This is a genomic window from Micromonospora globbae (genome assembly GCF_036184225.1).
In the GTDB taxonomy this organism is placed as follows: Bacteria; Actinomycetota; Actinomycetes; order Mycobacteriales; family Micromonosporaceae; genus Micromonospora; species Micromonospora globbae.
This window is the reverse complement of the sequence record NZ_CP108084.1, coordinates 746,756-803,633: the sequence shown is the minus strand read 5'-3', so window position 1 is coordinate 803,633 and position 56,878 is coordinate 746,756. Positions and strand designations below refer to the sequence as shown.

Annotated in this window: 50 protein-coding genes (1 of these 50 only partly in view); 26 read left to right on the top strand and 24 right to left on the bottom strand. The window is 72.9% G+C overall.

The window, feature by feature from the left end; all coding sequences use genetic code 11:
* The first annotated feature begins 34 nt into the window (after nucleotides 1-34).
* The 3 genes from OG994_RS03600 (at nucleotide 35) to OG994_RS03590 (ending at nucleotide 947) form a co-directional block, all read left to right on the top strand.
* On the top strand, nucleotides 35-514 hold the full coding sequence (locus OG994_RS03600; RefSeq protein WP_120326613.1) for a DUF2975 domain-containing protein: 480 nt from the start codon (nucleotides 35-37) through the stop codon (nucleotides 512-514).
* On the top strand, nucleotides 514-720 hold the full coding sequence (locus OG994_RS03595; RefSeq protein WP_120326614.1) for a helix-turn-helix domain-containing protein: 207 nt from the start codon (nucleotides 514-516) through the stop codon (nucleotides 718-720). Before OG994_RS03600 ends, OG994_RS03595 begins: the two co-directional genes overlap by 1 nt.
* A 62-nt stretch (nucleotides 721-782) precedes the next feature.
* On the top strand, nucleotides 783-947 hold the full coding sequence (locus OG994_RS03590) for a hypothetical protein (protein WP_192902040.1): 165 nt from the start codon (nucleotides 783-785) through the stop codon (nucleotides 945-947).
* A gap of 462 nt (nucleotides 948-1,409) precedes the next feature.
* Here the strand turns inward: OG994_RS03590 and OG994_RS03585 are convergent, their stop codons facing one another.
* The 3 genes from OG994_RS03585 to OG994_RS03575 form a co-directional block, all read right to left on the bottom strand.
* Nucleotides 1,410-2,117: an HAD family hydrolase gene (locus OG994_RS03585; protein ID WP_120326615.1), complete on the bottom strand. Its 708-nt coding sequence runs from the start codon at nucleotides 2,115-2,117 to the stop codon at nucleotides 1,410-1,412.
* A gap of 82 nt (nucleotides 2,118-2,199) precedes the next feature.
* Entirely contained in the window at nucleotides 2,200-2,760 is a 561-nt protein-coding gene (locus OG994_RS03580; protein ID WP_240032748.1) for a TetR/AcrR family transcriptional regulator, read from the bottom strand.
* Nucleotides 2,761-2,823: 63 nt separating this feature from the next.
* On the bottom strand, nucleotides 2,824-5,532 hold the full coding sequence (locus OG994_RS03575; RefSeq protein WP_328852170.1) for an MGH1-like glycoside hydrolase domain-containing protein: 2,709 nt from the start codon (nucleotides 5,530-5,532) through the stop codon (nucleotides 2,824-2,826).
* Between the two features lie 42 nt (nucleotides 5,533-5,574).
* On the opposite strand from OG994_RS03575, the gene OG994_RS03570 reads away from it, so the two are divergent.
* Entirely contained in the window at nucleotides 5,575-7,518 is a 1,944-nt protein-coding gene (locus OG994_RS03570; RefSeq protein WP_328852169.1) for an amylo-alpha-1,6-glucosidase, read from the top strand.
* 139 nt (nucleotides 7,519-7,657) lie between these two features.
* Entirely contained in the window at nucleotides 7,658-8,989 is a 1,332-nt protein-coding gene (locus tag OG994_RS03565) for a glycosyltransferase family 4 protein (protein ID WP_328852168.1), read from the top strand.
* A gap of 92 nt (nucleotides 8,990-9,081) precedes the next feature.
* On the opposite strand, the gene OG994_RS03560 is transcribed toward OG994_RS03565, so the two are convergent.
* The gene (locus OG994_RS03560) at nucleotides 9,082-10,602 is read right to left on the bottom strand and encodes a methionine--tRNA ligase (RefSeq protein WP_328852167.1); all 1,521 of its coding nucleotides are present in this window, start codon (nucleotides 10,600-10,602) and stop codon (nucleotides 9,082-9,084) included.
* Between the two features lie 394 nt (nucleotides 10,603-10,996).
* Here OG994_RS03560 and OG994_RS03555 point away from each other — a divergent pair, with 394 nt between their 5' ends.
* The 3 genes from OG994_RS03555 to OG994_RS03545 all read left to right on the top strand — a co-directional run bounded on the left by OG994_RS03555 (nucleotide 10,997) and on the right by OG994_RS03545 (nucleotide 14,408).
* Nucleotides 10,997-12,562, top strand: a complete 1,566-nt coding sequence (locus OG994_RS03555; protein ID WP_407942593.1) for a serine/threonine-protein kinase — start codon at nucleotides 10,997-10,999, stop codon at nucleotides 12,560-12,562.
* A gap of 101 nt (nucleotides 12,563-12,663) precedes the next feature.
* Nucleotides 12,664-13,473 (top strand): metal-dependent hydrolase, encoded by an 810-nt coding sequence (locus tag OG994_RS03550; protein ID WP_120326621.1) that lies wholly within the window; start codon nucleotides 12,664-12,666, stop codon nucleotides 13,471-13,473.
* On the top strand, nucleotides 13,470-14,408 hold the full coding sequence (locus OG994_RS03545; protein ID WP_328852165.1) for an amidohydrolase family protein: 939 nt from the start codon (nucleotides 13,470-13,472) through the stop codon (nucleotides 14,406-14,408). Before OG994_RS03550 ends, OG994_RS03545 begins: the two co-directional genes overlap by 4 nt.
* A gap of 57 nt (nucleotides 14,409-14,465) precedes the next feature.
* Here the strand turns inward: OG994_RS03545 and OG994_RS03540 are convergent, their stop codons facing one another.
* Both OG994_RS03540 and OG994_RS03535 read right to left on the bottom strand, forming a co-directional pair.
* Complete coding sequence (locus OG994_RS03540) at nucleotides 14,466-15,266, bottom strand: ABC transporter ATP-binding protein (protein WP_120326712.1); 801 nt, start codon at nucleotides 15,264-15,266, stop codon at nucleotides 14,466-14,468.
* Nucleotides 15,267-15,316: 50 nt separating this feature from the next.
* Entirely contained in the window at nucleotides 15,317-16,306 is a 990-nt protein-coding gene (locus OG994_RS03535) for an ArsR/SmtB family transcription factor (RefSeq protein WP_328852164.1), read from the bottom strand.
* A 205-nt stretch (nucleotides 16,307-16,511) separates the two neighbouring features.
* Here OG994_RS03535 and OG994_RS03530 point away from each other — a divergent pair, with 205 nt between their 5' ends.
* From OG994_RS03530 to OG994_RS03500, 7 genes are all read left to right on the top strand, one after another.
* Nucleotides 16,512-17,711 carry an MFS transporter gene (locus OG994_RS03530; protein WP_328852163.1) on the top strand — a complete coding sequence of 400 codons (1,200 nt, stop codon included), beginning with the start codon at nucleotides 16,512-16,514 and terminating at the stop codon, nucleotides 17,709-17,711.
* A 203-nt stretch (nucleotides 17,712-17,914) separates the two neighbouring features.
* Nucleotides 17,915-18,964 carry a LacI family DNA-binding transcriptional regulator gene (locus OG994_RS03525; protein WP_240032767.1) on the top strand — a complete coding sequence of 350 codons (1,050 nt, stop codon included), beginning with the start codon at nucleotides 17,915-17,917 and terminating at the stop codon, nucleotides 18,962-18,964.
* Between the two features lie 79 nt (nucleotides 18,965-19,043).
* Nucleotides 19,044-20,348 carry an ABC transporter substrate-binding protein gene (locus tag OG994_RS03520; protein ID WP_120326626.1) on the top strand — a complete coding sequence of 435 codons (1,305 nt, stop codon included), beginning with the start codon at nucleotides 19,044-19,046 and terminating at the stop codon, nucleotides 20,346-20,348.
* Between the two features lie 64 nt (nucleotides 20,349-20,412).
* Complete coding sequence (locus tag OG994_RS03515; protein WP_328852162.1) at nucleotides 20,413-21,387, top strand: carbohydrate ABC transporter permease; 975 nt, start codon at nucleotides 20,413-20,415, stop codon at nucleotides 21,385-21,387.
* Between the two features lie 76 nt (nucleotides 21,388-21,463).
* Nucleotides 21,464-22,276, top strand: coding sequence for a carbohydrate ABC transporter permease (locus OG994_RS03510; RefSeq protein WP_240032749.1), 813 nt, complete (start codon nucleotides 21,464-21,466; stop codon nucleotides 22,274-22,276).
* Nucleotides 22,273-24,504, top strand: a complete 2,232-nt coding sequence (yicI, locus tag OG994_RS03505) for an alpha-xylosidase (protein ID WP_328852161.1) — start codon at nucleotides 22,273-22,275, stop codon at nucleotides 24,502-24,504. Before OG994_RS03510 ends, yicI begins: the two co-directional genes overlap by 4 nt.
* Entirely contained in the window at nucleotides 24,501-25,901 is a 1,401-nt protein-coding gene (locus OG994_RS03500) for a GH1 family beta-glucosidase (protein ID WP_328852160.1), read from the top strand. Before yicI ends, OG994_RS03500 begins: the two co-directional genes overlap by 4 nt.
* Before the next feature lie 303 nt (nucleotides 25,902-26,204).
* Here the strand turns inward: OG994_RS03500 and OG994_RS03495 are convergent, their stop codons facing one another.
* Together OG994_RS03495 and OG994_RS03490 are read right to left on the bottom strand one after the other, a co-directional pair.
* Complete coding sequence (locus OG994_RS03495) at nucleotides 26,205-26,669, bottom strand: DIP1984 family protein (protein ID WP_328852159.1); 465 nt, start codon at nucleotides 26,667-26,669, stop codon at nucleotides 26,205-26,207.
* Between the two features lie 71 nt (nucleotides 26,670-26,740).
* A complete protein-coding gene (locus tag OG994_RS03490; protein ID WP_328852158.1) occupies nucleotides 26,741-27,976 on the bottom strand; it encodes an MFS transporter in 1,236 nt (411 codons plus the stop codon).
* Between the two features lie 283 nt (nucleotides 27,977-28,259).
* Here OG994_RS03490 and OG994_RS03485 point away from each other — a divergent pair, with 283 nt between their 5' ends.
* Nucleotides 28,260-28,808, top strand: coding sequence for a YciI family protein (locus OG994_RS03485; RefSeq protein ID WP_120326632.1), 549 nt, complete (start codon nucleotides 28,260-28,262; stop codon nucleotides 28,806-28,808).
* 154 nt (nucleotides 28,809-28,962) lie between these two features.
* On the opposite strand, the gene OG994_RS03480 is transcribed toward OG994_RS03485, so the two are convergent.
* Both OG994_RS03480 and OG994_RS03475 read right to left on the bottom strand, forming a co-directional pair.
* Nucleotides 28,963-30,012, bottom strand: coding sequence for a phosphotransferase (locus OG994_RS03480; protein ID WP_328852157.1), 1,050 nt, complete (start codon nucleotides 30,010-30,012; stop codon nucleotides 28,963-28,965).
* 9 nt (nucleotides 30,013-30,021) lie between these two features.
* The gene (locus OG994_RS03475) at nucleotides 30,022-31,011 is read right to left on the bottom strand and encodes a helix-turn-helix transcriptional regulator (protein WP_120326634.1); all 990 of its coding nucleotides are present in this window, start codon (nucleotides 31,009-31,011) and stop codon (nucleotides 30,022-30,024) included.
* A 61-nt stretch (nucleotides 31,012-31,072) separates the two neighbouring features.
* Between OG994_RS03475 and OG994_RS03470 the strand changes: the two genes are divergently transcribed.
* Both OG994_RS03470 and OG994_RS03465 read left to right on the top strand, forming a co-directional pair.
* A complete protein-coding gene (locus OG994_RS03470; protein WP_120326635.1) occupies nucleotides 31,073-31,645 on the top strand; it encodes a DinB family protein in 573 nt (190 codons plus the stop codon).
* A 1-nt stretch (nucleotide 31,646) separates the two neighbouring features.
* A complete protein-coding gene (locus OG994_RS03465; protein WP_120326636.1) occupies nucleotides 31,647-32,084 on the top strand; it encodes a VOC family protein in 438 nt (145 codons plus the stop codon).
* A gap of 32 nt (nucleotides 32,085-32,116) precedes the next feature.
* Here OG994_RS03465 and OG994_RS03460 read toward each other — a convergent pair whose 3' ends face one another.
* Nucleotides 32,117-33,364, bottom strand: coding sequence for an FAD-binding oxidoreductase (locus OG994_RS03460; protein WP_328852156.1), 1,248 nt, complete (start codon nucleotides 33,362-33,364; stop codon nucleotides 32,117-32,119).
* 80 nt (nucleotides 33,365-33,444) lie between these two features.
* On the opposite strand from OG994_RS03460, the gene OG994_RS03455 reads away from it, so the two are divergent.
* On the top strand, nucleotides 33,445-33,804 hold the full coding sequence (locus OG994_RS03455) for an STAS domain-containing protein (protein WP_120326638.1): 360 nt from the start codon (nucleotides 33,445-33,447) through the stop codon (nucleotides 33,802-33,804).
* On the opposite strand, the gene OG994_RS03450 is transcribed toward OG994_RS03455, so the two are convergent.
* Complete coding sequence (locus OG994_RS03450; RefSeq protein WP_120326714.1) at nucleotides 33,718-34,695, bottom strand: sigma-70 family RNA polymerase sigma factor; 978 nt, start codon at nucleotides 34,693-34,695, stop codon at nucleotides 33,718-33,720. The two genes, OG994_RS03455 and OG994_RS03450, sit on opposite strands and share 87 nt — an antisense overlap.
* A gap of 115 nt (nucleotides 34,696-34,810) precedes the next feature.
* On the opposite strand from OG994_RS03450, the gene OG994_RS03445 reads away from it, so the two are divergent.
* Nucleotides 34,811-35,632, top strand: coding sequence for an alpha/beta fold hydrolase (locus tag OG994_RS03445; RefSeq protein WP_120326639.1), 822 nt, complete (start codon nucleotides 34,811-34,813; stop codon nucleotides 35,630-35,632).
* Between the two features lie 122 nt (nucleotides 35,633-35,754).
* Here OG994_RS03445 and OG994_RS03440 read toward each other — a convergent pair whose 3' ends face one another.
* Nucleotides 35,755-36,348 carry a nucleotidyltransferase family protein gene (locus OG994_RS03440; protein WP_120326640.1) on the bottom strand — a complete coding sequence of 198 codons (594 nt, stop codon included), beginning with the start codon at nucleotides 36,346-36,348 and terminating at the stop codon, nucleotides 35,755-35,757.
* A gap of 323 nt (nucleotides 36,349-36,671) precedes the next feature.
* Here OG994_RS03440 and OG994_RS03435 point away from each other — a divergent pair, with 323 nt between their 5' ends.
* Nucleotides 36,672-37,622 (top strand): NADP-dependent oxidoreductase, encoded by a 951-nt coding sequence (locus OG994_RS03435; protein WP_328852155.1) that lies wholly within the window; start codon nucleotides 36,672-36,674, stop codon nucleotides 37,620-37,622.
* A gap of 47 nt (nucleotides 37,623-37,669) precedes the next feature.
* Here the strand turns inward: OG994_RS03435 and OG994_RS03430 are convergent, their stop codons facing one another.
* A complete protein-coding gene (locus OG994_RS03430) occupies nucleotides 37,670-39,343 on the bottom strand; it encodes a bifunctional 3'-5' exonuclease/DNA polymerase (RefSeq protein ID WP_407942560.1) in 1,674 nt (557 codons plus the stop codon).
* 187 nt (nucleotides 39,344-39,530) lie between these two features.
* On the opposite strand from OG994_RS03430, the gene OG994_RS03425 reads away from it, so the two are divergent.
* From OG994_RS03425 to OG994_RS03415, 3 genes are read left to right on the top strand one after another with little or no spacing between them, the layout of a single operon-like run.
* Entirely contained in the window at nucleotides 39,531-40,457 is a 927-nt protein-coding gene (locus tag OG994_RS03425; RefSeq protein WP_120326642.1) for a polyphosphate polymerase domain-containing protein, read from the top strand.
* Between the two features lie 4 nt (nucleotides 40,458-40,461).
* Nucleotides 40,462-41,139, top strand: coding sequence for a DUF4956 domain-containing protein (locus OG994_RS03420; protein ID WP_328852154.1), 678 nt, complete (start codon nucleotides 40,462-40,464; stop codon nucleotides 41,137-41,139).
* Nucleotides 41,139-42,857, top strand: a complete 1,719-nt coding sequence (locus tag OG994_RS03415) for a CotH kinase family protein (RefSeq protein ID WP_328852153.1) — start codon at nucleotides 41,139-41,141, stop codon at nucleotides 42,855-42,857. Before OG994_RS03420 ends, OG994_RS03415 begins: the two co-directional genes overlap by 1 nt.
* A gap of 49 nt (nucleotides 42,858-42,906) precedes the next feature.
* On the opposite strand, the gene OG994_RS03410 is transcribed toward OG994_RS03415, so the two are convergent.
* Genes OG994_RS03410 through OG994_RS03390 form a run of 5 tightly spaced genes read right to left on the bottom strand, consistent with a single transcriptional unit; the run spans nucleotide 42,907 to nucleotide 47,967 of the window.
* Nucleotides 42,907-43,839 (bottom strand): carbohydrate ABC transporter permease, encoded by a 933-nt coding sequence (locus OG994_RS03410; protein WP_120326645.1) that lies wholly within the window; start codon nucleotides 43,837-43,839, stop codon nucleotides 42,907-42,909.
* A 14-nt stretch (nucleotides 43,840-43,853) separates the two neighbouring features.
* Nucleotides 43,854-44,765: a carbohydrate ABC transporter permease gene (locus OG994_RS03405; protein WP_120326646.1), complete on the bottom strand. Its 912-nt coding sequence runs from the start codon at nucleotides 44,763-44,765 to the stop codon at nucleotides 43,854-43,856.
* Nucleotides 44,766-44,798: 33 nt separating this feature from the next.
* Nucleotides 44,799-46,232, bottom strand: coding sequence for an N-acetylglucosamine/diacetylchitobiose ABC transporter substrate-binding protein (gene ngcE / locus OG994_RS03400; RefSeq protein ID WP_120326647.1), 1,434 nt, complete (start codon nucleotides 46,230-46,232; stop codon nucleotides 44,799-44,801).
* A gap of 26 nt (nucleotides 46,233-46,258) precedes the next feature.
* Nucleotides 46,259-47,008, bottom strand: coding sequence for an SIS domain-containing protein (locus OG994_RS03395; protein WP_328852152.1), 750 nt, complete (start codon nucleotides 47,006-47,008; stop codon nucleotides 46,259-46,261).
* Nucleotides 47,005-47,967: a MurR/RpiR family transcriptional regulator gene (locus OG994_RS03390; protein ID WP_120326649.1), complete on the bottom strand. Its 963-nt coding sequence runs from the start codon at nucleotides 47,965-47,967 to the stop codon at nucleotides 47,005-47,007. Before OG994_RS03390 ends, OG994_RS03395 begins: the two co-directional genes overlap by 4 nt.
* A 191-nt stretch (nucleotides 47,968-48,158) precedes the next feature.
* On the opposite strand from OG994_RS03390, the gene OG994_RS03385 reads away from it, so the two are divergent.
* On the top strand, nucleotides 48,159-49,148 hold the full coding sequence (locus OG994_RS03385; protein WP_328853651.1) for an N-acetylglucosamine kinase: 990 nt from the start codon (nucleotides 48,159-48,161) through the stop codon (nucleotides 49,146-49,148).
* A 228-nt stretch (nucleotides 49,149-49,376) separates the two neighbouring features.
* On the opposite strand, the gene OG994_RS03380 is transcribed toward OG994_RS03385, so the two are convergent.
* The 5 genes from OG994_RS03380 to OG994_RS03360 all read right to left on the bottom strand — a co-directional run bounded on the left by OG994_RS03380 (nucleotide 49,377) and on the right by OG994_RS03360 (nucleotide 55,709).
* Nucleotides 49,377-50,285, bottom strand: coding sequence for a carbohydrate ABC transporter permease (locus tag OG994_RS03380; protein WP_120326650.1), 909 nt, complete (start codon nucleotides 50,283-50,285; stop codon nucleotides 49,377-49,379).
* Nucleotides 50,282-51,190 (bottom strand): carbohydrate ABC transporter permease, encoded by a 909-nt coding sequence (locus tag OG994_RS03375; protein WP_120326651.1) that lies wholly within the window; start codon nucleotides 51,188-51,190, stop codon nucleotides 50,282-50,284. The genes OG994_RS03380 and OG994_RS03375 overlap by 4 nt, the downstream gene beginning before the upstream one ends.
* Before the next feature lie 67 nt (nucleotides 51,191-51,257).
* Nucleotides 51,258-52,673: an N-acetylglucosamine/diacetylchitobiose ABC transporter substrate-binding protein gene (gene ngcE / locus OG994_RS03370; RefSeq protein WP_120326652.1), complete on the bottom strand. Its 1,416-nt coding sequence runs from the start codon at nucleotides 52,671-52,673 to the stop codon at nucleotides 51,258-51,260.
* Between the two features lie 250 nt (nucleotides 52,674-52,923).
* On the bottom strand, nucleotides 52,924-54,414 hold the full coding sequence (locus tag OG994_RS03365) for a CoA-acylating methylmalonate-semialdehyde dehydrogenase (RefSeq protein WP_328852151.1): 1,491 nt from the start codon (nucleotides 54,412-54,414) through the stop codon (nucleotides 52,924-52,926).
* Nucleotides 54,411-55,709, bottom strand: a complete 1,299-nt coding sequence (locus OG994_RS03360) for an aspartate aminotransferase family protein (protein ID WP_328852150.1) — start codon at nucleotides 55,707-55,709, stop codon at nucleotides 54,411-54,413. The genes OG994_RS03365 and OG994_RS03360 overlap by 4 nt, the downstream gene beginning before the upstream one ends.
* A gap of 244 nt (nucleotides 55,710-55,953) precedes the next feature.
* On the opposite strand from OG994_RS03360, the gene OG994_RS03355 reads away from it, so the two are divergent.
* A protein-coding gene (locus tag OG994_RS03355) for a hypothetical protein (RefSeq protein WP_328852149.1) crosses the window boundary here: on the top strand, nucleotides 55,954-56,878 show its 5' portion. The gene runs 125 nt beyond the window's last position; the window shows 925 of its 1,050 coding nt (coding positions 1-925); the start codon lies at nucleotides 55,954-55,956; its stop codon lies off the right edge, out of view.

Below are 56,878 nucleotides of genomic sequence, written 5' to 3'. Positions count from 1 at the left end.
TGACTTTCGATAGGTTCCGAGTGATAGTCGATACATGCTTGCAGAGCATCGCGCGGTAGCGCCTCTTCGTGTGTTCCTCGTGCTGCTGTTCGGGATCCTGGTCGTGTTCGAGACCATGTCGCTGCCCGGACAGTTCGCGCACATGGCCAAGGAGTCCCCGGATCTGGCCTACCTGAGGTGGCCGGCCACGGCGGTGACGGTGTTCTGGGTGATCTGCGTCCAGGTGGTGATCGTCGCCACCTGGAAGCTGCTCACCATGGTCAAGCACGACCGCATCTTCAGCCAGGGTGCCCTGGCCTGGGTCGACGCGATCGTGTGGGCCATCGCCGCCGCCTGGGTGGTCCTCGTGGGCGTGTTCCTCTACGTCGGATTCCGGGCCGACGACCCCGGGCTGCCCCTGTTGCTGTTCCTGCTGGTCGTCGGCGTCGCCGTGCTCGGGCTGCTGATGGTGGTGATGCGCGCCCTGCTGCGGCAGGCCACCACCCTGCGCACCGACATGGAAGCGGTGATCTGATGCCCATCGTCGTGCGCATCGACGTCGAGCTGGCCAAACGCAAGATGAGCGTCGCGGAGTTCGCCGAGCGCGTGGGCATCACACCGGCCAACGTCGCGGTGCTCAAGAACGGCCGCGCCAAGGCCGTGCGCTTCAGCACCCTCGAGGCCATGTGCCGGGTGCTCGACTGCCAACCCGGCGACCTGCTCGAGTGGGTCGACGACTGAACCCGCCCGGACGGGCCGGCGCGCCGACGCGGCGCCCGTCCGGCCGAGGAAAAGGAGACGACATGAAGTACGTCCTCGCCATCGCCGCCGTTCTCGTCGTCGCGCTCGGCGTGGCCGGCATCGTGCACGGGGAGGCCGACGACTCGCCGGGCCTCCAACTGCTGGGCGGCCTGCTCGTCATCGGGGCCGTGGCGATCGGGGTGCGGATCGTCCGGCGCAGCAGGTGACGAGGCCGCCCACCCGGGCCGCGCCGCCGCCCGTGCGGCGCACCCGTGGCGGTGTCCTGGTGGAGTCCCGGGCCGCCGAGCTCGGCAGCGGGGCGGCCACAGCGCGCGGGTCAGGGCCGGGTCCGCAACTCCCCGGCCCTGACCCCACCGTCCGGCGTGGTAGCGGACATCACCGTGCTGACACGGCGTGAACGTGGCACGTCGTCCACGCCGGACCCACCACGGCGAGCCGGCCCGCCTGCACTCAGCTCCACGTGCCCACGACCGGACATCGTGCGCTCCCGTCTCACCCCGAAGAGCCGTGAGCGCCGGCTCAGGTTAGGCGCGTTCCGAGAGACCGGACAAGGCGCGTCGGCGCTCTTCGCGGCGTGATTGATGTCAAGGTCGAAAAGCGGCAAGTCGACGTAACGCAACAGCTCCCATCGTCGCTGTTACGGTTCGAGGCGGCCTTCTCGCCGCAGGTCAGAAGTGCCGCAGCAGGTCCGGGAACGCGGCCAGCCGCAGGACGCCGTGGTCGGTCGGATCCAGTTCCTCGTCCTCCAGCACCCAGGTGTTCTCGTTCGGGATGAAGACGGCGTTCATCCCGGCGGCCCGGGCCGGCAGGATGTCGGACCGCGGCGAGTTGCCGATCATCCACGCCGCCGCCGGGTCGAAGCCGTGCTCGCGGGCGAGCCACCGGTACGTGTCGACGTCCTTCTCCCGCACGATGTGGGCGGCCTGGAAGTGGTGCAGCAGCCCGGACGCGTCGAGCTTGCGCTGCTGCTCCTCCCGGTCGCCCTTGGTCAGCAGCAGCAGCTCGTGCCGGCCGGCCAGCTCGTCGAGCGCCTCGGCGACCCCGGGCATCAGCTCGACCCGGTGCTCGACCAGCGCCACGGCCAGCCGGTCGATCTCCCGCCGCTCGGCGTCCGTGGCCGGCCGTTCGCGCAGCCGTTCCAGGCACTCCCCCAGGCTGCGCAGGAACACCTTGCTCCCGTAGCCGTGCGCCACCGCGTTGGCCCGCTCGATGTCGTCGAGGATGGCCCGGATCTCGGCCCGGTCCAGGGTGGGGTGGTCGAGCCAGGCCAGGAAGTCGTCGATCACCCGCTCGAAGACGACGTTGTTCTCCCACAGCGTGTCGTCCGCGTCGAACACGAGCACGTGCCCTCGGCGACCGTTCCCGTTCCACGTCATCGGTGCCCCCTCCGCTCCCGTCCCGGGCCGGGACTGTAGTTCACGCGACCGGCGACGCCCACCGGATAAGTCCGGCGGCCCCTCACGAGACATCGAACAACCGCCGCGCGACGAGCACCTCCCGCTCCTCCTGCGCGCCCGGCCGCAGCCGCCCTCCGCGCGTCAACATCACCAGGCCGTGCAGCACGCCCCAGCCGACCTCGGCGAGGGTGTCCGGGTCCCGCCCGGCGGCCAGCGGCGCGAGCGCCGCCCGCAGTTCGGCGAACGCGGTACGCGGGGACGCCGGAACCGCCACGGCGCCGAGCGTCAGGTCGGGGGTGTGCGTGAGCATGGCGTCGTACACCTCGGGGTTGGCGTACGCGAAGTCGAGGTAGGCGGTCACCACGGCCGGCCAGCCGTCGCCGGCCCGGGCGGCGGCCAGCGCCTCGGCGAGGTCGGCGAAACCGCGGACGGCGACGGCCGCGACGATCGCCTCGCGGTCGGGGAAGTGCCGGTAGAGGTCGGCGAGCGCCAGGCCGGCGCGTGCGGCCAGCCGGCGTACGCTCACCGCCGCCCAGCCCTCGGCCTCGGCGAGCCGGCGGGCGACCGCGACGACGTGGTCGCGTTCGCCCTGCTCAGCGCCCATGTCACGCGTTCCCGACACCCGCCCGACGATAGGCGTCGATGACGAGCCGTGGCGTCCCGGTGACGGATTGTCGACTGGCGGTCAGCGGCGCAGGGTGAGGATCAGGTCGGCGACCAGCGCCGTCCACCCGGTCTGGTGCCAGGCGCCCAGGCCCGCGCCGTTGTCACCGTGGAAGTACTCCGGGAAGGCGATCAGATCCCGCCAGTCGGGGTGCGTCTGGAAGAGCTGGCAGGCCCCGTAGATCGGCCGCCGGCCCCAGCCGTCCCGGGTGAACAGGGCGATCAGCCGGGCGGAGAGGTCGTCGGCGATCTCGGCGAGGGTCCGCTTCACGCCGGACCGGGTCGGGTACTCGATCTGGAGGTCGTCGCCGAAGAACTCCGCGTAGTCGCGCAGCGCGCTGACCAGCAGGAAGTTCGTCGGCATCCAGATCGGGCCGCGCCAGTTCGAGTTGCCGCCGAACAGGCCACTGGTCGACTCGGCCGGCTCGTAGCCGACGCGGAACTCCTGCCCGCCGAGGGTGACCGAGAACGGCTCGTCGAGGTGCGCCCGGGAGAGCGTCCGCAGGCCGTACTCGGAGAGGAACTCGTCGGTGTCGAGCATCCGCGCCAGCAGGCGGACCATCTGCTCGGGGCCGACCATGGACAGCAGGCGCTGCTGCCGCCCGTCCGGGCCGAGCCGGCGGGCGCCGATCACGCCGGCGTACTCGGGCCGGTTGGTGAGGAACCAGCGCAGCCGCGCGCCCAGCTCGGGCAGGTGGTGCAGGGTGCGGGCGGTCAGCCGGGTGACGGCGGCGAGCGGCAGCAGCCCCACCACCGAGCGGACCTTCAGCGGCACCTTCGTGCCGTCGGGCAGCCGCAGCACGTCGTAGAAGAACGCGTCCTCGTCGTCCCACAGCCCCTGCTCGTAGGCGGCCGCCGCGATGTACGCGAAGTGCTCGAAGAACTTCGTGGCCGTGTCGACCCACGTACGGTCGTGCTCGGCCAGCACGATCGCGATGTCGAGCAGGTTCAGCGCGTACATCGCCATCCAGCCGGTGCCGTCGGACTGCTCCAGCACGCCCGCCACCGGCAGCGCCGCGGAGCGGTCGAACGGCCCGACGTTGTCCAGCCCGAGGAAGCCGCCCTCGAAGACGTTGTTGCCCCCGGTGTCCTTGCGGTTGACCCACCAGGTGAAGTTGAGCAGCAGCTTGTGCATGACCCGGGCCAGGAACTCGTGGTCACGGCCGCCGTCGATCTCGAACACCTTCAACGCCGCCCAGGCGTGCACCGGCGGGTTCACGTCCCCGAACGCCCACTCGTACGCGGGGATCTGCCCGTTGGGGTGCAGGTACCACTCGCGGAGCAGGAGCAGCACCTGCGACTTGGCGAAACCGGGGTCGACCCGGGCGATGCTCACGCAGTGGAAGGCCAGGTCCCAGGCCGCGTACCAGGGGTACTCCCACGGGTCCGGCATGGAGATCACGTCGAAGCTGGTCATGTGCCACCACTGGCTGTTGCGCCCGTGCCGGCGACCCGCCGGCGGCGGCGCCGACGCCGGGTCGCCCTCCAGCCACCGCTTGACGTCGAAGTGGTAGAACTGCTTGCCCCACATCAGCCCGGCGATCGCCTGCCGCGCCACGAGTGCCTCGTCCGGTGTCGCCGCCGGCGGGATCACCCCGGCGAAGAAGCGGTTCGCCTCGGCCCGCCGCGCCCACACCACCGCGTCGAACCCGTCCCCGAGGTCCGCGGGCGGCGGCGGGACGTCGGCCGGCGGCGGGGCGGTACGCGTCAGCCGCAACCGGATCTGCCGCTGCCCGCCCGCCGGCACCTCCAGCACGTAGTGCAGCGCCCCCTTGGTGCCCTCCCGCGCCGGGTTGACCGTGTCCGCCCCGTTGACGACGTGGTCGTTGATGCCGTCCTTCGGGTAGCGGGAGCGGCCCGGCAGCCCCCAGAGCCGCTCGGCGTTGGTCTCGTTGTCGCACAGCAGCGGGGTCGGCTCCCCGTCGCCCTCCAGCAGCAGTTGGCCGAGCACCCAGTGCTCGCCGACGAGCCGCGACCCCTCACCCACGAGCCGGGGCACCCGGTCGGCGCCCGGCAGCCCCCAGGCCCACGTGTTGCGGAACCAGAGCGTCGGCAGCACGTGCAGGATGGCCGGCCGGTCGCCCCGGTTCGCGGCGGTCACCACGATGCACAGGTCGGTGGGGGACGCCTTCGCGTAGTCGACGGTCACCGCCCAGTACCGGTCGTCGTCGAAGATGCCGGTGTCGACCAGCTCGTACTCGGTGTCGTCCCGGCCGCGCAGCGCGTTCACGGCGACCAGCTCGTCGTACGGGAAGGCCGCCTGGGGGTAGTGGTAGCGCCAGCGCATCCACGAGTGGGTGGGCGTGGAGTCCTCGTACCACCAGTACTCCTTCACGTCCTCGCCGTGGTTGCCGCCGTCGCCGCCGAGGCCGAACATCCGCTCCTTGAGGATCGGGTCCACGCCGTTCCACAGGGCGAGCGCGAAACAGAACGTCTGCCGGTCGTCGCACACGCCGGCCATGCCGTCCTCGTTCCACCGGTACGCGCGGGACCGGGCGTGGTCGTGCGGGAAGTAGTCCCAGGCCGTACCGTGCTCGCTGTAGTCCTCCCGCACCGTCCCCCACGCCCGCTCGGACAGGTAGGGGCCCCACGCGCGCCAGTCCTGCTCCCCGGCGTCGGCCTGGGCGAGCCGGATCCGCTCGGCGTCGGGGGCCGGCGCGTCGGAGGGCGAAGGGTCAGTGATCACCTGCACATCTTCGACGCCGACCGGGTAGTTGACCACAGCGGTCATTCTCTCGGTGGTGTGCGGCACGCCGCCGACGGTGGAGGAAAGTTGATCGACATTCGCTTCGGCCCCCAGGTCTGCACCGACCTGACCAGCGGGGCGACCCGGGAGTGGCTGGTGACCGACGGCGTCGGCGGGTACGCCATGGGCACGGTGAGCGGGCTGCGCACCCGCCGCTACCACGGGCTGCTCGTGGTGGCCGGCGAGCGGCCGGCGGTCCGCCGGGTGGGCCTCGTGAGCCTCGACCCGGCGGTGCTGCTCCCCTCCGGCGCGCGGGTGCGCCTCGGCGCGCACGAGTGGGCCTCCGGCGCGGTGGACCCGCGCGGGTTCGAGCTGCTCGAGCGGTTCGCGCTCGTCGACGGGCTGCCCCGGTGGCGGTGGCGCGCCGGTGACATGGTGATCGAGCGGGAGCTCGCGATGCTGCCCGGCCGCTCGTGCGTGGCCGTGGTGCACCGGCTCGTCTCCGGCGGCCCGGTGCGGCTGGAGCTGGCCGCCGCCTGCACCTGGCGGGACGCGCACGGCGAGCGGCGCTCCGACGGCCCCGGCCTGCGCGTCGAGCCGGTGGCCGGCGGCGCGGTGGTGGAGGACGCGTTCCGGCTCGCCGGCCCGAACTGGGAACCCGAGGGGCAGTGGTGGCTCGGCGTGCACCACCGCGAGGAGGCGGCGCGCGGGCTGCCGCCCACGGAGGACCTCTGGTACGCGGGCCGCTTCTCCGGCACGCTGGACCGCCCCGGCGACACCGTGTCGGTGCTGGCCTGGAAGCACGACCCGGCCCCGGAGCCGCCACCGGCGGCCGAGGTGGTCGAGATCGCCCGCCGGCGCAACCGGCAGGTGGTGGCGCAGGCGGCGCCCCGCGACGACGTCGAGGCCACGCTGGCGCTGGCCGCCGACGCCTTCGTGGTGCGCACCGGCGACGCCCCGGTCGACGTGGTCGCCGGCTACCCGTGGTTCGGCACGTGGTCCCGCGACACGATGATCGCGTACGAGGGGCTGTTCCTCCGGACCGGCCGCGCCGACCTCGGCCGGGAGCTGCTGCGCGCGTACGCGGCGACGCTGTCGGAGGGGATGCTCGCGAACACGGCCGACACGGGCCGGGTGGAGTACAACACGGTCGACGCGACGCTGTGGTTCCTGCACGCGGTGGAGCGGCACGTGGCGCTCACCGGCGACACCGACCTCGGCGCCGAGGTGCTGCCGGCGCTGCTCGCGGTGGTCGACGCGCACCGGGCCGGCACCCGGTACGGCATCGCCGTCGACCCGGCCGACGGCCTGCTCACCCAGGGCGCTCCGGGGGCCGCGCTGACCTGGATGGACGCCCGCGTCCACGGGGTGCCGGTCACGCCGCGGGCCGGCAAGCCGGTCGAGGTCAACGCGCTCTGGGTCAACGGGCTGGCGGGGCTCGCCGAGCTGGCGGAGGCGTCCGGCCGGGACGCCGACGAGCTGCGCCGGATGCACGCCCGGGCCACCACGGCGTTCCGGGAGCGCTACCCGGCCCCGCCGGGATGGCTGTACGACGTGGTGGACGCGCCCGCGCCCGCGTACCCCCTGGGTGGGGGCGCGTTCCACGACGACGACTCGCTGCGGCCCAACCAGCTGCTGGCCTGGTCCCTGCCGTACGCCCCGCTGGAGCCCGACGAGCCGGCCCTGCGCCGAATCGCGGCCGCCCTGCTCACCCCGCTCGGCCCGCGCAGCCTCGCCCCCGACGCGCCGGAGTTCGTGGGCCGCCACCGGGGCGGCCCGGCCGAGCGCGACGGCGCCTACCACCAGGGCACCGTGTGGCCGTGGCTCGTCGGCCCGTACGCGGACGCCTGCCGGCGGGCGAAGGTGCCCGTCGACGAGCTGTTCGTGGGTCTGGAGGCCCACCTGACCGAGTACGGGCTCGGCTCGGTGAGCGAGACCGCCGACGGGCTGGCGCCGCACGCGGCGACGGGCTGCCCGTTCCAGGCCTGGTCGGTCGCCGAGCTGCTGCGGGTGCGCCGGTCGGGTCGCTAGCGCTTTACACGAGCGCAACGAGTGTGTCTCCGCTGGTTAGCCCGTTGCCGGCAGGATGGGTGTCGATCCCAGACGCGACGACGGGCACCGGCAGGGGTGCCGGTCGGCGCGCGCCCGGAGACAACTCAGAGGGGGCCGCATGTCCGCTGACGCCGACGTGATCGACATCCACCCCGCCCGGCACCAGAGGGTGCTCATGCTGTCCTGGGAGTACCCGCCGGTGCTCGTCGGCGGACTCGGCCGACACGTCCACGCCCTCTCCACCGCCCTCGCCGCCGCCGGCCACCACGTCACCGTCGTCACCCGCCACACCGACGGCGCACCCACCGAGGAATACACCGACGGCGTCCGCATCATCCGCGCCACCGAAGACCCCGTCACCTTCCCCCTGGCCACCCCCAGCCTCCTCGCCTGGACCATGGCCTTCAACCACACCCTCACCCGCGCCGCCCTCCACGCCACCACCACCGACACCTACGACGTCATCCACGCCCACGACTGGCTCGTCGCCCACACCGCCATCACCCTCCGCGAACACCTCGACCTCCCCCTCGTCACCACCATCCACGCCACCGAAGCCGGCCGACACCAAGGCTGGCTCCCCGACGAGATGAACCGCACCATCCACGCCGTCGAACACTGGCTCACCACCGAATCCGGCCGCGTCATCGCCTGCTCCGGCTACATGCGCGACCAGGTCACCACGCTCTTCGACCTGCCGGCGGGGCAGGTGGACGTGGTGCCCAACGGGGTCGACGACCGCGCCTGGCGGGCCCGGCCGCCGGCGGTCGCCTCGGCCCGGGCGCGGTTCGCGGCGGACGGCCCGCTGGTCGGGTACGCGGGCCGTCTCGTCTACGAGAAGGGCGTGCAGCACCTGGTCCACGCCGTGCCCCACCTGCGGCGGCGGCACCCGGGACTGCGGGTGGTGATCGCCGGCGACGGCCCGTACCGGGGCGAACTGGAGGAGGAGGCCCGGCGGCTCGCGCTCGGGGACACCGTACGGTTCACCGGCTTCCTCGACACCACGCAGCTGCCCGCGATGCTGGGGGCCACCGACGCGACCGTGGTGCCCAGCCTCTACGAACCGTTCGGCATGGTGGCTCTCGAGGCGGCCGCCGCCGGCGCGCCGCTCGCCGTGGCGGCCACCGGCGGCCTCGCCGAGATCGTCGAGCCCGGCGTCACCGGGGTGACCTTCCCGCACAGCGACCCGGACGCCCTCGCCGGGGCGGTCGACCAGCTCCTCGCCGACGAGGTCTTCGCGCGGCGGGTCGCCCGGCAGGCCCGGGCCATGGTCGGCGAGCGCTACGGGTGGGCCACCATCGCGGCGCGGACGGCGGCCACCTACGCCCGCGCGGCCCGCGAGCACGGGCCGTCGCAGGCCCGCCGCGCGGCCGCCCGGGTGGCCGGCGCGCCACCGCGCATCGCGATCCCCGAGGGGAACCTGTTCGGCGGCGGGGGCGCGGCCAGCTGAGACGTCACCGCCGGGGTGGTGGGCGGCACCCGCCACCCCGGCGGCCGGTCGGGGGTGGCAGGCGGCACCGCCACCCGGCGGCCCGTCGCGGGTCAGCGCGCCGACGCCGTGATCTTCGGGAAGAGCGGTCGCGGGTCGGGGAGCCGCCCCGCCGACGGGGTGCACTGGGCGGCGATCCGTCCGGCCGTGTCGGGGAGGAAGGGTCCGATCAGCTCGGCGAGGGCCCGGCAGGCCCGGACGAGGACGTCCAGAGCGGCGTCGAGGTTCGCGGCAGCGTCGAGATCGCCGTCGCCCTCGGCCCTGGACAGCTGCCAGGGCCGCACGTGCTCGACGAAGCGGTTCGCCTCCTCGACCACGCTCCAGATCGCGGCGGTGGCGGCCCGGAAGTCGAAGGCGTCCAGAGCCGCCGCGACCAGGCGCGGCGCCTGCCGGGAGGCGGTCGTCAGCCGCTGCGCGTCAGCCGGCTCCCCGGTGCCGGTCGGGGGTCGACCGGCACGGTAGCGGTGCACCATCGTGACGACGCGGTTCACGAGGTTGCCCAGGTCGTCGGCGAGGTCGCCGTTGGCGCGGTCGACGAGCTTCTCGACGGTGAAGTCCGCGTCACCCACCCGCGGCACCTCACGCAGCAGCCACCACCGCACCGGGTCGGTCCCGAACCGGGCGACGAGGTCGACGGGATCGACGGCGACGCCCGTCGACTTGCTGATCTTCCTGCCGTCGGCGGTCAGGTAGTCGTGGACGAGGATGTCGGTGGGCAGGGGTTCGCCCGCCGACAGCAGCATCGCCGGCCAGTACACGGCGTGGAAGCGCACGACGCCCTTGCCGAGCAGGTGCACCCGACGGGGGCTGTCCGCCCACCAGCGCCGGTAGTCGGGGCCGTGGTGGGCGTAGTCGAGCGCGGTGACGTAGTTGCCCAGGGCGTCCCACCACACGTAGACGACCTGGTCGGGGTCACCGGGCACCGGGATGCCCCAGCCACGGGCGCGGGTCTGCGAACGGGAGACGCTGAAGTCGTCGAGGCCGGCCGCGATGAAGCTGAGCACCTCGTTGCGGCGCGCCGCCGGTTCGATCCTCAACCGCCCACTCTCGATCAGGTCGTGGAGCCGGTCCTGGTAGCGGGACAGGCGGAAGAACCAGTTCCGCTCGGTGACGCGCTGGGGCGCGGTGTCGTGCTCCGGGCAGCGCCCGTCGCGAAGCTCGGCCTCCGTGTAGAACTGTTCGCACCCCACGCAGTACAGCCCCTCGTAGTGCTTCCGGTAGAGATCCCCGGACGCCGCGCAGGCGCGCCAGAGGCGTTCCACCCCGGAGCGGTGCCGAGGGTCCCGGCTCGTGCGGATGAAGTCGTCGAAGGACAGCGCCAACGGTTCGCGCAGGGCCTCGAACGCGGCGGCGTTGCGGTCGACGAGATCCTGGGTCGGCAGGCCCTCGGCCTCGGCCGCCAGCACGTTCTTGAGCGAGTTGTCGTCGGTTCCGGTCAGGAACCGCACCTCGTCGCCGCGTTGGCGCCGGTGCCGGGCCAGCACGTCGGCCTGCACGAGTTCCAGCGCGAACCCGAGGTGCGGGCGGGCGTTGACGTAGGGGATCGTGGTGGTCACATAGAACCTGTCGGGCATCGGAACCTCCTGGAAAAGCGCCGGGGCTCCGACCCGCACGTGAATCGAGGCCCCGTGACCGGGGCCTCGTGACGTCATCCGTCCCGCGTCAACAGCCCCGCTGGCGGGGCATCATGACCGGGACGGAGGACGTACGCATGGCAGCACCGTAACAGCCACCGGCGCTCACGTTCACCGGGTTTGTGCCCGCCTCCGTGGCCCCCACTCCGCCCGCCTCCGTGGCCCCCACTCCGCCCGCCCCCGGCGGCGCGACGAACCGCCGAACGCGCACTGATGAGGAAACGAGGGTCGGTAGCTATGGTGTAACCGGGGGTGACCGAGGGGGAACGCGAGCGTGCACCAGCTGCTGATCGCGGGCCGGTACCGGCTGGTCGACCTGGTCGGCACCGGTGGCATGGGCAGAGTCTGGCGGGCCCGCGACGAGCTGCTGCACCGCGACGTCGCGGTCAAGGAGATCGTGCCGCCGGTCTGGCTTGGCGAGGCCGAGCGCGACGACCTGCGGCGCCGTACGCTGCGCGAGGCGCGCACCGCCGCCCGGCTGAGCCACCCCAACGTGGTGCGGATCTACGACGTGGTGCACGACCGGGACAGTCCGTGGATCGTGATGGAGTACGTCGAGTCCCGCTCGCTGCAGCAGATCCTCGCCGTCGACGGCCCGCTGAGCCCGGCCCGGACCGCCCGGATCGGGCTGGCCGTGCTCGCCGCGCTGCGCGCCGCCCACACCGCGGGAGTGCTCCACCGCGACGTGAAGCCGCACAACGTGCTGGTGGCCACGGACGGGCGGGTGGTGCTCACCGACTTCGGCCTGGCCACGTTCACCGGTGGGGACGCCGCGATGACCGGCCCCGGGATGATCCTCGGCTCGCCGCACTTCGTGGCACCCGAACGGGCGCGCGACGGGATCTCCGACCCACGTACCGACCTGTGGTCGCTCGGCGCGACGCTCTACGCGGCCGTCGAGGGCCAGCCCCCGTACGCCCGGGACAGCGCCATGGCGACGCTCTCCGCCCTGGCCACCGACCCTCCGGACCCGATGCGCCGGGCCGGGCCGCTGCGCCCGGTCCTCACCGGTCTGTTGCAGCGCGACCCGTGGCGGCGGCTGACCGCCGTCGAGGCGGAACCGCTGCTGCGCAGGGCCGCCACGGCGACACCGGCACCGACCCGACCGGCGGCTCCGGACCCGACCCGACCGCCAGCTCCCGGCCCGACCCGGCGGGCGGCTCCGGACCCGGCCGGGCCGGCGGCGGAACGGGCCGCGCCGGCGGGACGGTCCGGAACGCGAGCGCGGCGCGGCCAGCGCGTCGCGGTCGGCGTCGCGGCCGCCGCGACCGCGCTGCTGGCCGCCGTCGGCACGGGACTGGCGATGGCCGCCCGCGACCGGTCCGAGAGGGAACCGTCGGGGACGGGTGCCGGCATCGGCCCCACCCGCCCGGCGGCCGCCTTCGCCTGTGTGGCCGCCCCGCCCGCGGCGGCCAGCCCGGTGCCGTCGGTGCCGCCGCCACCCGGTGCCCGCTTCCGGCTGGTGCCGGGCTGGACGTGGTACACGGATCCGACCGGCTTCCAGATCGCCGCGCCGATCGCCTGGCTGCACTGGACCGAGGACGCGGTCACCTGCTTCCGGGAACCGGGCGGCACCCGGGTGCTCAGCGTCGAGGCGAGCGTCGCCCGCGCCGACCCGGTGGCGTGGTGGCGGGCCGAGGAGCGGCGGCTGACCGGTGACGGGGCGCTGCCGGGCTACCGCCGGGTCGACATCTCCCCCATGGACATCTTCGACGGTGGGGCGGTCTGGGAGTGCGCCTGGCTCAACCCGGCCGGCGAGCGGGTCCACACCGCACGGCTGCTCGCGAACACCTCGGCCGGCCGCGCGTACACCGTCTCATGGTTGACAAAAGAGTTCGACTGGCAGGTCAACGCGACATACTTCCCCATGATCCGGCAGAGCTTCACACCGGCGCTCTGAGTCCCTCCTCAGTGGATGTCCGGGGGTTTCCGCACCGGCGCGGGATGTGACTAGAGTGATCTCGCTCGGGCGCTCAAGATCCCTGAGGAGGGTGAGCCGACATGATGGGTCCCTCGCACGCGCTCTCCGGCGCGGCGGTGTGGCTGACCGGGTCCTGGGCGCTGGACCAGTTCGCCGACTACCATCAGTCGCCGCTCGCGCTGGCCGTGGGCACGGCGGTCTGCGCCGGCGGGGCGCTCTTCCCCGACCTCGACCTGTCCGGCAAGGTGACCCGTAACCAGGGCGGCGCCACGGTGGCGCGCACCTTCGGCGTGGTCAGCCTCTTCTTCGCCGAGGTCATGGAGAAGGTGTCGCTCGGCGTCTACTACGCCACGAAGCTGAGCCGGGATCCGAAACGGAACAACGGCCACCGCACCCTGACCCACACGATCCCCTTCACCGTGCTGGTCGGCTGGGGCACCACGGCCCTCTGCACCGCGTACGGCAAGTGGGCCGTCATCGGGATCCTCTTCTTCATGATCGGGCTCGCGCTGCGCGGCCTGTTCGACGAGTGGGCCGAGCGCGCCGGCTGGGTGGTCGTCACCCTGCTGTCGCTGGCCGCGGCCTGGTTCACCTACGCGAACCTGCCGGGCGGGCGCGGCTATCCGATGATCGGCCTGGCCGTCGGGGTGGGCTGTTTCGTGCACATCCTCGGCGACATGATCACCAGGGCCGGCGTGCCGATCCTCTGGCCGATCCCGATCAAGCGTCGGATGTGGACGATGGTCGGCCTGCCCAACAAGATCGCGCTGCGCACCGGCAGCAAGGCCGAGGTGGTCGTGCTCCGGGCGGTGATGACGGTCGTGGCGGTGCTCGCCGCGGCCGGGCTCGTGGCGCGTCCGGTGCTGAACCGGTTCGACATCGAGATATGACCGCCGCGCCGGCTCCGGACTCGGCCGGGGACGAGCGCGACGGGTCCCCGGGCGACGCCGCCGACGCGGGGGTGCCCGCGTTCTGGCGTGGGCTCGGGCTGCCCGGGCTGGCCGACGTGCACACCCACTTCCTGCCGCCACGGCTGCTGCGCCGGGTGTGGGCGTACTTCGACGCGGCCGGGCCGCTGGTCGGCACCGAGTGGCCGATCCGCTACCGGTGGAGCGACGCCGACCGGGTCGCCCACCTGCGCCGGCTCGGGGTGCGGGCGTTCACCGCGCTGGCGTACGCCCACCGGCCGGGGATGGCCGCCGACCTCAACCGGTGGACGCTGGACTTCGCGCGGACCACGCCGGAGTGCCTCCCCTCGGCCACGTTCTTCCCCGAGCCGGAGGCTCCCCGGTACGTCGCCGAGGCGCTGGACGCCGGCGCCCGCGTGTTCAAGGTGCACATCCAGGTCGGCGGGTTCGCCCCCACCGACCCGGCGCTCGATCCCGTGTGGGGGCTGCTCGCCGAGGCCGGCGTACCGGTGGTGGTGCACGCCGGGCACGCTCCCGTCGGCACGGCGCACACCGGGCCGGAACCGTTCGCGGCGCTCCTCGCCCGCCACCCGTCGCTGGCCGCGGTGGTGGCCCACCTCGGCGCCCCGGACTACCGCGCGTTCCTCGACCTCGCCGCCTCCCACCCGCACGTCCGGCTGGACACCACGATGGCGTTCACGTCGTTCTTCGACCGGTTCGTGCCGTTCCCTGCCGACGAGCTGCCCCGGTTGCGTGACCTGGGCCTCGCCGGCAAGGTGCTGCTCGGCAGCGACTTCCCGAACATCCCCTACCCGTACGCGGAGCAGCTGGCCGGGCTGGCCCGGCTCGACCTCGGCGACGACTGGCTGCGGGCGGTGTGCTGGGCCAACACCGCCACCCTGTTCGACCTGCCCTGACCCCCGGCGCCGCCTGGGCCGCGGTGCCCGCTCCGACCCGGCCGGGACACGGGTGGGTCAGGTGGTCTGGAGGTGGCGGGCGGCTCGGGCGCTCCACCTGCCGTTCTCCCGTTCGACGATGATCGGGTGCGCGAACGCCCGGGTGACGGTCTCGGTCGTCAGGGCGGCGTCGACCGGCCCGGCCGCGACGGTCCGGCCCTCCGAGACGAGGAGGGCGTGCGTCGTCGTCTCCGGAAGCTCCTCCAGGTGGTGTGTGACGAGGACGGAGGCCAACTCCGGCGCGGAGTGCGCGAGCACGTCGATCGTCTCGAGGAGCTGTTCCCGGGCGGCGACGTCGAGGCCGGTGGTGGGTTCGTCGAGGAGCAGCAGTCGCGGGTCGGCGGCGAGCGCCCGCGCGATCAGGGCGCGCCCGCGCTCGCCCTGGGACAGCGTGGGCCACGGGGCGGAGCGGCGCGCGGACAGCCCGACCTCGGCGACGAGCGCCTCCACCCGGTCCGCCTGCTCCCTGGTGGGCGCCCACCGCAGGGGCACCTCGATGGTGCCGGTGATCCCGGTGAGCACGACCTCCGTGACCGTGAGCGGTGAGCGCAGGGGGTGGCGCGGGTCGACGTGCCCGATGTGGCGTCGCAACTCCTGGAGTTCGACCCGTCCCAGCCTGCGTCCGAGCACGTCGACGGTGCCGGACGTGGGGTGGGTCCGCGCTCCGCAGAAGCCGAGGATCGTGCTCTTGCCCGCGCCGTTCGGTCCCAGGAGCGCCCAGTGCTCGCCGACCCGGACGGTCAGGTCGATGCCGTGGAGGATCTGGTTGCCGTCGCGGCGGAACGTCACGCCACGGAGGTCGAGGACCGGGTCACTCATGTCGGGCTCTCCTTCGACGTCGGCGGCCACGTGCATCCTGATCCACCGGGTCACCGCCCCGCCGACGGGTCGGCCAACTGGTCACCCAGTGGACTGCGCCGGTACAGCACGTGCCGCCCGTCGCGGGCCCGGGTGACCAGGCCCGTCGCGTGGAGGACCCGCAGGTGCTGGGAGACGGCGCTGGGCGTCACGGCGAGCCGGCGAGCGATCTCCACCGTGGGGAGCGGCTCGGCGAGGAGGTGGAGCAGCCGCGCCCGGGGCGCCCCGAGGAGCGAGGTGAGGGCGGTCGCGTCGACGGCCGGCGCCGACGCCCAGAGGGTCGCGACCCCGCGGCAGGGGTACGCGAGCAGCGGCGGCTCGTCGCGGCCGACGGGCGGCGCCGGCTTGTGGGAGAAGATCGACGGCACCAGGAGCAGTCCCCGGCCGGCCGCTGCCACGTGGTGCCGGCCGATCATCTTGTCGATGTACAGGACCCCGTCGCGCCACCACAGGTTCGGGTGCATGTCGGCGAAGAGCAGGCGGGCGCCTCCGACGGCCAGTTGCCGGGCGCGGTAGGTCATGTCCGCCTCCAGGACGAGCCGCATGCGCGGCCAGGCCGGCTTGATCGCGGCCTCCCAGTAGCGCTGGAGGTGGTCGCAGATGGCGTCGCGGAGCGCGCACACCGCCTCGTCGTCGGCGCCGGTCACCGCACGGAGGGCGGCCGGCAGCCGCCCGCGCGGGTACGCGGCCCGCACGTCGCGGCGGACGATGTCGGGGGCGGTCCGCCGCACGACGGCCAACTCGTCCTCGAACGGCGCGGCGAACTCGGTCGGCCGGGGTGTGAGGAAGTCCGGGAGCGCACGGTCCGGCCCGACGAGGGACAGCAGCGTGTCGGCCGTCGACGCGTCGATCCGGTCGACCACCGACCGGCGCCACGGCAGGTGCAGCGCGTACAGGCCCGGCTCGCGCAACACCCGGAGACTGAGCACGGCCTCGTGGATCGGTGAGATCGCGAAGCGGGTGTCCGCGAGGTCCTCGACGCCGAGCAGGAAGCTGATCATTTAGGCACAGGCTACATCGGTTGGGGATCGCCGGCCCGTCCCGTGGACTTCGGGGCATGACCGATCACATCGACACGACCACCCGCAACGCGGGCGGGCCCCCGACGGCGATCGTCACGGGTGCGGCGCGCGGCACCGGGTTCACCACGTCGCTTCCAGGCCGGTGGACCGCCGTGGGCGTTCCTCCCGGACCGGGGGCGCACCGGTGAGCCGCCGGCTGCTGGCGCTGCTCACCCTCACCTGCGGGGTCGCCGTCGGCAACATCTACTTCCCCCAGACGATCAGCCCGCTGGTCGGCGCCGGTCTGCACGTCGACGCCGACTCGGCCGCCCTGGTGGTGACCGCTGTGCAGTTCGGCTACGCCGCCGGGATCTTCCTGCTGGTGCCGCTCGGTGACCGGCTACCGCACCGCCGGCTGGTCGTCGTCCTGCTCGGTCTCAGCGGGTTCGGCCTGCTCGCCGCGAGTGGCGCGCCCGCGCTGCCGCCACTCGTCGGGGCGAGCGCTCTCGTCGGGGTCACGACCGTGGTCGCGCCGATCATCGGCCCGATGGCGGCGGGCCTCGTCGCCGACGACCGGCGTGGCGCGGTCAGCGGCACGCTGCTGAGCGGCTCGATCGGCGGCATGCTGCTGTCCCGCACCGTGGCCGGCGCAGTCGGCGACTGGTTCGGGTGGCGGGCCCCGTACCTGATGGCAGCGGTGTCCGTGCTGCTCATCGCGGTGGTCATGGCCCGCGTCCTGCCCCGTACGCGACCGCCGTCGGGGCACCGGTACCCGGCGCTGCTCGCCGAGTCGCTGCGCGTGCTGCGTACCGAACCGGACCTGCGCCGCTCCTGCTTCTACCAGGCGACGGTGTTCGCGGGGTTCTCCGCGGTCTGGACCGCCGTCGCACTGCTCATGACCGGTCCGGCGTACGGCCTGGGCGCGCCGGCCGTGGGGATGCTCGCCCTGGTCAACGCGGGGACCATGCTGTGCACCCCGCTCGCGGGGCGCGTCGTGGACCGTCGCGGGAGCGACGCGGTGAACCTCGTGTGCCTGCTCGGGGTCGTCGCCGCGGCCGTCGTGCTGGCGCTCGCCGGTCTCGGCGGTGCGGTGGGCCTCGCGGCGCTGGTGCTGGGCACGTTGCTGCTCGACGTCGGGATGCAGTCCGGCATGGTCGCCAACCAGGTACGGAACTACGCCCTGCGCCCCGATGCGCGCAGCCGCGTCAACACCGCCTACATGACCTGCGCCTACCTCGGCGGCAGCGCGGGCTCCTGGCTCGGCGCGCGAGCGTACGCCCACGTCGGGTGGCTGGGGGTGTGCGGGCTCCTGGCGCTCCTCGCGGCCCTGGCCCTCGCCCGCCACCTGACGTCGACCCCCGCCACCGGCCGCCCCCGCCCCGCGGTCGCCGCCGGGAACGGCTGATCCGAGGGTGACTGCCGATCCGGAGACGCGGCCCGACCCGGCGACGCGGACCCGTCACGCCCCGGACGTCACCACCTCGACAACACCTATTGACGTCGTCGTAACACGTGCCCTACCGTTCGTCGAAACGGTTAGTCGAAACGTTTCGACAACCGCCTGGGAGCGGTTCCACTGCCGGCCGAGGGAGGTGTGCGGTGGCCACCATGCACGACGTCGCCCGCCTCGCCCGCGTCTCGGTCAGCACCGTCTCGTACGTGCTCACCGGCGCCCGGCCCATCTCCCAGGCCACCCGCGACAAGGTCCTCGCCGCCATGGCCGAGCTGGACTACCAGCCCAACGCGATGGCCCGGGGGCTCGCGAGCCGGCGGAGCCGGATCGTCGGTCTGCTCATGCCGATGGACGAGCGGGGCCTCGGGGCCACCGAGACCGCCTTCGTGACCGGGGCCGCCGCCGCGGCCAGCGCCGCCGGATACCACCTCGTGCTCTCTCCCGTCGGCGCCGGTGACGTCGACGACCTGCGCCGGCTCGCGAGCCAGCGCATGCTCGACGGCGCGGTGCTGATGGAGGTCCAGGTGGAGGACGGGCGGGTCGCCGCCCTCCAGGAGGCCGGCGTCCCGCTCGTGCTCATCGGGCGTACGGGCGACACCACCGGCCTGTCGTACGTCGACATCGACTTCGAGCAGACCGTCCGGGAGGCCGTCGACCACCTCGTCGGCCTCGGGCACCGCCGGATCGTCTACGTGAACCACTCGGCCGCCACCATCGCCGCCGGCTACGGGCCCGCCGTCCGCACCCGGGACGCGTTCGTGGCGGCCATGGCCGACCACGGCCTCGCACCGATCATGATCCCCGCCGAGGACAGCGCCGCCGGCGGGCGGGCGGCGCTCACCGCGGCCCTCGCGCAGGCGCCCGACCTGACGGCCGTGCTCGCCATGAACGAGAACGCCATCTTCGGCATCCTCGGCGAGCTGGCCACCCGCGGCCACGCGGTGCCCCGCGACGTCTCGGTGGTCTCGATGGTCACCTCGCCGCAGGTGGCCGAGCTGGCCCACCCGGCCCTGACCGCCATGACGTCCCCCGGCTCGGCGCTCGGCCGCATCGCCGTGGAGGCGTTGCTCCGCCACCTGGAGGGGGCCGGCGACACCCACCAGCAACTGCTCCCGTGCGCGCTGGAGGTCCGGGGCTCGACCGGCCCGGCCGCCGGGGCGCGCGACCGCACCGACCCGGCCGGCTCCGGCCCGCCGGTCACGTGAACGCAACGGCCCGCCGCCGCGCTGCCACGCGACGACGGGCCAGGTAAGTACCGGCTCGATACTCACCAGGAGGATAGCAATGGGGCGAATCCGCAGGCTGGTCGCCGCTGTCGCGCTGGCCGCGACCGCGACGACCACGATCGCCGCGTGCGGCGGCGACGAGGGCGGCGACGGTAGCGACGCCAAGACCCTCAAGCTCTGGCACTACGAGAGCGCGAACAGCGCCATGGGTGTCGCCTGGGACCGGGCGATCCAGATCTTCAAGGACGAGCACCCGGGCGTCGAGGTGCAGTTCGAGCGCAAGGCGTTCGAGCAGATCCAGCAGAACGCCGGCATGATCATCAACTCGTCCGAGGGCCCGGACATCATGGAGTACAACAAGGGCAACGCCACCGCCGGCCTGCTCTCCTCCCAGGGCCTGCTCACCGACCTCACCGACGAGGCCGAGAAGCGCGGCTGGGGCGACAAGCTCAGCCCCAGCCTCCAGACCACCGCCCGGTACGACGACAAGGGCGTCATGGGCTCGGGCAACTGGTACGGCGTGCCGAACTACGGCGAGTTCGTGATGGTCTACTACAACAAGGACCTCTTCGACAAGTACGGCGTCACCGTCCCGACGACGCTCGACGAGATGACCCGGGCCATGGACACCTTCGTCAGCAAGGGCGTCACCCCGCTGGCGGAGGCGGGCGCCGAGTACCCGGCCGGGCAGCTCTTCTACCAGCTCGCGCTGTCGAAGGCCGACCGCGCGTTCGTCGACGACTACCAGCTCTACAAGAACCCGGTGGACTTCAAGGCCGACCCGCTGAAGTACGGCGCGGAGACCTTCGCCGACTGGGTGCGCAAGGGCTACGTCGCCAAGGACGCCGCCAGCCTGAAGGCCGAGGACATGGGCACCGCCTTCATCTCCGGCAAGGCCCCGATGATCGTCTCCGGCAGCTGGTGGTACGGCCGCTTCAAGGACGAGATCAGGTTCAACTGGGACTCGTTCCTGTTCCCGGGCAACAAGCTCCACGCCGGCTCGTCGGGCAACCTCTGGGTGGTCCCCGCCAACAGCAAGGCCAAGAGCCTCGCGTACGACTTCATCGACATCACCCTGCGCCCGGAGGTCCAGGCGCTGATCGGCAACAACGGCGGCGTCCCGGTGGCCGCGGACGCGTCGCAGATCAGCGACCCGAAGGACAAGAAGCTCATCGAGAACTTCAACACCGTCAGCCAGCAGGACGGCCTGGCCTTCTACCCGGACTGGCCGGTGCCCGGCTACTACGACGTGCTGGTCTCCGGGTTCCAGGGCCTGATCAACGGGTCCAGGACGCCCGACCAGGTGCTCGACGCGATCGCCAAGCCGTACGCCGACGGCGTCAAGGAGATCACCGGCAAGTGACACGGCCCGGGGTGGACGCGTCCGGTCCCCGCCGGCGCGTCCACCCCGCCGGGAAGGATCTCCCATGGCACTCCCCGAGACCGTGGCCGGCCCGCGACGGCCCGCCACGCCACCCGAGACAGCCGTCACCCGCCGTCCGCGCCGCCGCGGCGGCCGGGCCGGGTACTGGCTCTACCTGCTGCCCGGCGCCGTGCTGTTCGTGCTCGTCATCGGCGCACCGCTCGTCGGCACCGTCTACTTCTCACTGACGAAGTGGTCCGGCGTCGGCGACCCCACCTTCATCGGGCTGGACAACTACCGGCACCTCCTCGAGGACGAGGTGTTCTGGACGTCGTTCCGGAACACGCTCGCCATGATCGTCGCGATGGTCGTGGTGCCGACCCTCGTGGGCCTGGTGCTCGCCGCCGTGCTCTTCGACGTCATCGGGCGGAGGTTCCGGCCGCGGACCGCCGCCGCACTGCGCGCGGCGTTCTACCTGCCGCAGGTGCTGCCGGTCGTGGTGGCCGGCATCGTCTGGGGCTGGATCCTGCGGCCGGACGGCGCGTTCAACGGCCTGCTGGACGCGGTCGGCCTCGGCGCGCTGCGCCACGACTGGCTGGGCGACCCGAAGACCGCCCTGCCCAGCGTCATGGCGGTGATGATCTGGGTCCAGATCGGTTACCCGGTGGTCGTCTTCATGGCGGCCCTGCAACGCGTCGACCCGGAACTGTACGAGGCGGCCGAGGTCGACGGGGCCGGCTGGTTCCACCGGTTCCGGGCCATCACCCTGGCCCAGATCCGGCCGGAGACCTTCGTGGTGGCCCTGACCTGCACGATCGCCGCGTTGAAGGTGTTCGGCCCGGTGTTCGCGCTCACCCGCGGCGGGCCCGAGAACGCCACCAACGTGCCGTCGTACTTCGCCTACTACACGTTCTTCAAGAAGCTCCAGGTCGGCTACGGCTCCGCGATCTCCACGGTGCTCACCCTGATCATCATCGTGGTGGCCGTGGTCTTCATCTGGATGCAGAACCGCAGCGAGCGCCAGGACCGGGGGGTCTGACATGGCCGTCACGCTCACTCCGGCCGGCAGCACGGCGCGCCGGCCACGGCCGGCCCGCGACCGCCACCACCGCGGCGTGAGCCGCTGGGTCGTCCTCGCCCTGGTCACCCTCGGCGCGCTCGTCATGCTCGTGCCGTTCGCGTTCATGCTGCTCAACGCGTTCAAGTCACCCGGGGACTACTCGACGGGCGGGCCGCTGAGCTGGCCGTCGGAGTTCTACACGAAGGGCCTGCGGACGTACTGGAGCGAGGTCGACTTCCCGCTGAAGCTCTGGAACTCGACGCTCATCGCCGGCTCCGTCGCCGTGCTCGGCGTCGTCGTGTCGCTGCTCAACGCGTACGCCCTGGGCATCGGCCGGGTCCGCGGCCGGCTCTGGATCGTCGGGCTCTTCCTGCTGGCGAACATGCTGCCGCAGGAGGCGCTCATCTACCCGCTCTACGACGCCGCCAAGCAGGTCGGCCTCTACAACACGCGCCTCGCGGTGATCATCATCTTCACCGTCATCCAGAGCGCGTTCGGCACCTACCTGCTCGCGTCGGTGCTCAGCACGTTCCCGCGTTCGCTGCTGGAGGCGGCGGCGCTGGACGGCGCGAGCCGGTGGACGGTCCTGTGGCGGGTCGTCTTCCCGAACCTGCGGCCCACCCTCGCGGTGCTGCTCATCTTCTTCTTCATCTGGACCTGGAACGAGTTCCTCATCCCGCTGGTCATGCTGATCGACAACAGCACGCAGACCATTCCGGTCGCGCTGGCGTCGCTGCAGGGCGACCGGCTGATGGACGCCCCCACCACGAACGCGGGCTCGCTCATCAGCCTCGTCCCGGCCATCCTCTTCTTCCTCATCTTCCAGCGCACCCTCGCGCGCGGCATCACGGCAGGAGCCGAGAAGTGAAGTTCACCGACGGGTACTGGCAACTGCGACCGGGGGTCACCGTGCTGCGCCCCGGCACGGTCGAGTCGGTCGAGCCGGACGAGCGCGGTCTCACCGTCCACGCCCCCACGGGCCGGCTCACCGGTCGGGGCGACACCCTCAACCGCCCGGTCGTCACGGTGCGCTTCTTCTCCCCCGCCGACGGCGTCGTCGGCGTCACGATCGCCCACCACCTCGGCGGGGTGCGCAAGGGCCCCACGTTCGACCTGGCCACCTCCGACGACCACCCCGTCACCGTCGACGTCACCGGCCTCAGCGCCTCACTGACCAGCGGCGAACTGACCGCCCGGGTCTCGCTGATCGACGGGTGGCGGGTGGACTTCCTGCACGGCGACCGGGTCCTCACCTCGTCCACCGAACGCAGCATCGGAGTCGTCACCGACGCCGACGGCCGGGCGTACGTGCACGAACGGCTGGCGCTCGGCGTCGGCGAGACGGTCTACGGCCTGGGCGAGCGGTTCGGCGCGTTCGTGAAGAACGGCCAGACCGTCGACATCTGGAACGCCGACGGCGGCACCGCCAGCGAGCAGGCCTACAAGAACGTGCCGTTCTACCTGAGCAACCGGGGCTACGGCGTGTTCGTCGACCACCCGGAGCACGTCTCGTTCGAGGTGGGCTCCGAGGTGGTGTCGCAGACCCAGTTCAGCGTCGAGGGGCAGACGCTCACCTACTACCTCGTCGACGGGCCCACCCCGAAGGACGTGCTGCGCCGCTACACGGCGCTGACCGGCCGGCCCGCCCGCGTGCCGGCCTGGTCGTACGGGCTCTGGCTGTCGACGTCGTTCACCACCTCGTACGACGAGAAGACGGTCACCGAGTTCATCGACGGGATGGCCGAGCGGGACCTGCCGCTGTCGGTGTTCCACTTCGACTGCTTCTGGATGCGGCAGTTCCACTGGGTCGACTTCGTGTGGGACCCGGCGACCTTCCCCGACCCGGAGGGGATGCTGCGACGCCTGCACGAGCGCGGCCTCAAGGTGTGCGTCTGGATCAACCCGTACGTCGCCCAGCGGTCGTACCTGTTCGAGGAGGGCCGCCGCCACGGCTACCTGGTGCGCAGGCCCGACGGGTCGGTCTGGCAGTGGGACAAGTGGCAGGCCGGCATGGCGCTCGTGGACTTCACCAACCCGGACGCCGTCGCCTGGTACACGGGCAAGCTCAAGGCGCTGCTGGACATGGGCGTCGACTGCTTCAAGACCGACTTCGGCGAGCGCATCCCCACCGACGTGGTCTGGCACGACGGCTCGGACCCGCAGCGGATGCACAACTACTACGCCCACCTCTACAACCGGGCCGTCTTCGAACTGCTGGAGGCCGAACGCGGCACGGGCGAGGCCGTGGTCTTCGCGCGGTCGGCCACCGCCGGCGGCCAGCAGTTCCCCGTGCACTGGGGCGGCGACTGCGAGTCGACGTTCAGCGCGATGGCGGAGTCGCTGCGCGGAGGACTGTCGCTGGCCGCCTCCGGCTTCGGCTACTGGAGCCACGACATCGGCGGCTTCGAGGGCACCCCGGACCCGGCCGTGTTCAAGCGGTGGATCGCCTTCGGGCTGCTCTCGTCGCACTCCCGGCTGCACGGCTCCGGCTCCTACCGGGTGCCGTGGGCGTTCGACGACGAAGCTGTCGACGTGCTGCGCCACTTCACCCGGCTCAAGCTGCGCCTCATGCCGTACCTCGCCGCGGTCGCCGAGGAGGCGCACCGCGACGGCGTGCCGATGATGCGTCCCATGCTGCTGGAGTTTCCGGACGACCCGGCCACGGCGTACCTGGACCGGCAGTACATGCTCGGCCCCGACGTGCTGGTGGCGCCCGTGATGAGCGCCGACGGCGAGGTGACCTTCTACGTGCCGGCCGGCACCTGGACCCACCTGGTGACCGGCGCGCAGCTCACCGGACCGGCCTGGGTGACCGAGAAGCACGAGTTCGACAGCCTGCCGGTGCTGGCCCGCCCCGGCGCGGTCATCCCGTTCGGCGACCGCGACGACCGGCCCGACTACGAGTGGGCCGACGGTGTGCGGCTGCGGCTGTACGCGCCGGCGGAGGGCCAGCGCACCCGGGTCCGCGTACCGTCGCCGGGGGACGGGCCGGGCGCCGAGTTCGAGGTGCGGTTCGACGGCGGCGCGGCCAGCGCCGAGCTGGTGTCGGGAGTGTCGGCGGGACACCGCTGCGAGGTCCAGGGGGTACGACAGTGACCGAACACGTCTTTCCGGAGAGCTTCGTCTGGGGCTCGGCCACGGCCGCCTACCAGATCGAGGGCGCGGCCACCGAGGACGGCCGGGGACCGTCCATCTGGGACACCTACAGCCACACACCCGGCCGGACGCTCAACGGCGACACCGGTGACGTGGCCGCCGACCACTACCACCGCTGGCAGGAGGACCTCGGGCACGTCGCGGCCCTGGGCCTCGGCGCGTACCGGTTCTCGATCTCCTGGCCGCGGGTGCAGCCGGGCGGCTCCGGGCCGTTCAACCGGGCCGGCCTCGACTTCTACTCCCGTCTCGTGGACGGCCTGCTGGAACGCGGCGTACGGCCGGTGGCCACCCTGTACCACTGGGACCTGCCGCAGGAGCGGGAGGACGCCGGCGGCTGGCCGTCGCGGGACACGGCGCTGCGCTTCCAGGAGTACGCCGCCGGCGTCGTCGAGGCGCTCGGCGACCGCGTGCACACGTGGACCACGCTCAACGAGCCGTGGTGCTCGGCGTACCTCGGCTACGCCTCCGGCGTGCACGCGCCGGGGCGTACCGAACCGGCCGCCGCGCTGGCCGCCGTCCACCACCTGAACCTCGCCCACGGCCTGGCCGGCCGCGTGGTGCGGGAGCTGGCGCCGGCCGCCGAGCTGTCGGTGACGCTGAACCTGCACGTCGTCCGGGCCGCGTCCGACTCGGCCGCCGACCGGGATGCGGTGCGGCGGATCGACGCGCTGGCGAATCGCGCGTTCCTGGGCCCGATGCTCGACGGCGCCTACCCCGCCGACCTGCTCGCCGACACCGCGGCCGTCACCGACTGGTCGTTCGTCCGCGACGGGGACGAGAAGCTCATCGCGGTGCCGCTGGACGTGCTCGGCGTCAACTACTACTCCAGCACCCTGGTCCGCGCCTGGGACGGGGTGTCCCCCCGCTCGGACGCGGACGGGCACGGGAAGTCCGACGCCAGCCCCTGGGTCGCGGCCGAGGACGTCGACTTCCTGCCGCAGCCCGGCCCGCACACCGCCATGGGCTGGAACATCGACCCCGAGGCGTTCACCGAGCTGCTGCTGCGCCTGCACCGCGAGTACCCGGCCCAGCCGCTGATGATCACCGAGAACGGCGCCGCCTTCGACGACGTGGTCTCGGCCGACGGGACGATCCAGGACGACCGCCGCGTCGACTACCTGCGCCGGCACGTCGCCGCGGTGGCCGAGGCCCGGGCGCGGGGGGCCGACGTGCGCGGTTACTTCGTCTGGTCTCTGCTGGACAACTTCGAGTGGGGCTACGGCTACGACCGCCGGTTCGGCATCATCCGGGTCGACTACGACACGCAGGTGCGCACGTGGAAGCAGAGCGCGCACTGGTACAGGCGGCTCGCCGCCACCGGCCGCCTCGACGCCTGACCGCCGGCGCCGGCGCTCGGTCTTCGCCGAGCGCCGGCGCCGGAGGCCGTCCGCCGAGCTTCGAAGCCCGTTCGATGTGGGTGCGGAGGTCCCCTGTCCCGCCCTCGCCGTCGTGGATCTGCGCCCGGTCGTGTGCCGTGCCCTGTGCGCCGTCACCTGTGTGCCGTGCTGGGCGTGCGTCGTGTGTCGGGGAGTCGAACCCCTGCGCCTGCCCCCGGCGCGCCAGGAGTGAGCCGGACTTCACCCGCCGGCTCTCGGGTTCGCGCACGCCTCCACGTCGGTTACCTGCTCCGCACCCTGCCCTCAGTCCAGCAGGTCGACCTCCCAGTTCGTCCGCTGGATGAGAGTGTCCACCTCTCGGAGCTGCCGGGCGAGGTCGTCGGCCTGCCGGCGCAGCTCGGCCACCGGCAGCGCCGGGATCATCTTCAACTCGGAACGCAGCTGTCGGAAGCCGCGCTGACCCTCACCCGCGGCGGCGTCCGCGGCGGACGTGACCAGGGCGTGCCGCAGGCGCAGGACGTCGCGCCGGGCGAGCGCGTCGGTGAGGCTCCTACCGTCGACCGAGGTGGCGGCGTTGGTCCGGTTGATCCGCCGGATCAGCTCCTCCAACTCACCGAGCACCTCCCCCGCCTCGGCGAGCAGGGATGCCGGGTCCTCGGCCGGGGCCTCACCTTCCTGGTAACGCGCGCTGGCGACGACGCGGGTACGGAGTTGCGCGACACGACGCGCCGCATCCGCGCGCAGCGCAAGAGCCTCAGCAAGCTTCACGCCGACCAGTATGCGTACGAAAATGAGTGACCGCCTCCCGTTTGTCGGGCCGTCGTCGACCGACAGCGCCGTCAGGCGGCGGCCGCCCGCAACGGACGCCACGCGAGGACGGTGACCGCCGCCATCACCACGGCGGCGCCCCAGAACGGAGTGGTGATCGCCCAGGCGCCGGCGACCAGACCGCCGAGCAGCGCGCCCAGCGCCGCACCGCCGAGGTCCAGCAGCCCGAAGACGCTGCCGACCCGGCCGCGCAGACCTTCGGGCACCACCCGCTGCCGCACGGACGCGACGGTGACGCCCCAGACCATGCCGTGGACGCTGAACACCACCAGCACGGCGGCGGCCACCCAGGGCGTCGTGGTGATCGCGAGCGCCACGTGCGTCACGGCCTCGATGGCCAGGCCGGCACGGAGGACGGCGACGGCACCGAGCGCTCGGGTGAGCCGGGCGGCGACCGTCGTACCGACCAGGCCACCGACCGCGAACGCCGTCAGCAGGAAGCCGTAGCCGACGTCGGACAGCCCCAGGCGCTGCCGGCAGTACAGGACGAACACCGCGAACGCGGCGCCGAACGCCACGTTCCCGGCGCCCATGCTGACGGCGAGGGTCCGCAGTAACCGGTGGCGCCACAGCCACCGCACACCGGCGACGATCTCGGCGCGCAGCGAGGCCCGCGGCTGAGGCGCCCGGGCAGAGCCGGCCGGCCCCATGCCCGGTTGCTCCCCGGCGACCGGCCGGATGCCCGCCACCAGGGCCGCCGCCACGGCGAAGGTGAACGCGTCGAACCCGAACGGCGCGGCGGCGGAGACGACGAACAGCCAGGCGCCGAGCGGCTTGGCCACGAACTGGTTGCCGATGGTGAAGGCCGCGTAGAGCCGGGCGTTGGCGTGGGGCAGGTGCTCGGGGGCGACCACCGACGGGAGAAGGGCGCCGGTGGCGGTGTCCGCGAGGGTCTCGCCGACACCGAGGACGAACAGCACCGCGTAGATGACGACGAGGCCGACGGTCCCGGTCGCGACGCCGGCGGCCAGTCCGGCCAGGGCGACGGCGCGTACCAGGTTGACCGTCACGACCAGCCGGCGCCGGTCGAGCCGGTCGACGTACGCACCGCTGACCAGGGCGAACAGCAGCCAGGGCAGCTGCTGGGCGACGACCGCGCCGGCGATGTGCGCGGGGTCGTCGCTGACGGAGGCGACCAGCAGCGGTGCGGCGGCCAGCGTGACGCCGTCGCCGACGTTCGACACCGCCGCGGCGGTCCAGAGTCTGGTGAAGTCCGCGCCCAGACGCGCGGATGCAAGGGCACGCAAGAGAGCTCCTCGAGCCGGGAAGAGGGGGAACGGTCGTCGTGGGACCGCTCCGCGCGGCGAGGAGCACCACTGGGCCGGCGGTCGGCGCCGGCGGACGATCAGTGGGCGGTGCGCACTCGCGGCGGAGCGGGGACCGTGACCATGTCGAGGCGCATCTCAGCTCCCAACTGTCGATCAACGTTGCGGGCAGGATAGCCGGGCCGCCCCCGGACCTCGACCGATTACGGCCGGGCGCGTGCGACCCGGTACGCATCGGCCGCCGTCACCGGCCGAGACTGGGGGCGTGGAGTTCCTGTGCTACCACCGCGACCGTCCCGGCTCGGCGGCGTTGCGGGACGAGTTGGTCGAGGAGCACTGGTCCTACATGGACCGGTACGCGGCGGGGATGATCGCCCGCGGGCCGACCCTGGCCGACGACGGCACGGCCACCGGCAGTCTGCACATCCTCGACCTGCCCGATCCGGCCGCCGCCCGCGCGTTCGCCTTCGACGAGCCCAACCACCAGGCCGGCGTGTACCGCGACGTGCTGCTGCGCCGGTGGCGCAACGCACTCGGACGCACGATGTGGGACTTCCCCGGTGGCCGGGACGGCGGCAACCGGTACCTGGTGCTGGGCCTCGGCGCCGGGCCGGCCGCCGACCTCGCCGTCCCGCCCCACCGGGACGAGCTGATCGCGTACGGGCCGCTGCTGTCCGACGACGGCGCCACCTGGCTCGGTACGGCGGCGCTGGTCCGGGCCGCGGACCCGGAGGCGGCCCGCGCCGTCCTGACCGCCGACCGGTACGCCGACGTCGAGGTGCACACCTGGCGGTTCGGCGGGCGACCGTCCTGACCCGCGGCGTCACCGGTCACGAGTCCGGCGGTCGCGTGTCGCGCCGGTCGATGCCGTCGGCGACCGCCCGGACGGCGGTGACCGCGTCGGCGGCGGCGTGCGCCCGCCATCGTGGGGCCTCCACCGACCTGAGGGTCGACCCGCGCCGGTCGGCTCAGGCGAGCGCCTCGGCGGCCCAGTCCACGAGCAGCTCCAGCACCGGGCGGCGGCCCGCCATGATCTCGGCCTCGTCGCGCCGGTCGTACGTCTGCCCGGTCGGCCCGCCGAGCCGGGTGAGCATCAGCGGGGCCAGCCACACGTACTTGGCGGCGCCGGTGAGCCGCACCGCCCGGACGACCGTGGCCGCGTCGACCGACCCGCGCAGCCCGGCCCGGTAGCCGTCGAGCACGACCTGCGCGACCTCGTCGAGCAGCGCCACGTCGACGAGCCCGTCGAGGAACGTGTCCAGCACCAGGTTGGCCGCGTCCTCGCCGACCGGGCCGGGACCGACGCCGGACCAGTCGAGCAGCACGGGCCCGGCAGCGGTGAACACGAGGTTCATCGGCCAGCAGTCGTGGTGGCACAGGGTCCGGGGCAGCGCGTCGGTGGCGGCCACGACCTCGTGCCGGCGTTCCCACAGCTCGCGCAGCCCGGCCCGCAGCGAATGCGGCCAGGCGGCCACCGCGACCGGATGGTCCCACGGCACCGGGCCGGGCACCGGCCGGCTGAGCGTGTAGTCGCGCAACCAGTCGCGGGCCAGCCACTCCGGCGTCCGCGATCCGGCCGGCCAGTTCCAGGTCGACGGGCCGCCGAGCCACCGGGCGTGGCCGGCGCCGAGGTGGTGCGCCACGTCGCCGAGGTCGGCGGGTGTGCAGGCGATGCCGGGCCGCCCGGTCGCCTCGGCCAACCAGAGCGCCACCGTGCCGTCCGGCCGGTCGTCGACGGCCAGGGGCTCCGGGCCGGGCAGTCCGGCGTACGCCGTGGCGGCCAGGCCGCTGGCGTACGCCTCGACCTCCCGCCGCCAGTAGTTCCAGTGCCCCGGGTCCTCGCTGGCCGCCCAGTGGATCGGCCCGGGGCGACCGGGCGGGGCGAGCAGCTTGAGCACGGCGGGACGGCCGTCGCGGCGGGTACGCCAGATGCCGCCGGTCACCCCGTTGAGCGTGTTGTGGGTCAGCGTCTCGGCGGGCACACCGGCGGGCACCAGGTCGACCGGGGGGCGGGGCACCGGCCGAGCCTACTGGGTCGCCGCGGCGGGCGCGCCGACCTCGCCGGCGCCCGCCATGGCGGCGAGGCGGCGGGCGATCCGGGCGGCGGCCTCCCGCAGCTCCGGAGGCTCCAGCACCTGCGTCTCGAAGCCCAGCCGGGCCACGTGCATGGCGAGCCAGTCCAGGTCCTCCCCGCCGGTCACGAGCACGCACCACCCGTCGCGGTCGTCCTCGACGCGCCCCACCTGGGGCGGCACCAGCTCCCGCACCCGCTCGGGGCGGGCGTGCAGCCGCACCCGCGCGAGGTGCCGGTACGGCGCCTCGGTCACCGAACGCTGCACGTGGGCGACCGGGTCCGGATGCTCCCTCGGCCGGAAGCGCCACGTCGTCGCCGCCACCTCCCGCATCCGGTCCAGGCGGAAGGTGCGCCAGTCCCCACGGTCGACGTCCCAGGCCATCAGGTACCAGCGGCGGCCGGTGGTGACCATCCGCACCGGCTCGACCGTGCGCTCGCCCTCCCCGCCGTGGCGCCCCGCGTACCGGAACCGGACGCGCACGGCGTCGCGGCAGGCCCGTGCCAGCGTCACGAGCAGCTCCGCGTCGATCTCGACGGCGGGCCCGACGAGGGTGTCGGTGGCGCCGTGCACCGCCCGCACCTCGGCCCGCAGCCGGGTCGGCATCACCTGGTCGAGCTTTGCGAGCGCCCGCAGCGCCGCCTCGCCAGCGCCCGCCACCGTGCCACCCGTCGCCAGCCGCAGCGAGACCGCCGTGGCGATCGCCTCCTCGTCGTCGAGGAGCAGCGGCGGCAGTCGGGTGCCCGCGCCGAGCTGGTAACCGCCGCCGACGCCCGCCGTCGCGTGCACGGGGTAGCCGAGTGCGCGCAGCCGCTCCACGTCGCGGCGCACCGAACGGTCGGTGACCCCCAGCTCGGCGGCCAGCTCGGCGGCGGTCCAGGACGGCCGACGCTGCAGCAGCGCCAGCATCCGCAGCACCCGCTCGGTGGTCGCCTCGACGGTCACGACCCCATCGTTCCACAGAACGCGGAACGATCCTGTCCGCGATAGGGGGCAGGCTGGACCCATGACCGACCAGGACTGGAACCGGCTGCTTCGGGAGCAGGTCGCGTGGCACTGGACCCACCAGCTGCGCGACCGTCTCGACGGCCTCACCGACGACGAGTACTTCTGGGAGCCCGTGCCCGGGTGCTGGAGCGTACGCCCGCGCGGCGCCGGCACCGCCCCGGTGCGGGCCGGATCCGGGGCCATGACCATCGACTTCGCGATGCCGGAGCCCGAACCGCGACCGTTCACGACGATCGCCTGGCGGCTCGGGCACGTGATCGTCGGCGTGCTGGCCGTGCGCAACGCCGCACACTTCGGCCGCGCGCCCACCGACTACGAGTCGTTCGCGTACGCCCCCACGGCGGCCGCGGCCCTCGCGCAACTCGACGCGGAGTACGCCACCTGGCAGGCCGGGGTCGAGTCCCTCGGTGAGTCCGACCTCGCCCGCCCGTGCGGGGCGGCGGAGGGCCCGTACGCCGAGTGGCCTCTCGCGGCGCTGGTGCTGCACATCAACCGGGAGCTGATCCACCATCTGGCCGAGGTGTGTCTGCTCCGCGACCTCTACCTGCACACCCGACAGGAGGCGAGCTGACATGGCCCGCGACGTCCAGATCACGTTCGACTGCGCCGACCCCGCCCGTCTCGCGGCCTTCTGGGCCGAGGCCCTCGGCTACCGGCTCCAGGACCCGCCCCCGGGTTTCGAGTCGTGGGACCAGGCGCTGGAGGCGATGGGTGTGCCGCCGGAGAGGCGCAACGACGCCTCGGCGCTGATCGACCCCGAGGGCTCGCGGCCCCGGCTGTTCTTCCAGCGCGTACCCGAGCGCAAGCAGACCAAGAACCGTGTGCACCTCGACGTGCGCGCCGCTCCCGGGCTCCGGGGCGACGCGCGGATGGCGGCCCTGGAGGCGGAGGCCGAGCGCCTCGTGTCCCACGGCGCCACCCGGCTGCGGCGGCACGAGCCCGCTCCCCCGCTCGACGCCGGGCACATCGTCCTCGCCGACCCGGAGGGCAACGAGTTCTGCCTCGACTGAGGGGCCGTCCGCGGCCGGGGTCCGTGCCACCTCTAGGCGGTGGCCGAGACCCCGGCCGGCGGGACGGCGAGGCCCGCGCCGAAGAGGTTCTCCGGGTCGTGGGCCGCCTTGATCCGACGCAGCGCCGCCCAGTTCTCCGCGGTGAACGCCGACGCGGTCCGGGACGGGTCGTGCAGGAAGTTGAGGAACGTGCTGCCGATGCCGCTGCGACCGAGCGCCGCCGCGGTCCGCGCCGACGCGACCGTGTCGAGGATGATCGACAGCGGGGCGTCCCGGTGGGCGGCGACGCCGGTGTCGCGGGCGATGCGACCACCCCAGTGGCGGATCTCGACGGTGGCGTCCGGCTCGGCCACGAGGGCCGCCACGAGGTCGTCGTCGAGCGTGCGGACCTGGTCGAACGTACGGGCGAAGGTGCCGCCCATCGCGGCCTGCGCGTAGTCGACGACCCGCATGCCGTCCTCGACGACCGGGCCCGCCACCGTCCGCAGCGGCTCCAGCAGGGCGCGACCGCGGTCGGCGTCGCCGGCGTACATGGCCTTGACCACGAGCGAGCCGTCGCGGGTCAGCAGCACCGCGGTGCTGAGCGAGTCGGGCACCTGCTCGACCCACCGCCGGTAGAAGGAGATCGTCTCGGCGGCCCGCTCGCGGCCGAAGGTGACGGCGCCCGCGTACACCGGCGCCACCGGGTAGAGGCGGAACTCCAGCGCCGTGACGACGCCGAACGATCCGCCGCCCCCGCACAGCGCCCAGAACAGGTCGGGGTTCCGGTCGGCGCTCGCCGTCACGAGCCCGCCGTCGGCGGTGACGACCTGGGCGCGCAGCACACTGTCGGCGGCGAGGCCGTGCCGGCGGGCCAGCCAGCCCAGGCCGCCACCGAGCGTGTAGCCGGTGACGCCGACGTCCGGTGAGGAGCCGGACAGCGCGGCGAGCCCGAAGGGCGCGGCGGCCCGGAGCACGTCACCCCACCGGGCGCCGGGGCCGACCCGGGCGATCCGGCGGTCCGGGTCGACGAGCACCGACGACATCGCGCCGGTGTGCACCAGCAGCGCGCCGTCGTGCGCCACGTGGGTGCCGTGGCCGGTGGCCTGGACGGCGAACGGCAGCGCGTGACGGCGGGCGGCCCGCACCGCCCGGCGTACGTCGGCCGCGCCGGCGGCCCGGACCACGGCGGCGGGACGCGGGTCGAGGGCGGGGTTGAGTGGCTTGCGGTGGTCGTCGTAGCCGGTGTCTCCGGGCAGGAATACGGGGCCGTCGGTACGCAGGGTCTGTCGAATCGTCATGCCCGTCAGACCCGCGGCCCGTGCCGAACTCATCGGTGCCGGGTGCGATGAGTTTCCCGGGGGCGGACGGTCCTACGGGAATGGTGACCTCCCCGATCCCCTTCGCCGTGGGCGCGACGGTGACCCGCGCGGACATTCCCGTCCTGTGCGCCGATCTCGCCGAGCTGCTGCGGGGCCGCGCCCCGGGCGTCGTCGCCTGCGAGGTGGGCGCCGTCGACCGGCCCGACGTGGTAACGGTCGAGGCGCTCGCCCGGCTGCGCCTCACCGCGCGACGACACGGCTGGCGGCTGGTCGTCCGCGACGCGGGGCCCGGTCTGCTGCGGCTCGTCGAGCTGCTCGGGCTGACCGACGCGTTAGGCCAGTCGGGCCGGCAGCCCGAACAGCGGGAACAGGCGCTCGGTGTCGAGGAAGTTGGTGACCTCGGCGATCCGCCCGGCTGACACCTGCAGGACGATCAGCGCCCACGGGTCGTGGCCCGAGCCGGTGAGGCTGGGCCGGTACTGGCCGAACGCCGGCAGGCCGTTGGCCACCACCGGCACCAGCCGGGACCCTCGGCACCCGCTGCCCGTGCCGGACATCCACGCGCGGATGTCGTCGTGCCCGCGCAGCCACAGCGGCACCGGCGGCATGGACAGGACGACGTCCTCGTGCAGGAGCGTCGCGAGCGCGTCGAGGTCGTACGCCTCGAAGGCCCGCACGTACCGGGCGAGCAGCGCCTTCTGCTCCTCGTCCATCGGCTTGTACACGTCGGCGGCGGTGTCGACGGCCGCGAGCGTGGTGCGGGCCCGCTGCAGGGCGCTGTTGACGCTCGCCACCGACGTGTCGAGCAGGTCGGCGACCTCCTGCGCCGACCAGGCCAGCACCTCACGCAGGATCAGCACGGCCCGCTGCCGCGGCGGCAGGTGCTGCAGCGCCGCGACGAACGCCAGGCGGACCGACTCCCGGGCGGCGATCACGTCGGCCGGGTCGCTGCTCTCGGGCAGCACCCGGCTGTCCGGTGCCGGACCCACCCAGATCTCGTCGGGACGCGGCTCGCCCGGATCCGCGGCCCGGCCGGACCCGGCCGGGCCGAGATCCATCGGCATGACCCGCCGCTGGGCGCTGGAGAGCATGGTGAGGCACACGTTCGTCGCGATCCGGTAGAGCCACGACCGCAGGGCCGACCGGCCCTCGAACCGGTCGAAGCCGCGCCAGGCCCGCACGAACGTGTCCTGTACGGCGTCCTCGGCCTCGAAGACCGACCCGAGCATGCGGTAGCAGTAGCCGGTCAGCTCCGACCGGTACGCCTCGAGCTGCTCCTCGATGGGAGCGCTGGTCGCCACGTCACTCACGCCGACCACCGTAGTCGAGGGGGCGGACAAAAATTCGTCGACGACAGCGATGAGTTTGCGAGGTCCGGTTGGTCAGTACCGGTGTCACCACGGACGACGACATGAGGAGCACACCATGACCGCCACGGACATCGTCTTCGGCTCGGGCCAGTACGCCGACGTCAACGGCATCAACCTGTACTACGAGACGCACGGCACGGGACACCCGCTGGTCCTGCTGCACGGCGGCCTCGCCTCGGGCGAGATGTTCGCGCCGATCCTGCCCACCCTGGCCGACCACCACCAGGTCATCCTCGTCGACCTGCAGGGGCACGGCCGCACCGCCGACATCGACCGGCCGCTCGACGTCACGCTGATGGCCGAGGACATCGCCGCCCTCATCGACCACCTGGGGCTGGAGAAGCCGGATCTCGTCGGTTACTCCCTCGGCGGCGGCGTGGCCCTCCAGGTGGCGCTGAAGTACCCGCACAAGGTGCGTCGCCTCGTCACCGCGTCCGCGCACATCCGCCGCGACGCCATCCACGCCGAGATCCTGGCGCAGCAGGGCCAGGTCGGCGCGGCGGCGGCGGAGTTCATGAAGGACACCCCGATGTACGAGCTGTACCAGCGGGTGGCGCCGCGTCCCGAGGACTTCCCCCGCCTGCTCGACAAGATCGGCGCGGCGATGGCGAAGGACTACGACTACACCGAGGAGGTGCGCGGGCTGCAGGTGCCGACGCTGGTCGTCGCGGCCGACGCCGACATGGCCCCGCCGCGCCACTACGTCGAGGTCTTCGCGCTGCTCGACGGCGGGCTGCGCGACGGCGGCTGGGGCGGCGAGAACCGGCCGAAGGGCGGCCACGCGCTGGCCATCCTGCCGGGGCTCACGCACTACGACATCGCGGACTCCCCGCTGTTCGCGGCGACCACGCTCGCCTTCCTCGACAAGCAGGACTGACGTCCGCACGTACGCCCGGCGGCCCGGACCGGCCGCCGGGCGTACGCCTATTTGCGGGGGGACGGCCGCTCCGGCGGGACGGCCGCTCCGGCGCCGGCGGGGCGCGGGTCTTCGGCGCGTGCTCAGACGCCGACGCGCTGGGGCGGGACGGTCAGGCCGTACAGCGCCATGAGTTCGGGGGTGTCGACCCGGCTGCCGTCGGCGACCGAGTCGCAGGCGATGTCGACGATCTGGTCCTTGTGCGCCAGCAGGTAGGGCCGGGCACCGACGTCGGCCCTGGCCAGGGTGGCGATGCCGGCCCAGTGCCGCCGGCCGAAGAGCATAGGGTAGCCGCGCAGCCCGTCGTAGGTGGCGCAGACCAGCACGTCCGGGTACGGCAGGGCGGCGACCCGCCGGACAGCGGTGGCGGTGAGCCCCGGCATGTCCACGGGTACGACCACCACCGCCTCGATGGTCTCGTCGTCGATCGCCGCCAGGCCGGCGCGGATGGACGACCCCACGCCGGTCCCCCACGCCCGGTTGACCACCACGGTGGCCCCGGACAGGTCGGCCGTCTCGCGTACCTGGTCGGCCGCGGCACCCAGCACCACCACGATCTGCCCGCAGCCCGCCTCGGTCATCGTGTCGATCATCCGGTTGACCAGGGGCCGCTCCCCCTGGTGCAACAGCGCCTCGGGGCCGCCGATGCGACGTCCCCCGCCCGCGGCGATGATCATTCCTGCGATCCGCTTCAGCTGCGCCCCCTCCACCGTGGAGCGGGCCGCGGCCCGAGGGCGCGACCCGCTCCGTCGTACGGACATCGGGAGCAACGAGGACGAGTCGAGACGGGTAGCGGGGCGAAAGGGAAAAAGAGTGCAACTGTTATGCATCGCTTCATCCCCGGGAGCCCGCCCTCGTCGATCATGAGGTTGGCGACGGATTCGATCTCCGGCGGCCCCGCAGACCTCATGATCATCGGGGTAGCGGGGGCCAGCGCGGGAATACGCGCGCACCGGTCGGCACCGGCAGACCGTACGGGTCGGGAAGGAGCAACACCCGGATGAGCACGATGCACGCCGTGAGGGCACACCGCAGGGGCGGCCCGGAACAGCTCGTGTACGAGGAGGCGCCGAGGCCCGAGCCCGGGCCGGGCGAGGTGCTGGTGGCCGTGAAGGCGGCATCCATGACACCGCACGAGCTCACCTGGGGGGCGACCTGGACGGACAGCTTCGACGGGTCAGGGTCCGAGCGCACGCCGATCGTCCCGTCGCACGAGTTCTCCGGAGTCGTCGCCGCGACCGGCGAGGGGGTGCGCAGCCCCGCCGAGGGGGAGGCCGTCTACGGGTTGATCCCCTTCACCCGCGACGGCGCGGCCGCCGAGTACGTCACCGTGCCCGCGGCCGTCGTGGCGGCCAAACCGGTCACCGTCGACCACGACCACGCCGCGGCACTCCCCCTGTCCGCGCTGACCGCCTGGCAGGCCCTGGTGACCCACGCCGGCCTCCAGGCCGGCCAGCACGTGCTCGTGCAGGGCGGCGCCGGCGGCGTGGGGATGTACGCGGTGCAGCTCGCGACCGCCCTCGGCGCCCGGGTGAGCGCCACGGCCGCCGCCAGCGACCTGGACTTCGTCCGTGACCTGGGCGCCGAGCAGGTGATCGACTACGCGCACGACCGGTTCGAGGACCACGTCCGCGACGTGGACGTGGTCGTCGACACCGTCGGCGGGGACACGCAGTCGCGGTCCTGGTCGGTGCTGCGGCCGGGCGGCGTCCTCGTCACCACCGCCACTCCGCCGGACGAGCAGGAGGCGGCCCGGTACGGCGTACGCGGGGTGTTCTTCGTCGTCGAGCCCGACGGGGACGCGTTGCGGTCCATCGCCGAACTCGTCGACGACGGACGACTGCGGGCCGTGCTGGACCGCGTCCTGCCGCTGCGCGAGACCCGCGCCGGCTACGAGGCCCTGGAGACGGCCAAACGCCGCGGCAAGATCGTCGTGCACGTCGCCGACTGACGGGCCGCCCGTCGGTCGCGGGCCGGTCCGGCGGAACCAGGTGCCCCTCAGGCGTCGGCGTAGCAGTCGACGATCGACAGGTCCAGCGGGAAGCGCACCGGGGTGTCGCCGAACAGCAGGGCGGTCGCCCGCTCGCCGCAGCGGCTCACCGCCGCGGCCACCTCCGCCGCCTGCGCGGCCGGCGCGTGGACGATCACCTCGTCGTGCTGGAAGAAGACGAGTTCGGCGTCCGTGCCGGCCAGCTCGCCGCGCAACGTGGCGAGCAGCGTGGACGCCCACTCCGCGGCGGTGGCCTGGATGACGAAGTTGCGGGTGAAGCGGCCCCGGGCCGCGCGGGCCCGCGTGCTTCCCGGGTCGCCCGCCCCGTCCGGGTCCGGCGCCCCGTCGCCCGGATCCGCGAACCCGACCGAGCTCGGTGGGCAGGTGCGCCCCAACCAGGAGCGGACCAGCCCGCCGGCCTCGCCGGTGCGGGCCGCCGCCTCCACGTAGCCGAACGCCGTCGGGTAGCTGCGCTTGAGCACCGCCAGCGCCGGCACGGCGGCCCCGCCCGTCTGGCCGTACATGGCGCCGAGCAACGCCACCTTGGCGCGGGCCCGGTCGCCGCCGAAGGCGTCCTGGGCCAGCGCCGCGTAGAGGTCGCCGGCACCGCCGGCCGCCGCGAGCCGGGCGTCGCCGGAGACCGCCGCGAGCACCCGGGGCTCCAGCTGGCCGGCGTCGGCGACGACGAGACGCCAGCCCGGGTCGGCCACGACGGCCCGCCGGATCACCTTGGGAATCTGCAACGCCCCGCCGCCCCGGGTCGCCCACCGCCCGGAGACCACCCCGCCGGGGACGTACTCGGGCTGGAAGCGGCCGTCACGCACCCACTGCTCGCGCCACGCCCAGCCGTGCGCCGTCCAGATCCGGTAGAGCTCCTTGTACTCCAGCACGAGCGGCACGGCCGGATGATCCACCCCGCGCAGCACCCAGGCCCGGGTGTTGGGCAGCTCCACCCCGGCCCGGGCGAACGCGCGCAGCAGCTCGGCCGGGGAGTCGGCGTGCAGCTGGCGTACGCCGAACGCGTCGGCGATCCGGGCGGCCAGCTCGGCCAGGCGGCGGGGCGGCCCGCCCACCGGAGACGGCTCGCCGAGCAGCTCGGCGAGGATCGCGTCGTGCACGTCGGCCCGCCAGGGCAGCCCGGCGGCGCCCATCTCGACGGCGATGAGCGCGCCGGCCGACTCGGCGGCGACCAGCAGCCGGAAGCGGCCGGGATGCGCGGTGGCGGTGATCCGGGCGAGCTGGTCGGCGTACACCCGGACCAGGGCGTCGATGCCGGGGCCCGGCGGCCCGGCCGGGGTGTCGAACAGCGCGCCCTGGCCGAGGCCCGGAGGCGCCGCCGGTCGCGGCGGCGGGTCGGGGGGCACCGGCGCTCCGGTCAGCCGAGCCCAGGCGGCGGCGAGCGACCGCGGCTCACCCCACCGCCCGGCGTGGCCGAGGAGCAGCGCCTCGGTCAGCTCCACGTCGTGGCAGCGGTCGACCCGGACGCCGGCGCGCAGCAGCGCCGGGTAGACGGCCGCCCCGGAGGCCCAGACCCAGCGGGGGCGCTCGGCGCTCTCACGCGCGGCCACGGCGGCGGCGAGGTCGGCCACGGGCTCCGGCGGGCCGACGACACGGCCGGACGCGTCGAGCGGCTGGAGCACCCCACCGCCGCCGACCTCGTCCGCCACCACCGCCACCAGCACGAACGCGATTCTGCCTCGCCCGACCGACACTCCTGGACGCGCGCCGCCCGCGCGCCGCGTCCGGCCGCCGGCGGCGCACGCCGTGTGCCTCTGTTCACCGCTGGTTCATCCGCAATCCAAAGCTGATCCATAGCCACGCCTGCTTGCATTCGCTGGTCCCTGTCCCCCACAGATTGGCCAGCACCTGATGCGCACGTGGCTCCACCGGGCCCTGTCCCGCGACCCCGATCAGGAGGTGTCACCGGACCCGGCGCCGCCCGCCGGACGGGAGCCGGACCCGGACCGCGCTCACGACCGGGCCGGGCACGCGTTGCGCGCGCCCAGCCGGTTGCACGCCTTCAACCGGTACGAGATCAAGTACCTGGTGCCGACCGGTGACGTGGCCGCGCTGCGGCAGCGGCTCGCCGCCCGCATGGACCGCGACAGCCACGGCGGCGGCACCGGGTACGGCGTGTGGAGCGTCTACTACGACACCGACCAGCTCCGCTTCTACTGGGAGAAGATCGAGGGCCTGCGGTTCCGCCGCAAGCTGCGCGTCCGCCACTACGGGGACCGGTCGACGGTCACCGACGACAGCACGGTCCACGTCGAGATCAAGCAGCGGGTCAACCGGGTCACCCAGAAACGCCGGGTCGCCCTGCCGTACCGGCTGGCCCGCGACCTGTGCGACGGGCGGCGGATGGTCGACCACGCCCCGGGCGAGCGGGCGTTCCTCGACGAGGTCCTCGAACTGGTCTGCGGTCTGGACCTGCGACCGGTCGCGATGACCGGCTACCAGCGCGAGGCGTTCGTCGGCCGGGACTCCGACGTCGGGTTGCGGGTGACGCTCGACCACCGGGTCCGTGGCCGCGACCGTGACTTCCACCTCGGCGCCGACGCCGAGAACCGGCTCATCGTCCCGGCGACGTTCTCGGTGCTGGAGATCAAGGCCAATGAGCGGGTGCCGTACTGGCTGACCGACCTGGCCGCGCGCGCGAACCTGTCCGTCGTCCGGATGTCCAAGTACTGCCAGAGCATCGAGGCGTTCGGCCGCGCGCCCCGCTCGATCTTCCACGTCACCGACGAACCGGCCGCCGACGCGGCCGTCCCCCCGTACGCGAGAAGTGAGGCCTGAGATCATGCCGTTCGAATTGCAGGACCTGTCCGGCACGTTCAGCGTCGGTGACATCGTCCTGGCCCTGGGGCTGTCCTTCGTGTTGAGCGCCGTGATCGGCTGGGTCTACCGGTTCACGCACCGCAACGTCTCGTACAGCCAGTCGTACGTGCAGACGCTGGTGATCCTCGGCATGCTCATCTCGCTGATCATGCTGGTGGTGGGCTCGAACATCGCGCGGGCGTTCGCCCTGGTCGGCGCGCTGTCGGTGGTGCGGTTCCGCAACGCCATCAAGGAGACCCGGGACGTCGGATTCATCTTCCTCGTGATGGGCGTCGGCATGGCCTGCGGCACCCGCTTCTACACGCTGGCCGTGGTCGCGGCGGTCGCGATCAGCCTGGTCGTCGTGCTCATGTACCGGTTCAACTGGTTCGCCTCACACGTCCAACGGCAGGTCGTCAAGGTGCAGGTGCCGCCGACCGGCAACCACACCGAGTCCATCCAGGACGTGCTGATCCGCCACACCAGCGAGTTCGAGCTGGTCAGCATGGAGACGATCCGGGGCGGGGCGCTCACCGAGATCATGTACACGGTGCGGTTGAAGAAGGGCACCGAGCCCGGCGAGTTGATCAACGCGTTGGCCGAGCGGACGGGCGGCCAGCGGGTGACCGTGCTGACCGGCTACGACCAGACGGACCTGTGATGCGGCTGAGGCACCGGATCCCGGTCCGGGTCCGGCACTACTGGAGGTTCCTGGCCGGCTGCCTCGCGTTCCTGCTCGTGCTCACCGTCGCCGTCAGCACGGTGCGGATCCGGCCCTACGTGACCAGCGGCAGCGACACCGGCGGTGACCAGGTCACCCAGGACGTCGCCGGCACGGTGGACCTGTTCGACGAGACGGTGGCGCACCGCATCGAACTGGTCTTCCGCGAGGCCGACTACCAACGGATGCTGGACGCCTTCTACGACGAGGGCGAGAAGGAGTACATCGAGGCCGACCTGGTGATCGACGGGACCGCCGTCCCCAGCGTCGGGATCCGGCTCAAGGGGAACTCGACGCTGCGCAGCCTGACCCGCGACGGCCAGAGCCGGCCGGGCGCCGGCGGGCCGGGCGGCCAGGCTGGGCCGGGCGGCCGGCGTGCGCCGGAGGGCCGGGCGGAGCCGGGCGGCCAGGGCGCGCCGGACGCTCAGGATGGACCGGCTGGTCAGAACGGACCGGCTGGTCAGGGCGCACCGGCTGGCGGGGTCGGCGCACCGGCTGGCGGGGTCGGCGTCCCGGGCGGCTTCGGCCGGTCGTCGCTCAAGGCGGAGGAGCCCGAGACGCTGCCCTGGCTGATCCGCTTCGACGAGTACGTCGACGGCCGCCGCTACCAGGGGCACCGGGAGATCGCCGTGCGGGTGGCCGGCATGGGCGCCGGCTCCACCGTTCTCAACGAGGCGCTCGCCCTCGACCTGCTGGCCGGCGCCGGTGAGGTGGCGCAGGAGTACGCGTACACCAGCTTCACCGTCAACGACCGGCCGACCACCGCACGGCTGGTCGTGGAGCACCCCGACGCGCACTTCGCCGAGGACTTCGACGGTCCCGGGGTGCTGTACAAGTCGCTGGCCACCGGCCAGTTCACCGACCAGGGTGACGACCCGACCGCCTACGCCGACGACTTCGCGCAGGTCACCATGAAGGGCAGCCAGGACCTGCAACCGGTCATCGACCTGATCAGGTGGGTCGGCACCGCGAGCGACGCCGAGTTCGACGAACACCTCGCCGACCGGCTCGACGTGGCGTCCTTCGCCCGGTACGTGGCCTGGCAGAACCTCATGCTGAACTTCGACGACATGTCCGGTCCCGGCCGCAACTACTACCTCTGGTACGACCTCGGCACGAAGAGGTTCACGGTGATCGGCTGGGACTACAACCTCGCCTTCAGCGGCGACGCCGCCCAAGGCCCGCTCGATCAGGGCCGGCTCGGCGGCGGTGGCTTCCGGGGCGGCGGCACGCAGGGCCCCGCCGGCGCCGGCACGAACGGCGGTGAGCAGGCCGCCGAGCCGCCGGCCGACACCACGCCGCCCGGCGGGGACGCCGGTCGCGACGGCGGCCCGGGAGGTGCCGGGCCGGGAGGTGCCGGGCCGGCCGGCGACCGTCCGCAGGGGGCCGGTCCGCAGGGGGCCGGGCACGCGCTCAAGGAACGCTTCCTCGCCAGCGAGACGTTCCGGCAGGTGTACGAGGACGCCTACCGCGGCCTCTACCAGGAGGTCTACGGGAACGGCACGGCGCTGGCCACCGTGGACGCGATCGGCGCGGTCCTGGCCACCGTCGACGGGTACGACGCGGCGACGGCCACCAGCGACGCCGAGCGTCTGCGCACCCTGATCCGGCAGCGCACCGAGAGCCTCGCCTCCGACGAGGTGGTCACCCGGAGCTGACCGTGCGAGGCCCCCTCCCGCGCACCGGGCGCGGAGAGGGGGCCTCGACTCACTTCACGGCGCCGGAGGTGAGTCCGGACTGGATCTGCCGCTGGAAGATCGCGTACACGATGATCATCGGCAGGATGGAGAGGGTCAGCGCGGCGAAGAGCGCCGCCCAGTCCGCCTCGTAGCCGGCCGAGGTGGAGATGCTGGCGATGCCCTGGGTGAGCACCCACTTGGCGTCCGCGCCCTGGCCCTGCATGAGCGCCACCGGCAGCAGGTACTGGTTCCACTGACCGATGATGTTGAAGATCGCGATGCTCACCAGGCCGGGCCGGGCCATCGGCACCATGATCTGGAAGAAGAGCCGGGTGTGCGAGGCACCGTCGATCATCGCGGCCTCCGCCACCGACTGCGGCAACGTCTTGAAGAAGGCGGCCAGGAAGAAGACGGTGAACGGCAGGGAGTACGCGATGTAGACCAGGATCAGCCCGGTGTACGTGTTGAGCAGCCCCAGGTTGTTGACGATCAGGAAGAGCGGCACCAGGGCGAGGAAGACCGGGAACGCCAGGCCCGAGACGAACAGGTAGTAGATCACCCGGTTGCCGGGGAACGGGTACCGGGCCAGCACGTACGCGGCCATCGCGCCGAAGAGCATGGTGCCGGCCGTGCTCAGCGACACCACGAGGACGCTGTTGAGGAAGTACCGCCCGACGTTCGCCTCGGTCCACGCCCGCGCGAAGCTGTCGAAGCTGAACTCCTTCGGCAGCGCGAAGGGGTTGCCGAGGAAGATCTCGGTGTTGCTCTTGAACGAGGCCAGGATGGTCCAGAGCAGCGGCGCGATCACCAGGATCGCCCACACCGCCAGGGCGACGTGCCCGAGGCCGCTGAGCAGGCCGACCTCCCGGCGCCGCTGGACGGCGGGCGTGCCGGCCCTGGTGCCGGCCTTCCCGGTGCCGGCCGGGGCCACCGGTGCGCTCGGTGCCATTTCTGTGGTCATCTGCGGACCCCGCCTTACAGCTCGATCGTGTCACGCCGGCTGACGCGCAGGGTGAGCGCCGCGAACGTGATCGTCAGGAAGAACAGCGCCACGCCCATCGCCGACGCGTAGCCGAACTGGGAGTAGCTGAACGCGTTGCGGTAGATCTCCATGCCGAGCACGGTGGTCGCGCCGTCCGGCCCGCCCTGGTCCACGGAGAGCACCTGCACGATGGCGAACGCGTCGAACGCCGCGATGCCGAGGTACACCCAGGCCACCTGGAGGGTGTCCCAGAGCAGCGGCAGCGTGACCCGGAAGAACATGGCGGCCCGGCCCGCGCCGTCGATGGTGGCCGCCTCGTAGATGTCCTTCGGCACCGACGCCATGCCGGCGGAGAAGAGCACCACGTAGAAGCCGACCGCCTGCCACACGAGCACGCCGATGATCGACCAGAGGGCGATGTTCGGGTTGGCCATGAACAGCACCGGGTCGATGCCGAACAGACCCAGCGCGCCGTTGAGCAGGCCGCTGTCGTCCGGGGCGTACACCCGGCTGAAGATCACGCCGACGATGACCACGGCCAGGATCTGGGGGAAGAAGAACACCACCCGGTAGAACTTCGACCCCCAGACCCCGGTCATGACGCCGCCCCGGCTCCCCCCGCCCACGTTGAGCATGAAGGCGAAGAAGAGCGCGATGGCGATGGTGAGCAGCGGCATGGCGAGCAGCAGGAGCCCGTGGTGCCGGATCGCCTTCCAGAAGATGTCGTCGGACAGCAGCCGCTCGAAGTTCTCCAGTCCGATGAACTTCGGGTTGGCGCTCACTCCCCGCCAGTTGGTGGTGGCGAGATAGAACGCCTGGGCGTACGGCCCGATGACGAAGGTCACGTAGATCGCGACCGGGATCGCCAGGAAGCCGATGATGAACGGGTACCTGCCGTGCCGCATTGTTGCCGCCTCCGCTCGTGTCCTACCGGCGACTCAGCGCTTGAACTTCTCGATGGAGGAGTCCTTCTTCACCGCGTCGGCGGCCTTCTGCATGCGCTCGCAGAACTTGTCGGCGGTGCCACCGTTGAACATCAGCTCGTTGGTGGCGGCCCGGCACTCGTCGTCGAGCTTCTTGTACCAGGTGTCGAAGCGGTAGGCGAAGTAGTCGCTGCCCGCCGCCGAGAGCATCTGGTTGCCGCTGGTGAGACCGGGCGAGATCTCCATGCCGTCGACCGCGCCCTTGACCACCGTGAGCACCTTCGTGAGCTCGGTGAAGCCCCGGGCGCCGTCCTTCGAGAGCATGTGCCGCAGGTACTCCATGCCACCCCGGGGATTCTTCCCCTTCGAGGCGACGAAGTACATCTCGCCGGCCGCCGCGTAGATCGCGGTCTGCGGCAGCTTGTCGGCGGCGGTGACGCTCGGCGTCGGCATGACGGCGTACTTGAATCCGGGCGGGGTGTCCTTGGCCTGCTCGTTCTCGAGCCACGACCCGCTCGGGTAGAACGCCACCTTGCCCTGGTTCTGCTGGAGCTGGACCTCGGTGTGCTTGAGGCCCAGGTGCGCCTTGTTGCCGTACTTGGCGCCGATCTCGGCCCAGGCCGCCGCGGCCTGCTTGACCGGCTCCGCCTGCCAGGCGCCGTCCTCCAGGTTGTCGATGTTCTTCAGCACGTCCGGCCCGCCGATCTTGGCGGCGCTGGTCAGGATGACCAGGTACTGGTAGTACGAGGCGTTCGCCCCGGCGTACGAGTACGGGGTGATGCCGGCCGCCTTGATCTTGTCGCAGAGGGCGGTGAACTCGGCCCAGGTCTTGGGGGCCGTCCAGCCGTTCTTCTCGAACAGCGCCGCGTCGTACCAGAGGCCGAAGACGGTGAAGGCGTAGTTCAGCACGTACGGCTTGCCGTTGAACGTGCCCTGCTCGACGGTGCCCGGGATGAGGGTGTCCTTGACCTTCGTGTTCGGGTCGTGCAGCGACGGCGCGTCGAACAGCTCGGTGAGGTCCTGCACCTGGCCGGCCTGCACGAGCGCGCCCTGGTCCATCAGCTTCGAGCCGGCGTTGTTGACCATGTCCGGCGGGGTGTTGCTGGTGAACCGGGGCTGCAGGACGGTGGCGACCTCCTCCGTCTGGGAGAACTTCACCTCCGCCTTCGGGAACTTCTTCTTGTACGACGGGATGTGCACGTCGGTGGCGTACTTCGTGCCGAGGCCACCGTTGAAGATGACCACCTCCAGCGGCGCGTCCTCCTTGACGCCCAGCGGGTTGTCGGCGGACTTCTCGCCGGCCGCCTGCTCGGTCGGCTCGTCGTCGCCACCGGCCACGCACGCGCTCAGCAGCCCGGCGGCGGGGGTGGCGAGCAGGCCCGCCGCGGCGGCCCGGCGCAGCACGGTCCGGCGGCTCAGCTCTGCCGGGTTCTCGGGGGTAACGGACATCGTCGTCTCTCCTTGTGAGATTCGGGTCAGGCGGTCCGCCGGAGGCGCCCGGCGTACCGCGACTCGAGGGCGAGGTTGTGCTCGTCCCCGCCGGGGACGTTGGCGGAGAGGTAGATAGGGGGTACCTCCCCGGCCTGGTGGAACCGTCGTACGACCTCCGCGGTCAGCAACTGCGCCAGCAGCGCGGTGGTGACCGAGGAGACCGCACAGACCGCGCCGCCGCCCTCGAGCGGCAGCAGTGCGTCGCCGTACGGCGCGCCGTTGTCCAGCACGACGTCGGCGAGGTCGGCGAGCCGCCGGCCGGACGGGTGCCGCGGGGCGACCCGTGCGGTGTGCTCGACCGAGGTGACCGCGATCAACGGATGACCGCGCCCGGTGACCAGCGTCGCGAGCTCGACGACCGAGCCGTTGATGCCGGACTGGGACGCCACCACGAACACGTCCCGCGGCTGGGGTGCCGCGAGGGCGTAGATCTGGTGGGCGATGGAGGGGTCGCGCTCCAGCTTCGGGTCCGCGAGCACGTCGCGCGGCGCGTCCCCGTGGAGCACCAGGTCGTGGACCGAGAGCCGGTTGCTGGGGACCAGCCCGCCGGCCCGCGCGACCAGTTCGGCGGCGAACGCCTCGGAGTGGCCGGCGCCGAAGGCCTGGAGCACCCCGCCGGCGCGCAGGCTCGCGGCGATCAGGTCGGCGGCCCGGGCGATCGCGTCGGCCTGGGTGTCGACCAGCCGGTCGAGCACCGGCCGGACGGTGTCCGCGTAGCGCTGAGCGCTGATCACGAGGCGGCTCCCTTCGCGGCCTTGTGCCCGTCCACGGCCTGCGCGGTACGCCGGAAGGCCGCGTGGGCGCGGTCGTGGGTCCGCTGGGCCACGGCGATGTAGAGCAGGTCGAGCACGACCAGCTGCGGGTGACGGGCGCTGAGGGCGTCCGGCCGGAAGGTGGTGGCCTGGCTGGCGGTGACGAGGACGATGTCGGCCAGTTCGGCCAGCGGCGAGCGGGGGAAGCCGGTGAGGGCGACCGTGGTGGCGCCGCGGCTGCCGGCCTCGGCCAGCATCTCGATGGTCTCCCGCGTCTGCCCGGTGTGCGAGATGCCGAGCGCCACGTCGCCGGGGCGCAGCAGCGCGGCGGCGGCCAGTCCCTCGTGGACGTCGTTCCACGCCCACGCGGCGACCCCGATGCGGTGGAGGCTGAACTGCATCTCCTCGCCCACCAGGGCGCTGCCGCTGGCGCCGAAGATGTTCACCCGGGAGGCGCCCGCGATGGCCACCGCGGCCCGCTCCACCTCGGCGAGGTCGAGCAGCGCGGCGGTGTCGTGCATGGCGCGGGTGTCCGCCGCCATGATCTGGTCGAGCACCCGGGCGAGGGGGTCGGTGGGCTGGATCTCGCGTCCGATGTCGACGGTCCAGCCGGCGGAGCGGGCGCGGCCGGTCTCCGCGGCGATGCCGAGTCGCAGGTCGGCGTACCCCTCGAAACCCATGGCCCGGCAGAACCGGGTGACGGTCGCCGGTGAGGTGCCGCTCCGCTCGGCAAGCTCGACGATCGTGGAGCGGGCGGCGCTCTCCGGGTCGCTCAGCACGTGCTCGGCGACCCGGCGCAGCGCCCCGGTCAGCTCGCCGAGGCCGGCGCGGACCCGGGCGAGCACGCCGCCGGAGGCGGCACCGAGAGCGGCCCGTCGGTCGGATCCGTCGGCGTCGACCACCGCGGTCCCCGCGGTGGTGTCCACCTCGTGATCAACCATGGGACGCCTTTCCGATAAGACTGTTAACTGTTAGTGGTAAAAGTTCTTACTGAAGGCCCCTCCGTGTCAACGGGCGTGGTCGAAGTTTTCAAACTGTTACCTGGCGCACAGCCCGCCGCGCCGTGCCGACCTTGCCTCGCATCGGCGGGGCGACCAGCATGAATGCGACTTTGATCGAGGAGGTGGCGCCGGTGTCCGGCAGCGTCGTGGTCGGGCTCGACATCGGGGGTACGTCCACCCGCGCCACCGCCCTGACGCTCGACGGGGAGCGGTTGGGCACCGGCCGGGGCGGGGGCGGGAACCCGACCAGCCACGGCGCCGAGCGGGCGGCGGCGGAACTGCTCACCGCGCTGCGCGGGGCGCTCGCCGGGGTCGACCCGGCGCGGGTGCGGGCGGGCGCCATCGGCCTGGCCGGTGCGGGGCGGCTGCTCGCCGACCCGGCCGGGCGCGCCGCCTTCGACCGGGCGTGGCACGACGCCGGGCTGCGCTGCCCGTACGCCGTGCACGGCGACGCCCTCGTCGCGTACGCCTCGGGCACGGCCGCCCCCGACGGCACGGTGCTCGTCGCCGGCACCGGGGCGATCGCCGCCGAGGTACGCGACCTGCGGCTGGACCGCGTGGCGGACGGGCACGGATGGCTGCTCGGCGACGCCGGCTCCGGCTTCTGGCTGGGCCGGGAGGCGGTCCGCGGGCTCCTGGCCGACCTGGACGCCGGCCGCGCGCCCACGCCCCTCGGCCGCCAGGTGCTCACCGACCTGCTCGGCGCCCCCGAGGTGGCCCCCCGCCCCCGCGACACCGTCGACGCGCTGATCCAGGCGGTCACCCGGCGACCGCCCGTCGAGTTGGCCCGGCTCGCGCCGCACGTCGTGGCCGCCGCGCTGGCCGGGGAGCCCGCCGGCGCCGAGCTGATCACCGCTGCGGCCGGTCATCTCGTGGCGAGCGTGAGCAGGATCCGGCCGGCCGGCGCGACGAGCCCGCTCGTGCTCGGCGGCGGGTTGCTGACCGGCGACACCCCGCTCGCCGCCGCCGTCCGGGTCGAGGCGGCCCGGCGCTGGCCGGACGCGCCGCTGCGCTCGGCCGGGGACGGCGCCGCCGCCGCGGCCTGGTTGGCCGCCCGCGACCTGCCCGAGGTGGACGACCCGGTGGCCCTGCACACCCGCCTGGTGCCGACCGCCACCTGACCCCGCGCCGTCCCGGGCGCCACCTGAACCCCGCGCCATCCCGGCGCCGTGCGCACGGCGCCGGGGACTCGCGGGCGATGCGGACGTGGGATCGCGCAGGATCCTGGATGCAGTGCCCTCCGACACGGCGCGAGAGGCCCGTTTCCAGGATCCAGCACGATCTTCCGGCGCCCACCCCGACCGCCCTGGTGGTCAGAAGCGGTCACTCGCGCGCGGATGTGGCCCCGCCTACTTGAGCTGGCCCGCCGTGAGGCCCGCCTGCACCTGGCGCTGGAAGAGCACGTACACCGCGAGCACCGGCAGCGTGGCGATGGTCAGGCCGGCGAAGAGGCCGCTGTAGTCACCCTGGTAGCCCTGGCTGACCGCGAGCGCGGTGAGTCCCTGCGCCAGCACCCACTTGGAGTCGTCACCCTGCATGAGCACCTGCGGCAGGATGAACTGGTTCCACTGGCTCAGGAAGTTGAAGATCGCGATGCTGATCAGTCCCGGTCGGGCCATCGGCAGCATCACCCGGAAGAAGAGCCGGAAGTGGCCGCAGCCGTCGATGAGCGCCGCCTCGGCGACCGCCGTCGGCAGCGTCCGGAAGAACGCCGTGAGGAAGAAGACCGTGAACGGCAGCGAGTACGCCGCGTACACCAGGATGAGCCCCGTCCACGTGCCGAAGAGGCCGGCGTTGCGCACCACGAAGAACAGCGGCACGAGCGCCAGGAAGACGGGGAACATCATCCCGCCGACGAACAGGTAGTAGACGACCTGCCGGCCGCGGAACTCGTACCGGGCGAAGACGTACGCGGCCGTGGCGCCCAGGAGCATGGTCAGGGTCAGCGACCCGGCCACCACGATGGCGCTGTTCAGGAAGTACCGGCCGATGTGCGCCTCGGTCCAGGCCCGCGCCCAGTTCTCGAACCGCAGCGCGCCGGGCAGCCCCCACGGGTCGGACAGGATCTCCCCGTCGCTCTTGAACGAGCTGAGGAACATCCACAGCAGCGGCAGGACGGTCAGGGCGCCCCACACCAGCAGGAACCCGTGCGAGAAGACGTTGGCGGCACCGGTCTCGCGGCGGGGCTTCCGGTCCCGCGACGCCCGGCGGTCACCCGCCGCGGTGCCCTCGGACGCGGGCTTGTCGAGAATGGTCACGAGTACTCGATCCGATCACGCCGGGCGGCCCGCAGCGCCAGCACCGCCACCGACAGGGTCAGGAAGAACAGCACCACGCCGATCGCGGAGGCGTACCCGAACTTGCTCTCGCTGCCGAACGCCGTCTCGTACATCCGCAGCCCGATGACGTCGGAGGAGAAGTTGGGCCCCCCGTTGGTCATCTGCTGGATGAGGATGAACCCGTCCAGTGCCGCGATCGCCAGGTAGATCCAGGCCACCTGCACGGTGTCCCACAGCAGCGGGATGGTGATCCGCCGCAGGGTGGTCCACCGGGACGCGCCGTCGAGCAGCACCGCCTCGTAGATGTCGCGGGGGATGGCCGACATGGCCGCGCCGAAGAGCACCACGTAGAAGCCGACGTTGGCCCAGACCATCACCGCGAGCACGCACCAGAAGGCCGTCCGGGGGTCGCCCAGCCAGGTCGGGGCGGGCAGGCCGACGGCGCGCAGGGCGCCGTTGAGCAGGCCGCTGTTGGGGTGGTAGACCTCCTTCCAGAGCAGGGCGATGATGACCACCGAGAGCACCTGCGGGAAGAAGTAGACCATCCGGTAGACGGCGGTGCCGCGCACGCCGGTGACCCCCGCCCGGCCCTTGCGGCCACCCATGCTGAGCATCGTGGCGAAGAACAGGCCGAGCCCGATCGTCAGCACCGGCACGATGGCGAGCAGCAGCGCGTTGTTCTTGAGCGCGTTCCACACCCGCCCGTCGTGCAGCAGCGTCTCGAAGTTCGCGAGCCCCACCGGGTCGGCCTCCGCCGAGTAGCCGAGCCAGTCGGTGGTCGAGATCTGGAACGCCTGGAGGTACGGCGACACGACGAAGATGACGTAGAGCAGCACCGGCGGCACGAGGAACGTGACGATCAGCGGGTACTTGCCATGTCTCACGAGGACCTACTCCCGGAAGCGGTGGACCGGTGGGGACGGCGCCGGGCCCGCCCCCACCGGCCGGACGTCACGCGGTCCGCTTGTACTTCTTGATCGAGCTGTCCTGGGCGATCGAGTCGGCGCCCTTCTGGCACTGGTCGAGGAACTCGGCCGGGCCGATGCGGCCGCTGAAGAACTCGCCGCACGCCGCGTCGACGAGCTCGCGCTCCAGCTTCCGGTAGTAGTTGTTGTAGACCCAGTTGAAGCCGTTGCTGCCGGAGGCGTCCAGCGCCTTCACGACGGACGCGAGGCCGAACGGCAGGTCGACGCCCTCGGTGGACCCGGCCACGATGGTGAGGCTGGAGACCTTGCGGGTGAAGTCCTGGGCGCCCTTCTTCGACAGCATGACCCGGAAGTACTCCAGGCCGCCGGCGAGGTTCTTGGCCTTGGCCGGCACCATGAACGGCTCGCCGGCGGTGCCGCGGATCGCCTCGAACGGCAGCTTGTCGCCGCTGCCGAGGCTCGGCGTCGGCTGGATCGTCATGTTGAAGCCCTCGGGGGTGACCTTCTTCTGCTCGCTCTCCAGCCAGGAGCCGCAGGAGATGAAGGCCGCCTTGCCCTGGCACCACGCGGTCTGCGACTGCACGTGGTCCAGGCCCGGCGAACCGTCGAGGATGTACTTGTCCTTGACGATCTGGTGCCACGCGTCGGCGGCCGCCTTCATGGCGTCGGACTTCCACGCGTTCGGCTCGAGGTTGTCGATCGCGGTGGCCACCGACGGCCCGCCGAACTTGATGGCGGTGGCGATGAGCGGCCAGCTCATGTAGCGGGGGTGCTTGCCCGCGTACGTCCAGGGGGCGATGCCCGCGGCCTTGATCTGCTTGCAGAGCGCGATGTGCTCGTCCCAGGTCTTCGCGTACGACCAGCCGCGGTCGGCGAAGAGCTTCGTGGAGTGCCAGATGCCGTACGCGGTGTAGGTGTAGTTGAGCACGAGGAACTTGCCGTCGTACGACCCGACCTCGACGGCGCCGGGCAGGAGGGTGTCCTTCACCGTCTTGCCGGGGATGTCGAGGCTCGGCGCGTTGAGCAGGTCGCCGAGGTCGGCGATGGCGTTCTGGGAGACCAGGCCGTTGAAGTCGATCTGCCCGGCGCCGGAGTTGTTGACCACGTCCGGCGGGGTGCCGTCCACGAACCGCGGCTGGAGCGTCTTGTTGATCTCCTGCGTCGCGGAGTGCTTGATCTCGGCCTTCGGGTACTTCTCCTTGTACATGGCCTCGTGGGCCTTGGCGTACTCCTCGCCGAACCCGCCGTTGAAGATCACCACCTCCAGCGGCGCGTCCTCCTTGACGCCCAGCGGGTTCTGGTCACTCTTCGTGCCCTTGTAGGTGTCGCCGGCGTCGTCGTCGCCACCTCCACCGGTGGCACAGCCGGCCAGCAGACCGGCGGCGGGAGTGGCCAGCAGACCCGCGGCGGCGGTCCGCCGCAGGATGTCACGCCTGTTCATGCTCTCTCCTCGGTTCGGGCCGGGCGGCCGTCGGTTGATGGGGGTGGCGGCCGCCGTACGAGGCGCAGGGGGAACTGTTGATTCTCTTCAGTTCACTCAGTGTTGCTGAAGAATTTCTACGGCAGTGGGGCGCGGACTTCAAGACCTGGGAACCGAACCGTTATCCACCGTCCGTCCACGACATCCTCCGCCGAAACGCGGCCGGGCCCGGTCAGGCGCACCTGACCGGGCCCCGCGCGTCGCGGATCGTTCAGCTCTGGGTGGGGAACCCGAGGTTGACCCCGCCGTGCCGGGGGTCGAGCCAGCGGCTGGTGACCACCTTGGCACGGGTGAAGAAGCGCACCCCGTCCTCACCGTGCGCGTGCAGGTCGCCGAAGAGCGAGGACTTCCAGCCGCCGAACGAGTGGTACGCCATCGGCACCGGGATCGGCACGTTGATGCCCACCATGCCGACCTCCACCTCGTGCTGGTACCGGCGGGCCGCGCCGCCGTCGTTGGTGAAGATCGCCGTGCCGTTGCCGTACGGGTTCGCGTTGACCAGCTCCAGCGCCTCGGCGTACGACCCGACCCGGAGCACGCTCAGCACCGGCCCGAAAATCTCGTCCGTGTAGATCGACATCTCCGGCGTGACCCGGTCGAAGAGGGTCGGTCCCAGCCAGAACCCGCCCGGGTCGCCGTCCGGCTGGACGTCCCGGCCGTCCACCACGGCGACCGCGCCGGCCGCCACCCCCGCCTCCACGTAGGAGCGGACCCGGGCCGCGTGCGCCGCGGTCACCAGCGGTCCCATGTCGCAGCCGCGCCGCCCGTCCCCGGTACGCAGCCCCGCCATCCGCTCGGCGATCCGCGCGACCAGCGCGTCGCCGATCGGCTCCACGGCGACCAGCGCGGAGATCGCCATGCACCGCTCCCCCGCCGAGCCGAAGCCCGCGTTGACCGCCGCGTCGGCGGCGAGGTCGAGGTCCGCGTCCGGGAGCACCACCATGTGGTTCTTGGCGCCGCCCAGCGCCTGCACCCGCTTGCCGGCCGCCGTGCCGCGCTGGTAGACGTACCGGGCGATCGGGGTGGAGCCGACGAACGACACCGCCCGCACCTCCGGGTGGTCCAGCAGCGCGTCGACCGCCTCCTTGTCGCCGTTGACCACGTTCAGCACGCCGTCGGGCAGGCCGGCCTCGGCGAACCACTCGGCCAGCAGGAGCACCGCGCTCGGGTCCTTCTCGCTCGGCTTGAGCACGACCGCGTTGCCGCAGGCCACAGCGATCGGCACGAACCACAGCGGCACCATGACGGGGAAGTTGAACGGCGAGATCACCGCGACCACCCCGAGCGGCTGCCGCAGGGTGTACGAGTCGACCTCGGTGGAGACGTTCTCGCTGAACGCGCCGCGCAGCGCCGAGGGGATGCCGCAGGCGTACTCGATCACCTCGAGCCCGCGCTGCACCTCCCCCGCGGCGTCGGCGAGCACCTTGCCGTGCTCGGCGGTGATCACCTCGGCGAGGCGGTCGCGCCGCGCGTGCACCAGCTCCCGGAACGCGAACAGCACGGCGCTCCGCTTCGCCAGCGACGCGTCCCGCCAGGACCGGGCCGCGCGCGCCGCGGCCTCGACGGCCACCGCCACGTCCGCGGTCGAGGCCAGCGCCACCTCACCGGTACGCCGCCCGGTGGCCGGGTCGAAGACGTCACCGCGCCGCTCCGACGTGCCGACGAACCGCTTGCCCTCCACGAAGTGCCCGATGAGGGTCATGCCGGCACCCCCGCCGCCGTCCGGATCGCCTCGACGAGGATGGCCAGCCCCTCGCGGGCCTCCTCCTCGGTGAGCGTGAGCGGTGGGCCCATCCGGAGCACGTTGCCGTAGAGGCCGCCCTTGCCGACCAGCAGCCCACCCTCCCGGCACGCCTCGAACACGCGGGCGGTCCGGGCCGGATCCGGCTCGGCGCTGCCCGGGTGGACGAACTCGACGGCGAGCATCAGCCCCTTGCCGCGTACCTCGGCCACGCAGTCCAGGTCGGCCACGGCGGCGCGCAGGCCGTCGAGGAGGATCGCGCCGGTGCGGGCGGCGTTGGCCTGCAGGTCGTGGTCGAGCAGGTAGTCGAGCACCGCGTTGCCGGCGGCCGTGGACACCGGGTTGCCGCCGAAGGTGGAGAAGCTGATGGCCGGCACCGACTCCAGCACCTCGGCCCGGCCCACCACGCCGGCGAGCGCGAAGCCGTTGCCGATGCCCTTGGCGAACGTGAGCAGGTCCGGGGTGATCCCGTGCGCCTGGTAGCCCCAGAAGTGCTCGCCCGTACGCCCCCAGCCGGTCTGCACCTCGTCGGCGATGAACAGGATGCCCGTCTCGTCGAGCACCTTCTTCCACGCCGCGAAGAGCCCGTCCGGCGGGTGGACGAAGCCGCCGACGCCCTGGATCGGCTCGGCGATCAGCGCCGCCACGTCCCCGGCCGTCTGGGTGGCGAGCACCTCGCGCAGGTCCTCCACGGCGGCGTCGACCTGCTCGTCGGGGCCCAGCCGGGCGAGCAGGCCGCGCAGCCGCTCGCCGGAGTGCAACCAGGCCACCTGGAGGGGGTTGAGCGGGCTGGCCGACCAGCCGCGGTTGCCGGTGACGCCCATCGCCGCGTACGACCGGCCGTGATAGCTGTTGCGGACGGCCAGGATCTGGTGCGAGCGGCGGTGGTTGGTGGCGACCAGCAGCGCCGCCTCGTTGGCCTCGGTGCCCGAGTTGGTGAAGAAGACGCGGGCGTCCGGGATCCCCGACAGTCGGGCGATCTTCTCGGCCAGCTCGACCTGCTGGCGGATGAGGTAGAGCGTGGAGCTGTGCACCACGCCGGTACGCAGCTGCCGCTCGACCGCCTCGCGGACCTCGGGGATGTCGTAGCCGAGCATGGTGGTCAGGACCCCGCCGAAGAAGTCCAGATAGGTGCGGCCCTGGGCGTCGGTCACCCGCCGGCCCGAGCCGGAGACCAGCTCGATCGGTTCGTCGTAGTAGAGCGGCATCCAGGAGGGGAGCACGGCCCGGTGCCGGGCCAACAGATCGCTGGTCATCGTCGCACCCTTCGGTTCGCGGTTATCGAACGCTTTCACCACGCCTGGTCGGGGGCAAGTGTCAGCCTGTAGCGCGAGAGTCCGCCGGGCCTGACAGACCGTCAAGCCGGGAGGGCCGTCGATTCCGCCGTCCGGGACCCGTTCCCGGTGGCGCCGGACCCGTCGTGACCAGCGTTTCCGCGTCACCGGCCGGCACCCTTTCGGTCCGGCCACCCGCTCCCGCGCCGGCCGGTACCATCCGAGCGTGCCCGAGCCCTCCGCCCCGCCGCCGGCCGGGCCCACCGTCGCGCCCGCGTCCATCGTGGTCACCGGCGCGCGGGAGGCGGTGCCGCTGCCGCTGCCGGGCGGGACGCCGCACCCTGACCCGGACGTGATCATTGCGGGCATCGCCGGGTGGGTCGGCTCGGCGCCGCTACGCGGCCTCGTGGCGCGCTTCGGCGGCCGGTGGCCCACCGGCGACCTCGCCGCGGTGCTCGCCGGCCTGGACGACTTCTCCGGCCGGCACTGGGACTTCCGGGGCGGGCGGGAGCGGCCCGAGGCGCGGGAACCGGACCTCCACCCGGCCACCGCACGCCAGGTGCGGGACTCCGCGGCCGCGCTGGGCCTGGTCCGCGCCGTGCCGCCGGCCCTGGGCCGGTACGCCCACGTGGTCGTGCTCGGCGGGCTGGCACACGCCTGTCTGCGCCGGGTCGCGTACGCCGCCCACCTGCTGCGCCGGGGCGTGCGGGTGGCCGGTGAGGTGGCCGTGCTGGGCAGCTTCCGGCCGCTGTCCGACGCCGAGCGGCGGACACTGGCCGGCGCCGGGGTCGACGGCGGCGACACCGAGGTGGACGCGCTCGACGCGGCCGTCCGGCTCGCGTTCGGGGTGACCCGGCCGGCCGAGGAGGACGGGCGGGACGCCGGGCACCCGCACCACTCCTGGTCCTCCCGCACCTACCGGCCCGCCGGCGCGCCGCCGGTGCGGGTGCTGGCCGCGCCGTCCAGCGAACCGGAACGCCGTCGCGCCCACACCGCCGACACCCAGCGCTTCTGGGCCGGGCACGCGCGGCTCGCACCGGCCGACGAGGTCCTGCTGGTCACGGCACCCATCTACGTGCCGTTCCAGCACTGCGACGCGCTGCGGACGCTGGCCGTGCCGTACCGCTGCGGGATCGACACGGTGGGCGTCG

Coding starts and splice junctions, on each gene's coding strand:
- OG994_RS03600 (WP_120326613.1), top strand. CDS start 35: ATGCTTGCAGAGCATCGCGCGGTAGCGCCTCTTCGTGTGTTCCTCGTG.
- OG994_RS03595 (WP_120326614.1), top strand. CDS start 514: ATGCCCATCGTCGTGCGCATCGACGTCGAGCTGGCCAAACGCAAGATG.
- OG994_RS03590 (WP_192902040.1), top strand. CDS start 783: ATGAAGTACGTCCTCGCCATCGCCGCCGTTCTCGTCGTCGCGCTCGGC.
- OG994_RS03585 (WP_120326615.1), bottom strand. CDS start 2,117: ATGACGTGGAACGGGAACGGTCGCCGAGGGCACGTGCTCGTGTTCGAC.
- OG994_RS03575 (WP_328852170.1), bottom strand. CDS start 5,532: ATGACCGCTGTGGTCAACTACCCGGTCGGCGTCGAAGATGTGCAGGTG.
- OG994_RS03565 (WP_328852168.1), top strand. CDS start 7,658: ATGTCCGCTGACGCCGACGTGATCGACATCCACCCCGCCCGGCACCAG.
- OG994_RS03560 (WP_328852167.1), bottom strand. CDS start 10,602: ATGCCCGACAGGTTCTATGTGACCACCACGATCCCCTACGTCAACGCC.
- OG994_RS03555 (WP_407942593.1), top strand. CDS start 10,997: ATGGGCAGAGTCTGGCGGGCCCGCGACGAGCTGCTGCACCGCGACGTC.
- OG994_RS03550 (WP_120326621.1), top strand. CDS start 12,664: ATGATGGGTCCCTCGCACGCGCTCTCCGGCGCGGCGGTGTGGCTGACC.
- OG994_RS03545 (WP_328852165.1), top strand. CDS start 13,470: ATGACCGCCGCGCCGGCTCCGGACTCGGCCGGGGACGAGCGCGACGGG.
- OG994_RS03540 (WP_120326712.1), bottom strand. CDS start 15,266: ATGAGTGACCCGGTCCTCGACCTCCGTGGCGTGACGTTCCGCCGCGAC.
- OG994_RS03535 (WP_328852164.1), bottom strand. CDS start 16,306: ATGATCAGCTTCCTGCTCGGCGTCGAGGACCTCGCGGACACCCGCTTC.
- OG994_RS03525 (WP_240032767.1), top strand. CDS start 17,915: ATGCACGACGTCGCCCGCCTCGCCCGCGTCTCGGTCAGCACCGTCTCG.
- OG994_RS03520 (WP_120326626.1), top strand. CDS start 19,044: ATGGGGCGAATCCGCAGGCTGGTCGCCGCTGTCGCGCTGGCCGCGACC.
- OG994_RS03515 (WP_328852162.1), top strand. CDS start 20,413: ATGGCACTCCCCGAGACCGTGGCCGGCCCGCGACGGCCCGCCACGCCA.
- OG994_RS03470 (WP_120326635.1), top strand. CDS start 31,073: ATGACCGACCAGGACTGGAACCGGCTGCTTCGGGAGCAGGTCGCGTGG.
- OG994_RS03465 (WP_120326636.1), top strand. CDS start 31,647: ATGGCCCGCGACGTCCAGATCACGTTCGACTGCGCCGACCCCGCCCGT.
- OG994_RS03460 (WP_328852156.1), bottom strand. CDS start 33,364: ATGACGATTCGACAGACCCTGCGTACCGACGGCCCCGTATTCCTGCCC.
- OG994_RS03455 (WP_120326638.1), top strand. CDS start 33,445: ATGGTGACCTCCCCGATCCCCTTCGCCGTGGGCGCGACGGTGACCCGC.
- OG994_RS03445 (WP_120326639.1), top strand. CDS start 34,811: ATGACCGCCACGGACATCGTCTTCGGCTCGGGCCAGTACGCCGACGTC.
- OG994_RS03440 (WP_120326640.1), bottom strand. CDS start 36,348: ATGATCATCGCCGCGGGCGGGGGACGTCGCATCGGCGGCCCCGAGGCG.
- OG994_RS03435 (WP_328852155.1), top strand. CDS start 36,672: ATGAGCACGATGCACGCCGTGAGGGCACACCGCAGGGGCGGCCCGGAA.
- OG994_RS03425 (WP_120326642.1), top strand. CDS start 39,531: ATGCGCACGTGGCTCCACCGGGCCCTGTCCCGCGACCCCGATCAGGAG.
- OG994_RS03420 (WP_328852154.1), top strand. CDS start 40,462: ATGCCGTTCGAATTGCAGGACCTGTCCGGCACGTTCAGCGTCGGTGAC.
- OG994_RS03415 (WP_328852153.1), top strand. CDS start 41,139: ATGCGGCTGAGGCACCGGATCCCGGTCCGGGTCCGGCACTACTGGAGG.
- OG994_RS03410 (WP_120326645.1), bottom strand. CDS start 43,839: ATGACCACAGAAATGGCACCGAGCGCACCGGTGGCCCCGGCCGGCACC.
- OG994_RS03405 (WP_120326646.1), bottom strand. CDS start 44,765: ATGCGGCACGGCAGGTACCCGTTCATCATCGGCTTCCTGGCGATCCCG.
- ngcE (WP_120326647.1), bottom strand. CDS start 46,232: ATGTCCGTTACCCCCGAGAACCCGGCAGAGCTGAGCCGCCGGACCGTG.
- OG994_RS03390 (WP_120326649.1), bottom strand. CDS start 47,967: ATGGTTGATCACGAGGTGGACACCACCGCGGGGACCGCGGTGGTCGAC.
- ngcE (WP_120326652.1), bottom strand. CDS start 52,673: ATGAACAGGCGTGACATCCTGCGGCGGACCGCCGCCGCGGGTCTGCTG.
- OG994_RS03365 (WP_328852151.1), bottom strand. CDS start 54,414: ATGACCCTCATCGGGCACTTCGTGGAGGGCAAGCGGTTCGTCGGCACG.
- OG994_RS03360 (WP_328852150.1), bottom strand. CDS start 55,709: ATGACCAGCGATCTGTTGGCCCGGCACCGGGCCGTGCTCCCCTCCTGG.